At 37.6% G+C, this 57671-nt stretch carries 48 protein-coding genes and 5 tRNA genes; 26 read left to right on the top strand and 27 right to left on the bottom strand.

Features of this window, described 5'->3' with window-relative positions:
• The first annotated feature begins 134 nt into the window (after positions 1-134).
• The gene (locus ACFSAV_RS02845; protein ID WP_101774564.1) at positions 135-425 is read left to right on the top strand and encodes a YfcZ/YiiS family protein; all 291 of its coding nucleotides are present in this window, start codon (positions 135-137) and stop codon (positions 423-425) included.
• Positions 426-485: 60 nt separating this feature from the next.
• Here ACFSAV_RS02845 and ACFSAV_RS02840 read toward each other — a convergent pair whose 3' ends face one another.
• Positions 486-2141, bottom strand: a complete 1656-nt coding sequence (locus ACFSAV_RS02840) for a putative transporter (RefSeq protein ID WP_379095948.1) — start codon at positions 2139-2141, stop codon at positions 486-488.
• A 187-nt stretch (positions 2142-2328) separates the two neighbouring features.
• On the opposite strand from ACFSAV_RS02840, the gene ACFSAV_RS02835 reads away from it, so the two are divergent.
• The 3 genes from ACFSAV_RS02835 to ACFSAV_RS02825 all read left to right on the top strand — a co-directional run bounded on the left by ACFSAV_RS02835 (position 2329) and on the right by ACFSAV_RS02825 (position 6640).
• The gene (locus ACFSAV_RS02835) at positions 2329-4086 is read left to right on the top strand and encodes an ABC transporter ATP-binding protein/permease (RefSeq protein WP_379095946.1); all 1758 of its coding nucleotides are present in this window, start codon (positions 2329-2331) and stop codon (positions 4084-4086) included.
• A 137-nt stretch (positions 4087-4223) separates the two neighbouring features.
• Positions 4224-4775 (top strand): DUF5358 domain-containing protein, encoded by a 552-nt coding sequence (locus tag ACFSAV_RS02830; RefSeq protein WP_379095945.1) that lies wholly within the window; start codon positions 4224-4226, stop codon positions 4773-4775.
• Between the two features lie 209 nt (positions 4776-4984).
• Positions 4985-6640 (top strand): phospho-sugar mutase, encoded by a 1656-nt coding sequence (locus ACFSAV_RS02825; RefSeq protein ID WP_379095943.1) that lies wholly within the window; start codon positions 4985-4987, stop codon positions 6638-6640.
• Between the two features lie 58 nt (positions 6641-6698).
• Here ACFSAV_RS02825 and ACFSAV_RS02820 read toward each other — a convergent pair whose 3' ends face one another.
• From ACFSAV_RS02820 to ACFSAV_RS02730, 19 genes are all read right to left on the bottom strand, one after another.
• Positions 6699-8006 carry an SIR2 family protein gene (locus ACFSAV_RS02820; RefSeq protein ID WP_379095941.1) on the bottom strand — a complete coding sequence of 436 codons (1308 nt, stop codon included), beginning with the start codon at positions 8004-8006 and terminating at the stop codon, positions 6699-6701.
• A gap of 21 nt (positions 8007-8027) precedes the next feature.
• A complete protein-coding gene (locus ACFSAV_RS02815; protein ID WP_379095939.1) occupies positions 8028-9419 on the bottom strand; it encodes a deoxyguanosinetriphosphate triphosphohydrolase in 1392 nt (463 codons plus the stop codon).
• A gap of 471 nt (positions 9420-9890) precedes the next feature.
• On the bottom strand, positions 9891-10970 hold the full coding sequence (locus ACFSAV_RS02810; RefSeq protein ID WP_101774557.1) for an endonuclease/exonuclease/phosphatase family protein: 1080 nt from the start codon (positions 10968-10970) through the stop codon (positions 9891-9893).
• Between the two features lie 153 nt (positions 10971-11123).
• Entirely contained in the window at positions 11124-12149 is a 1026-nt protein-coding gene (locus tag ACFSAV_RS02805) for a DUF6630 family protein (protein ID WP_379095937.1), read from the bottom strand.
• A 59-nt stretch (positions 12150-12208) separates the two neighbouring features.
• On the bottom strand, positions 12209-12670 hold the full coding sequence (locus tag ACFSAV_RS02800) for a hypothetical protein (protein ID WP_379095935.1): 462 nt from the start codon (positions 12668-12670) through the stop codon (positions 12209-12211).
• 184 nt (positions 12671-12854) lie between these two features.
• Positions 12855-15629 carry a TrlF family AAA-like ATPase gene (locus ACFSAV_RS02795; protein WP_101774554.1) on the bottom strand — a complete coding sequence of 925 codons (2775 nt, stop codon included), beginning with the start codon at positions 15627-15629 and terminating at the stop codon, positions 12855-12857.
• Between the two features lie 92 nt (positions 15630-15721).
• Positions 15722-19615 (bottom strand): phosphoribosylformylglycinamidine synthase, encoded by a 3894-nt coding sequence (purL, locus tag ACFSAV_RS02790; protein WP_379095933.1) that lies wholly within the window; start codon positions 19613-19615, stop codon positions 15722-15724.
• A gap of 400 nt (positions 19616-20015) precedes the next feature.
• Complete coding sequence (gene fis / locus ACFSAV_RS02785; protein WP_005723276.1) at positions 20016-20315, bottom strand: DNA-binding transcriptional regulator Fis; 300 nt, start codon at positions 20313-20315, stop codon at positions 20016-20018.
• Entirely contained in the window at positions 20296-21294 is a 999-nt protein-coding gene (gene dusB / locus ACFSAV_RS02780) for a tRNA dihydrouridine synthase DusB (protein WP_101774552.1), read from the bottom strand. The genes fis and dusB overlap by 20 nt, the downstream gene beginning before the upstream one ends.
• A gap of 242 nt (positions 21295-21536) precedes the next feature.
• Positions 21537-22418: a 50S ribosomal protein L11 methyltransferase gene (prmA, locus tag ACFSAV_RS02775; protein ID WP_101774551.1), complete on the bottom strand. Its 882-nt coding sequence runs from the start codon at positions 22416-22418 to the stop codon at positions 21537-21539.
• A 241-nt stretch (positions 22419-22659) separates the two neighbouring features.
• On the bottom strand, positions 22660-24093 hold the full coding sequence (panF, locus tag ACFSAV_RS02770) for a sodium/pantothenate symporter (RefSeq protein WP_379095930.1): 1434 nt from the start codon (positions 24091-24093) through the stop codon (positions 22660-22662).
• Positions 24093-24347, bottom strand: a complete 255-nt coding sequence (locus ACFSAV_RS02765; RefSeq protein WP_379095928.1) for a YhdT family protein — start codon at positions 24345-24347, stop codon at positions 24093-24095. The genes panF and ACFSAV_RS02765 overlap by 1 nt, the downstream gene beginning before the upstream one ends.
• A gap of 65 nt (positions 24348-24412) precedes the next feature.
• On the bottom strand, positions 24413-25759 hold the full coding sequence (gene accC, locus ACFSAV_RS02760; RefSeq protein WP_101774548.1) for an acetyl-CoA carboxylase biotin carboxylase subunit: 1347 nt from the start codon (positions 25757-25759) through the stop codon (positions 24413-24415).
• A 101-nt stretch (positions 25760-25860) separates the two neighbouring features.
• The gene (gene accB, locus ACFSAV_RS02755; protein WP_379095926.1) at positions 25861-26325 is read right to left on the bottom strand and encodes an acetyl-CoA carboxylase biotin carboxyl carrier protein; all 465 of its coding nucleotides are present in this window, start codon (positions 26323-26325) and stop codon (positions 25861-25863) included.
• A gap of 159 nt (positions 26326-26484) precedes the next feature.
• Entirely contained in the window at positions 26485-26937 is a 453-nt protein-coding gene (aroQ, locus tag ACFSAV_RS02750) for a type II 3-dehydroquinate dehydratase (protein WP_379095924.1), read from the bottom strand.
• Between the two features lie 72 nt (positions 26938-27009).
• Positions 27010-27996 (bottom strand): o-succinylbenzoate synthase, encoded by a 987-nt coding sequence (menC, locus tag ACFSAV_RS02745; RefSeq protein ID WP_379095923.1) that lies wholly within the window; start codon positions 27994-27996, stop codon positions 27010-27012.
• A 2-nt stretch (positions 27997-27998) separates the two neighbouring features.
• Positions 27999-28160, bottom strand: a complete 162-nt coding sequence (locus ACFSAV_RS02740; protein ID WP_379095921.1) for a hypothetical protein — start codon at positions 28158-28160, stop codon at positions 27999-28001.
• Between the two features lie 66 nt (positions 28161-28226).
• Positions 28227-29084, bottom strand: a complete 858-nt coding sequence (menB, locus tag ACFSAV_RS02735) for a 1,4-dihydroxy-2-naphthoyl-CoA synthase (protein ID WP_379095919.1) — start codon at positions 29082-29084, stop codon at positions 28227-28229.
• Positions 29085-29185: 101 nt separating this feature from the next.
• Positions 29186-30430, bottom strand: a complete 1245-nt coding sequence (locus ACFSAV_RS02730) for a DUF2254 domain-containing protein (RefSeq protein WP_379095917.1) — start codon at positions 30428-30430, stop codon at positions 29186-29188.
• Positions 30431-30679: 249 nt separating this feature from the next.
• Here ACFSAV_RS02730 and glyQ point away from each other — a divergent pair, with 249 nt between their 5' ends.
• The 6 genes from glyQ (at position 30680) to glyS (ending at position 35158) form a co-directional block, all read left to right on the top strand.
• Complete coding sequence (gene glyQ, locus ACFSAV_RS02725; RefSeq protein ID WP_379095915.1) at positions 30680-31582, top strand: glycine--tRNA ligase subunit alpha; 903 nt, start codon at positions 30680-30682, stop codon at positions 31580-31582.
• 30 nt (positions 31583-31612) lie between these two features.
• A complete protein-coding gene (locus ACFSAV_RS02720; protein ID WP_379095912.1) occupies positions 31613-31876 on the top strand; it encodes a hypothetical protein in 264 nt (87 codons plus the stop codon).
• 17 nt (positions 31877-31893) lie between these two features.
• Complete coding sequence (locus ACFSAV_RS02715; protein WP_379095909.1) at positions 31894-32517, top strand: glutathione S-transferase N-terminal domain-containing protein; 624 nt, start codon at positions 31894-31896, stop codon at positions 32515-32517.
• Positions 32518-32679: 162 nt separating this feature from the next.
• On the top strand, positions 32680-32808 hold the full coding sequence (locus ACFSAV_RS02710; RefSeq protein ID WP_379095906.1) for a hypothetical protein: 129 nt from the start codon (positions 32680-32682) through the stop codon (positions 32806-32808).
• An 89-nt stretch (positions 32809-32897) separates the two neighbouring features.
• Complete coding sequence (locus ACFSAV_RS02705) at positions 32898-33059, top strand: hypothetical protein (protein ID WP_379095903.1); 162 nt, start codon at positions 32898-32900, stop codon at positions 33057-33059.
• A gap of 29 nt (positions 33060-33088) precedes the next feature.
• The gene (gene glyS, locus ACFSAV_RS02700) at positions 33089-35158 is read left to right on the top strand and encodes a glycine--tRNA ligase subunit beta (RefSeq protein ID WP_379095900.1); all 2070 of its coding nucleotides are present in this window, start codon (positions 33089-33091) and stop codon (positions 35156-35158) included.
• A gap of 138 nt (positions 35159-35296) precedes the next feature.
• Here the strand turns inward: glyS and aspA are convergent, their stop codons facing one another.
• On the bottom strand, positions 35297-36715 hold the full coding sequence (aspA, locus tag ACFSAV_RS02695) for an aspartate ammonia-lyase (RefSeq protein WP_379095897.1): 1419 nt from the start codon (positions 36713-36715) through the stop codon (positions 35297-35299).
• A gap of 325 nt (positions 36716-37040) precedes the next feature.
• On the opposite strand from aspA, the gene ACFSAV_RS02690 reads away from it, so the two are divergent.
• From ACFSAV_RS02690 to modD, 8 genes are all read left to right on the top strand, one after another.
• Positions 37041-38621, top strand: coding sequence for an AbgT family transporter (locus ACFSAV_RS02690; RefSeq protein WP_379095894.1), 1581 nt, complete (start codon positions 37041-37043; stop codon positions 38619-38621).
• Between the two features lie 143 nt (positions 38622-38764).
• Positions 38765-39229: an FxsA family protein gene (locus tag ACFSAV_RS02685; RefSeq protein WP_379095891.1), complete on the top strand. Its 465-nt coding sequence runs from the start codon at positions 38765-38767 to the stop codon at positions 39227-39229.
• A 90-nt stretch (positions 39230-39319) separates the two neighbouring features.
• The gene (locus ACFSAV_RS02680) at positions 39320-39610 is read left to right on the top strand and encodes a co-chaperone GroES (protein WP_101774536.1); all 291 of its coding nucleotides are present in this window, start codon (positions 39320-39322) and stop codon (positions 39608-39610) included.
• Positions 39611-39695: 85 nt separating this feature from the next.
• Positions 39696-41339: a chaperonin GroEL gene (gene groL / locus ACFSAV_RS02675; RefSeq protein ID WP_379095888.1), complete on the top strand. Its 1644-nt coding sequence runs from the start codon at positions 39696-39698 to the stop codon at positions 41337-41339.
• Between the two features lie 153 nt (positions 41340-41492).
• Positions 41493-42230, top strand: coding sequence for a molybdate ABC transporter substrate-binding protein (gene modA / locus ACFSAV_RS02670; RefSeq protein WP_379095885.1), 738 nt, complete (start codon positions 41493-41495; stop codon positions 42228-42230).
• Positions 42205-43002, top strand: coding sequence for an ABC transporter permease (locus ACFSAV_RS02665; protein WP_379095882.1), 798 nt, complete (start codon positions 42205-42207; stop codon positions 43000-43002). Before modA ends, ACFSAV_RS02665 begins: the two co-directional genes overlap by 26 nt.
• Before the next feature lies 1 nt (position 43003).
• Positions 43004-43603 carry an ABC transporter ATP-binding protein gene (locus ACFSAV_RS02660; RefSeq protein ID WP_379095879.1) on the top strand — a complete coding sequence of 200 codons (600 nt, stop codon included), beginning with the start codon at positions 43004-43006 and terminating at the stop codon, positions 43601-43603.
• A gap of 17 nt (positions 43604-43620) precedes the next feature.
• Positions 43621-44466: a ModD protein gene (gene modD / locus ACFSAV_RS02655; protein WP_379095876.1), complete on the top strand. Its 846-nt coding sequence runs from the start codon at positions 43621-43623 to the stop codon at positions 44464-44466.
• Positions 44467-44551: 85 nt separating this feature from the next.
• On the opposite strand, the gene ACFSAV_RS02650 is transcribed toward modD, so the two are convergent.
• From ACFSAV_RS02650 to gltX, 5 genes are all read right to left on the bottom strand, one after another.
• Positions 44552-46375 (bottom strand): DEAD/DEAH box helicase, encoded by a 1824-nt coding sequence (locus ACFSAV_RS02650; RefSeq protein ID WP_379095873.1) that lies wholly within the window; start codon positions 46373-46375, stop codon positions 44552-44554.
• A 105-nt stretch (positions 46376-46480) separates the two neighbouring features.
• On the bottom strand, positions 46481-47377 hold the full coding sequence (gene nlpI, locus ACFSAV_RS02645) for a lipoprotein NlpI (protein ID WP_379095871.1): 897 nt from the start codon (positions 47375-47377) through the stop codon (positions 46481-46483).
• Positions 47378-47460: 83 nt separating this feature from the next.
• Positions 47461-49602, bottom strand: coding sequence for a polyribonucleotide nucleotidyltransferase (gene pnp / locus ACFSAV_RS02640; protein WP_379095868.1), 2142 nt, complete (start codon positions 49600-49602; stop codon positions 47461-47463).
• Between the two features lie 287 nt (positions 49603-49889).
• Positions 49890-49965 (bottom strand) — tRNA-Ala (locus ACFSAV_RS02635).
• Positions 49966-50053: 88 nt separating this feature from the next.
• The gene (gene gltX, locus ACFSAV_RS02630) at positions 50054-51496 is read right to left on the bottom strand and encodes a glutamate--tRNA ligase (protein ID WP_379095865.1); all 1443 of its coding nucleotides are present in this window, start codon (positions 51494-51496) and stop codon (positions 50054-50056) included.
• A gap of 183 nt (positions 51497-51679) precedes the next feature.
• Here gltX and ACFSAV_RS02625 point away from each other — a divergent pair.
• The 5 genes from ACFSAV_RS02625 to ACFSAV_RS02605 all read left to right on the top strand — a co-directional run bounded on the left by ACFSAV_RS02625 (position 51680) and on the right by ACFSAV_RS02605 (position 53116).
• Positions 51680-51755: transfer RNA gene (locus ACFSAV_RS02625), tRNA-Val, on the top strand.
• A 48-nt stretch (positions 51756-51803) separates the two neighbouring features.
• Positions 51804-51879 (top strand) — tRNA-Val (locus ACFSAV_RS02620).
• Between the two features lie 51 nt (positions 51880-51930).
• Positions 51931-52006, top strand: a tRNA-Val gene (locus ACFSAV_RS02615).
• 116 nt (positions 52007-52122) lie between these two features.
• Positions 52123-52198, top strand: a tRNA-Val gene (locus tag ACFSAV_RS02610).
• A gap of 129 nt (positions 52199-52327) precedes the next feature.
• Complete coding sequence (locus ACFSAV_RS02605) at positions 52328-53116, top strand: glycosyltransferase family 32 protein (protein ID WP_379095863.1); 789 nt, start codon at positions 52328-52330, stop codon at positions 53114-53116.
• A 92-nt stretch (positions 53117-53208) separates the two neighbouring features.
• Here the strand turns inward: ACFSAV_RS02605 and argE are convergent, their stop codons facing one another.
• Positions 53209-54354, bottom strand: a complete 1146-nt coding sequence (argE, locus tag ACFSAV_RS02600) for an acetylornithine deacetylase (protein WP_379095860.1) — start codon at positions 54352-54354, stop codon at positions 53209-53211.
• 113 nt (positions 54355-54467) lie between these two features.
• Here argE and argC point away from each other — a divergent pair, with 113 nt between their 5' ends.
• Genes argC through argH form a run of 3 tightly spaced genes read left to right on the top strand, consistent with a single transcriptional unit; the run spans position 54468 to position 57640 of the window.
• On the top strand, positions 54468-55475 hold the full coding sequence (argC, locus tag ACFSAV_RS02595) for an N-acetyl-gamma-glutamyl-phosphate reductase (RefSeq protein ID WP_379095857.1): 1008 nt from the start codon (positions 54468-54470) through the stop codon (positions 55473-55475).
• On the top strand, positions 55476-56249 hold the full coding sequence (gene argB / locus ACFSAV_RS02590; RefSeq protein ID WP_379095854.1) for an acetylglutamate kinase: 774 nt from the start codon (positions 55476-55478) through the stop codon (positions 56247-56249).
• Between the two features lie 17 nt (positions 56250-56266).
• Positions 56267-57640 (top strand): argininosuccinate lyase, encoded by a 1374-nt coding sequence (gene argH / locus ACFSAV_RS02585; protein ID WP_101774812.1) that lies wholly within the window; start codon positions 56267-56269, stop codon positions 57638-57640.
• Positions 57641-57671 lie beyond the last annotated feature (31 nt).

Genomic DNA, 57671 nt, shown 5'->3' with positions numbered 1-57671 from the left:
GACCAGTATAAATCACCCTCTAACCACAATCACGCAGATCACAATCACGCAGATAAAGTGCGGTTAAATTTTGCGAAGGATTGGAACAATGCTAAAATAAGTGCAAATTTTTACTAAATTATAGAGGATAAAATATGAGTAAATTAAAATGTAACGCTGAAGAAGCCAAAGCTTGCTGCTGTGTGGATGTTGGTACAATTATTGATGGTTCTGACTGTACAGTTGATTTTGAGCAGCTTTATGCAACAGAAGAGCTCGCACAAGAAGCCCTAGCTTATTTAACGCAAAAAGCAAAAGCGGCTGAAAGCGATCCTTGTGAGATTAAAAGTGAAATCGTGAAAACTGAAAATAGCGCATTATTAAAGGCACAGTTTGAATTCAGCTGCCAAGCAGAAGCCATGATTTTCCAACTGTCTACACGATAATTGATAATACTAAAGCATAAAAAAGACTGCATCTCAATATGCAGTCTTTTCTTTTTCTGGTTAAAATAGCAATATTGCTAATAGCTGAGGTGAAATAATCCTGAGAAACATCACCATTGGATAGACGGTCGCATAAGATAAAGCAGAAGCCCCACTATCTTCTTTAATTGCATTAGCAAATGCCAATGCTGGAGGATCTGTCATCGAACCAGCCAATAAGCCACATAGAGTTAAATAATTCATTTTGGCATATAAACGCGCAATCAGCCCTGTTACCATCAATGGAATGAAAGTAATAATAATACCGTAACCCATCCACTCTAAGCCACTGCCATTTAGCAGAGTATCCATGAAATTACCGCCTGATTTTAAACCAACGACAGCTAAAAACAGCACAATACCAATTTCACGTAATGCTAAGTTAGCACTTGGTGGCATAAACCAATAAAGTTTTCCAACACTCCCAATACGAGCAAGAATCAAGGCAACAACCAATGGTCCACCCGCTAACCCGAGTTTTAACGCTACTGGAAATCCCGGTATTTGAAAAGGAATCGACCCCAATAATACGCCTAAACCAATTCCAATAAAAACAGGTAACATTTGTACTTGTTGTAATTTTTGTTGCGCATTACCAATAATTGAAACGGCTTGATTTAATACCTCACTACGCCCCACAACATGTAGAACGTCACCAAATTGTAATGTTGTATTTGCTGTTGGGACTAACTCAACCCCTGCACGATTTAAACGTGCAATGACTACACCATATTTTTGATGAATGCCTAAAGAGCGAATCCGTTTTCCCAATACTTTTTCATTAGTGACAACAATACGGTCTGAACGAAGATCGCCAGCAAAGCTAGATAAAGGCACATCCACTTCTTCACCTAACACTAATTTAATTTTACGCAATAACGGCAGCTCTCCCACTAAGTGCAAAAGATCGCCTTGCTTAATAATGGTATTTGCTTGTGGTACGCTAATGTTTTCATCACGTTTTAAACGTGTACACACAACATCTTTCTTTTCATCGAAACCGGGAATATCAACTAAACGTAAACCATCTAAATTAGGATTCGTCACTTTAACATTTATCGACCCTAAACTGTCTTTATCTTGCCCACTTTCTTTCAAAAAGTTTTTTGCTTCATCATCTACTTTGATACGGAAAAATAAACGAACCAACCACATAGAAAGTAGAATTCCGCAAATCCCGAACGGATATGCCATCGCATAAGCCATCCCCATCGTCGCTGTGGTTTGAGAAGCTGTCAACTCTGCAAGAATTTGCTGCCCCGCACCAAGAGAAGGCGTGTTAGTAACAGCGCCCGAATAAATACCGAGAATAATTTCTAAAGGCACATCAGCCAGCATATAAATCACAACCACCGCTAAAGAACCCAGTAATACGATTAGCGCAGCAAAACCATTTAACTTCAGCCCTGATTCGCGCAAAGATGCAAAAAAACCTGGTCCGACCTGAATCCCAATCGTATAAACAAATAAAATTAAACCAAACTCCTGAATAAAATGTAGTGTATGTGGATCTAATTCTAATTCTGTATATTGCTTTATAAAGTGGGCAACAATAATACCGCCAAATAGCACGCCACCAATACCTAACCCTACGCCTCTAATCTTCCAATGCCCTATCCACAACCCAATGACAGCAACAAGAGCAAGGAGGCTTATAGTGATCGCAATGTCACTCATAATTTACCTCTATATCAATTTCAAATTTAACAAAAATAACTACAAATAATTATATCAATCTCTGTTTTTAAAAACTTAAAGAAATAATAAAAATTTAATCTTAATCACATTTTTCTTGCTTAACTAACAAAAATTTTTAAGAATACTGAACCATTTTTTTAACAATAATTTTATATTTGGAATTACTATGAATTGGTCGCAGGAACTCTTTGACTCATTTCTCTGGCTACTTAAAAGCCTATCACTTACCGCTATATTTTTCCCTTTAGCAGTCTATGCTGTGTCAAAAACAACCAGATGGGGACACCAGCTTTGGCTATTGGCAGAAGATTATTTCAATCCAAGAAAAAATATCCGTCCACTTCTTTATTTTATTATTATCGTCTTCTTTGACTTACTCTCGGTACGTATCGATATTTTGGTTTCAAACTGGTATAACGCGCTGTATAAATCATTACAAGACATGAATGAAACTGTGTTTTGGCAGCAAATGGTCGTATTTGCAGTGATTGCCACATCCAGTATTGGAAATGCCTTAATCAGCTATTACTTAAGTAAGCGTTTTCTGATTCACTGGCGTCAATGGTTCAATAGCAAAATGCTAAATAAATGGACTGAAAATCAAGCCTATTACAAAACACAATATCTTGAAAATCAGTTAGATAACCCTGATCAACGTATCCAACAAGATATCAATTCTTTTGTTTCAAATACCTTAGATTTTGCTACAGGCTTAATTTCCGCTATCGTTTCTATTGTGGCGTTTACTATCATCTTGTGGAACCTCTCTGGCACAATGAATGTTGGCAGTATTGAAGTACCACATGCAATGGTATTCCTGGTCTTTATTTATGTATTATTTACCAGTATTTTTGCCTTTAAAATTGGACGCCCACTCATCCAGTTAAATTTCGCCAATGAACGTCTCAATGCTAACTACCGTTATTCTCTGATTCGTCTCAAAGAATATGCAGAAAGCATTGCTTTTTATCGTGGTGAGAAAATGGAAAAACGCCTACTAAATTCCCAATTTGATCAAGTGATTGATAACGTATGGAAAGTTGTACACCGTACTTTAAAATTATCAGGTTTTAACTTAATTGTGACCCAAATTTCAGTAGTGTTTCCTTTAGTCATTCAAGTTACCCGCTATTTTAGTAATCAAATTACATTAGGTGACCTAATGCAAACTTCAAGTGCTTTTGGACGAGTACAATCGGCGTTATCTTTCTTCCGTAATTCCTATGATGATTTCGCCGCTTATCGAGCCGTATTGGACCGTCTAACGGGTTTCCATACTGCGATTCAACAAGCGAACCAAGCTTCTGATTTGATTATCCAAGACAGCACAACACAATTACGTTTTGAAAATTTGACCGTACAAACACCAAATGGCAATACGTTAATTGAAGACTTAAATCTCACTTTGCCTATCGGCACATCTTTATTAATTCAAGGTGACTCTGGTGTTGGTAAAACCACATTATTAAGAACAATTGCAGGGTTATGGTCTTATGCAAGTGGTACTATTCACTGTCCGCAACACAATACCTTGTTCTTATCACAAAAACCTTACTTGCCACAAGGACGCTTAATCGATGCGTTATATTATCCTGGTGTTGCTCCAGATGATGTCAACTTGCAAAGTGCGGTCAATATTTTACAAAAAGTACAATTAGCACATTTAAGCAACAAATTAACACAAGAAGATGAATGGACACGCGTACTCTCTTTAGGTGAACAACAACGTTTATCTTTTGCTCGCGTACTGTTACATAAACCACTTGTTGCATTCTTAGATGAAGCTACAGCAAGTATGGATGAAGGCCTAGAAGATGCGATGTATCGCTTACTTAAAGCTGAATTGCCTAACACCACTATTATCAGTGTAGGGCACCGTTCAACACTCATTGCTCACCACCAACAACATCTAAAAATCAGCTAATCATCCATAAGGCTTTGTTTAAACGCAAAGCCTTTAAAATTTTGTAAAAACTGACCGCACTTTAACTAACACAACTTTCTAAATGAGAGCATTATTGCTAAAATTCTGCCCAATTTTTGTATTTAATAAGGTTAACTATGTTAAAAAAATTACTTTTACTCAGCATGGCATATATGCTTGCAGGTTGTCTATCAACTAAACCTGTTACTTTCCCTGCTGAATTTGCTAATTTGGATTATGAACTCTCTGATCAAGCAGCTAAACAATGGGCAATAGCAAGTACACAAGTTGAACAATGTATTTACCCAAATCTGACTCGAATTCAACGTGAGCATTTCTCTCAAGAAGATGCTTATATACATTCACAATACGTCTTCTTCTATCCCTTAGAAGATATCATCGGTGAGAAATATGTAAAAATAATCCAAGCTGATGAAAAATCAATGGGTTATGCGACATATCAATATAAAAAATTCAAACAAAACAGGGCTAAACCGTTAGAGGAAGCCAAATGCCAAATATTAAGGATGCAGGCTAAAGATGATCTTGCCGTCGTGAAAGGGCAATACAAAAGCGGGATGGCAGAAGAAAATGCTATCAAAGATAAAATTCATCCAGATGGTGTTGCAACAAACCAGAATAAATTTTTCTTTGATATCATCAAATGGGGAGCCGCATTACTCTTGTGATCGACAAAGCCTCATCTAACAAAATAACATACATCCCTGTTATGACTGAGTAAACCAACCTAAATTCTTACTAAAATAAAAAAGCAATCGATTACAAAGTGACTAAGCTCAAATAATTTGAGTTTAGTCATTTTAATTCTTCCCTTTTTCAGCTAGTCTAGAAGTGTTTTACATTACATAATTTTTTAATAAAAAATTAAGGAGAATTTATGACAATCTTCACCCTCGCTCAAAATTGGTTAGCACAAGATCCCGATGCTGAAACTCGCGCAGAATTAGAACAATTGCTTGAGGCTGCCAAAGCTGGCGATGAAAAAGCAAACACAGAACTAGCAAGTCGTTTTAATGGTCGCTTACAATTTGGTACTGCGGGTCTACGTGGTCGCTTACAAGCGGGTTCCATGGGGATGAACCGAGTACTTGTCGCACAAGCGGCTGGTGGTTTAGCTAACTATTTAAAAGACTATGACCAAACCCCTTCTATTGTAATTGGTTATGATGGTCGTAAAAACTCCGATGTTTTTGCACGTGATACGGCAGAAATTATGGCTGGTGCAGGTATCAAAGCTTATTTATTACCACGCAAATTACCAACCCCAGTACTCGCCTATGCCATCAAATATTTTGATACCACTGCAGGTGTAATGGTCACCGCAAGCCATAATCCGCCAGAAGATAATGGTTATAAAGTTTATTTAGGTAAAGCGAATGGTGGTGGACAAATTGTTTCTCCTGCCGATCAAGATATTGCGAAGTTAATCGATAACGTTGCCGCAGGCTCAATCAAGGATTTACCACGTAGCCAAGATTTCGTTATATTAGATGAAGAAGTTGTAGATGCTTATATTGCAAAAACCGCAGCACTTGCCAAAGAACCACAAACTGATATTAACTATGTTTATACTGCAATGCATGGTGTTGGTTATGAAGTATTAAGCAAAACTTTAGAAAAAGCAGGTTTACCACAACCACACTTAGTACACGAACAAATTCAACCAGATGGTAACTTCCCAACTGTCAACTTCCCTAACCCAGAAGAAAAAGGTGCATTAGATTTAGCCATTAAAGTAGCGAAAGAGAAAAATGCGGAATTTATCATTGCCAATGACCCTGACGCAGACCGTCTAGCGGTGGCGGTACCTGATGCAGAAGGCAACTGGAAACCACTACATGGTAATGTAGTTGGCTGTTTCTTAGGCTGGTATTTGGCGAAACAATACCATGCACAAGGTCAAAAAGGGATTCTTGCTTGCTCATTAGTTTCATCACCTGCTCTGGCAGAAATTGCAAAAAAATACGGTTTCCAATCTGAAGAAACACTAACGGGCTTCAAATATATCGGTAAAGTAGAAGGCTTATTATTTGGCTTTGAAGAAGCACTAGGCTACCTAGTTGACCCTGATAAAGTACGTGACAAAGATGGGATTTCCGCTGCAATTGTGTTCTTAGATTTAGTACGCTACTTGAAAAAACAAGGCAAAACGCTAGCAGATTATGCTGACGAATTCACTCAAGAATTTGGTGCCTATGTCAGTGGACAAATTTCAATTCGTGTTGATGATTTATCTGAAATTGGTAAATTAATGACCGCACTTCGTAACAACCCACCAAGCGAAATCGGTGGTTTCAAAGTGGCACAATTCTTAGATCACACTAAAACTGACCGCCAAAGTGATATTTTGGTCTTCGTGCTTGAAAATGGCAGCCGCTTAATCGCCCGCCCATCTGGTACAGAACCTAAAATCAAATTCTATTTAGATGCGAAAGGCAAAGATCCACAAGATGCAGAACAAGTTTTAGCACAGTTTGATGAAAGTGTGCGTCAGATCTTGCGTAAGGATGAATTTGGTAAGCAGGATTGTTGATTAATTTAACCCAGCAAAATGGCACAAATCTTTGTGCCATTTTTAATTTGAATCGGATTTATAACAAACCAACTAATTTTCTTGCATAGTCATTATAAATATTTTCTTCAACATATTCTTTAATTAAAAGTCGATTTTCAGGAATAATATTTCCCCAAGATTTTTGCCATTCTAGAGTCGCTTCCCAAGGTGTTGCCCATTCTCTTCTACCGCCTAACATCGACAATGATAACTGGACTCCCTCTAAAAAAATAGCTTTAAGTGGTGAATGATATAACTTAATAATACTGGCTAAATAGGCTAACCATAATGCAAGGTGGTAATATTGCTCCCACGCGCTATTTTGGCGAGTAAATTCAATTTTCTTTTTTAGAATACAATTAATTAAATTCAGCACATCTTCATCTTTTAAATCAATACCTAATGCCTGTATAGACGCTAAAATTTCAAATAAAGCAATATCTTTTTTTAAATATGAATCTGTATATTCTCTTCCGTTATATAAAACATTTTTAATATTTTCGATTTTCTTATCTTTTTTCTGTTTAACTACTTTGGATTTCTCATTAACTGCCTTAAAAAAATCATCAATTTCCATATTATCAATCACGCGAATACCAAAGCAATTTGAATAATAATCCTTGGTATACTGAGAAACATTATCTCTAGAAACGAAAAAAATATTAGAAGCAATATGCTGATCTGTAGAAAAGCCCTTATATTCATTAATAATGGCTTTTAAATTTGTATCTGACAAAGAATAACCTAATATCACAACAAGATTCTCATGTAAACATACACTTAACTTACGTGAAAAATAGGATTCATAGTTGATAAATTGAAAATAATCTTCAGCAGTCACCACCATTCCATCGGGCGCATCAATAGCGCCATGAATATGGTATATTTTTGTCTTAGCCGAACTTCTCGGTATTGGTTTTTTAGGCGAAAAACTCTGATAATTCTCTCCTGCTAATTGTTCCGCAAGCTTATCATAATTTGTCGTCAAAAGATGAAATGACTCATTCTTAAAAAATGTTTTAATATTTTCAATATCTGTTATTGCTAATTGAATATCCTGAATTATTTCGCTAATTTCCACATGAATGCTCTTCTTTTTATCTTGCAACAACCCAGCAATAAGCTGTGCTTTTTCTTCCAAATTTAAAGCTGCACTATATTCATTAGCTTCATCTAAAATATCTAAAGGTAACTCATTGCGTTGACAAACTTGTTGTAATAAATCACGCCAAGATGGTGCCTTTCCATCCGTAATTGCTTTTGTAAAGCCAGCGCCAGTAAACAGACATAACCGATTATGACTTAATGCATAAGCTATTTCAGTAAAAATATGATTTGCAGACATGTTCTAACTCCCTGTCATTTATCATGAAATTTTATTTCCAGATAATGTCATATAAAGTTCATATGCATAACTGTCTGTCATCCCTGAAATAAAATCTGTCACCATTAACACTCTTAAATAACATTTTTCTTGCTCAGAAACTGCCTTCTGAGCAAATTCACGATAGACTCGTTTATGATTCTCTGAAATGAGCTCAATTAGTTTTTGATGGAGTTTATGATCATTTTGATAACTAGGATCATCAAGTCCTTTGTAGTACAAGGCTGCAGGGATAAACTGATCTAGCAAAAATGTCAAAATAGTCCAACCTGAGACTTCAAGTTTAAGAATATTTTTATCAGTAAAAATATATTGATAAGAAAATACTTTGAGAGCTTGATGCAGCGTTTCTCCATTACTACCTTTAAACAAATCATATTGATATTTTCCTGACATAATTTCTTTGTACTTTGAAGTGAAAATAAATTTCGCTCCAGACATTAATCTTGTTCGTATATCAAGAAAAAATCGATTTTGATTTTCTTCTTCAGACATTACTGTTTGAAGTAAATACTTATTTAAAGTTGGATTAGTACCTGCCTTACTATTATACTCTTGTAAAAAATCACGAAATTTCTGAAAAGAAACTACATTTTTCTTAATTGCATCTTCAATGTCTGCTGTTAAATAAGCAATATCATCTGCAGCTTCCAAAATAAAAGTCAATGGATGGCGATTTTTACCTACTTGTGTTGTTGAAGTGATCGTATTAAAAATCGTCTTTTCTGATTGAAAATAGCCAATTTTTTTATGTGTCACTAAATTGTTATCTTTTGGCTCATTAGAACAGCGTGTATACTTAATCATGGTATTCAATGTTGCGCAGGTTAAATCCATCCCATGATTACCCGAAAATTCATGTAGTTTTGTCACCAATCTCAATGCTTGTGCATTCCCTTCAAAATGTTGCAAATCCAATAAATATGCTTTTTCAAATGGTATATCTTTTAATAAAGCTGAAAATTTTTCTTGAAACCAACTTGCAATAATGTATTCACCAAAATGACCAAAAGGTGGATTACCAATATCATGTAATAAGCTTGCACTTTCTACAATTCGACAAATATCATCACGCTGTTTTTCTGTTATTTTCGGCTCAAAATTAGCCTCAATAATATACTGACAAATATTTGTCGCAAGCTCTCTCGCAATCATTGCAACTTCAATTGAATGCGTTAAACGCGTATGAACAAAATCATTTCTTTCTAATGGGAAAACTTGGGTTTTATCCTGCAGGCGTCGAAATGCTGGACTAGTCACTATTCTTTTATAATCACTTGCAAAAGATGAAATTTCAGTTTCATTACTTTTTGTTTCATTATTATCAATATGGCTTAATCTTGCTGAATTTAATAAATTTTGCCAAGTAAACATCATGTTCTCCTTTACATAAAAATGGGTAATATCTTATGCAAATATTACCCATTTTTTATAGTAATTGTCCGCGATCACTATCACACTAATAAAAATATATTTAATATCACCAATTATTATTTTCTCGCGTATATCAAATATCGTAACTATCGGTATATTAATCTAAAAATACTATTACACTACAAATACAAAATTTTTAACTACGATTTTTCCATAATTCAACATAATAATGGTAATTCCTGTCTCTTTCTTTTTAATGGATAAGTACCAAAATAAAGAATCGTAATCTCAACTTACGTACCTATCTAAATAAATTTTACTGCTATAGCCAGTATTAATAGAGACTATTCTCAGCTTTCAGAATAAATATATTATTCCGCTAAAAGCTTTGATGACTTGCTTATTCTTTCAGAAGGCAACAGATAAACATAATAATACACAAATATTTCAGACCCTATTAGCCCATCTTTATCAATACTTTTCTTCAACAACTTTCTTCTCAGGCTCTGCCTGATCAATTTTTTCTTGAGCCAATTCATGATCAGCATCCTCTACATCTGGCTCAGACTGAGCTACTTCAACACAAGGATGATATTGAAAACAGCCATAAACTGGAAAATGATCAGAACCAATATCAGATAACACGCGAATATCACGCATCATAAAATCATTACTATGATAAATATGATCTAACGGCCAACGTAAAAAAGGATATTTTGCATGGAAAGTACTATATAAACCGCGTCCAACTCGCGGATCAAGCAAGCCACTGGTTTTCTGAAATAAACGCGATGTGGATGACCAAGCCACATCATTTAAATCACCAAACACCAATACTGATTGGTTATTTTTACTGATTTCTTGTCCAACTAATAATAGCTCTGCATCACGTTGTGTTGAGGTAGCACTTTCGGTTGGTGTTGGCGGCATAGGATGTAAACAATACAAATGAATCCATTCACCTGACCACAAACAAGCTTGTGTATAAATTGATGGAATATCCTCTTGTACCCAATGCCGTACTTCTGTATTACGCAATGGCAAGCGACTATATAAATGCATACCATATAAATTATCAAGTGGAATTTTCACAGTATAACTGTACTGTTTTTCTAATGAAGCAAGCTTATCCTCCCACCACAAATCTGTTTCTAAAGTAAGCACGATATCTGGCTGCCATTTTTCAATTAAAGCCAATAGTTTATCCACTTGTCGATTTGGTGTGAGCACATTAACTGTCAACAATGAAATACTACGCTGATTTCGCTCACCCTGATAATGTAATACTTGCGGGCGAGATAACGCAGTATAAGCTAGAATCTCCCAAATTTGATATCCCATACAAACTAAATTGAGTAATTGCATAAGGATAAACAACCACGTTGGCTCAGGTCGCAAAAACCAGCCTATTCCAAGACAAAATAAATTAAGTAGTGCAATCTGCAAACGAGGGAAATCAAAAATTCGTACCGTCCAATGATTAAACGGCAAAAAAGGCAGTAATGTAGCAATAACTGGGAGACTAAGAAAACTAAAAACGAACCAATCCATTGTGCTAATAAATGTCAATAATTTGTTAAAAGTTAGACAATAGTAGCATTATTAATAATAGAGGAAAATATCACATGCAGAAAAGTGCGGTCATTTTTAGCCAACTTTTTAACATATGAAAAATAAGATTACGCATTTTCACTCTCTTTCTATTTAAAAAGGAACAATATCAAAACCTAACACTCTTGCTAGCTGTAAAATACGTTTTTTATCTTTCTGTTTACAGACAAATAAACTGTATGAATCTTGTTCTGTTTCAATATTTAGTAAAGTATAGTCGCTCTTTTTCTCTAAGCGTTCGACAATTTCATAAGGTTCGAGGGCTTTTTTGGGCAGTTTGAACTTCTTGCCAATTACGTTTGACAAATATTCGCTTAATTCTTCATTATCAATGCACCAATCCGTATCGAACGCGTCTAACATTGGCTGCAATAAAAAACGATAACTCAAAAATACAAATTCAGGTTTATCGTCTACCTCTGCATAGCCTTGTTCTGCTAAATCCAATAAGCATTTTTCAGGCTCCTCTTGAATTTGTTGATAACGTTTTTGAAATTCTTCATTATCGTGAATATTTAACAACGCAACAAACTCATTCAACGCTTCAGGTATGGCGATCGGTTCTGACGCTTCAATGCCTAATTTTTCACAAATAAAATTGACCGCCTCTTCGAGTAATTGCAGATAAGCTTGATCAGTCTCACGGCTTGGATCGAGCAATTGGCTATTGCCCATTTCTTTAAATAAATTACCTGTTGTTGGCGAAGCATAAAGCAATTCCATATCGTCCTGACCTTCATGGTTTTGACAAGGTATACAAATAAAAGTGACATACTCCGTGTTACTATATTTTCTTAGAGCTAGGTTCAGCGGAGAAAAGAAGCGGAATTTAATCGCAAAAAATGTCCAATTACTTCCCTCGACCATGTCCACAGGGCTAGGTGGCGTGATATTCGCCTTGCTCATCAGTTCTGCAAGCGGCGTATAAAAATCTTCATAGCCCGCTTGCGTTAAGAAATGCGTACCCAAATCTTTAGTGGCTTCAGGAATATCTTCAGGATAATAGTAATATTGTGCCTTTAACGCCATACCAAATGGTGATTTAGCGAAATAAAAACGGTATTGGCTATGTTGTAAAACATAGTCTTCAATCTTCTTCAGCTTTTCAATTAACGTCATCTTGCTCTCCGTTAAAAAGTGCGGTCAAATTTGCAGAAATTTCTAGCACACTTTACTCACTAAAAATACACATCAACATAATCAGTCACAGCTTCACAAGGATTCTCCATTTGTTGTAAACGCCAATATTTGCGTTTGCCTGTCGCCCGAAATTCATACGTACCCTGTCGTGTACATGCTTTGCCATTGTTAATATGATCAACGCGCGTGACAATTTCCCCTGTAAAAAGAAATACGTTCTCATCGATCACTTTAATTCTGCCAAATAAAGAAACAAAATTCCCATTTAACTCTTGCATCCCTTCAATGCTTAACCCATCGGCATCTCTTAAAATATCCACTGAACCAAACTTTTCCCAGCTCACCCACTGCAAGGAAAGTTTGTGTTCCCCAATTAATTTATTTTCAATTTTGGTCATTTGCTCTGGCGTGAATAACTGCGATTGAGCACTAACACTTAACCAACAAAGACTTCCCAAAAAAGCAATGCCTAGGGGTTTGAAGTACTGAGGTTTTTTCATAAATACAATCCTAATAAAAGTGAAAACAGCTTGTTTATTATACGATAGTATTGATTAAAAAACGGTTATTTTTGAAATATGTTGTTGATCGCGGTTGTTCATGTTGTGGTTTGTGAGGAATATTTTATATTCTAAAGAAAAGAAAAAGGCACTCGTGAAACACGAGCGCCATCTAACCATTTGATTAAAAACTATATTTCCTTTCTCTTAACTTGAATGCCTGCTCACCACCTTCTAAGATTTCACAAATATGTTCCCTAATACTTTTTTTAGCAAGAGTTAAAGTGCTTTCTTTCTCTGCTTTAATGCTTTCAATACTACCACTTATATATTCAAACTTCTTGCCATTTGTATTAAATGATTTAGAACCATGTTGATTTGCAACAATAACTAGTTCACTATCAGCATTTATAACAACATTTGGGTTGTGAGTAACCAAGATTATTTGCCGCTCTGATTTTTTCGCCTTAAGATAACTTACTAGTTCTGAATAAATAGCTCTATTATCTAGATCATCTTCTGGTTGATCAATAATAATGGGGCATTTACTATCGCTACACTCTAAATTAAGTTTTAATACTACGAATGCCTTTTTACCTTGCGACATATTATTATAGCTATCTTCATCATAGATAACATCGTATTTTAATTTAAACCAAGAGTCACTAAAAAACTTAGTAATAAATTCCTGTAGAGAAAGATTATTTCTTAGTTTTATACTCCGATTAGTTAATCCATCTCTTATTTCATTAAAAAATTGATATAGCTCCATTTTATTTTTTATTAAAGGTATTTCAGAAACTAAACGTTGAGCCAGCCCAGATCTTTGATCAATAAATCCTTCAATGAATCCTTTAAAAGAAATTACTTGAAACTCTTGACTAGATTTTATTATTAGTTGTTCTTCATTAAATGGCATTTGATTTATAGAATCAATTAAATTATCTAACTCATCAAACATTAATCGCCAATTATTTTCTATATTGTTATATTTCTCATCGGCTAATCTTTCTAATGATTTAATTTCGGTATTAATCTCTTCAATAGCAATTTTCTTAGTTTTTTCTTGCTCAAGCTGATTTAATATAGGAGTAGCTTGCAAAGATTTTTCTAATAAACTCTTAACTCTATTAAATAGAGCGTCATTCTCTATTTCGCTATTCAATATAGACAATCTATCTATCTCATCCACTAATTTGTTTCTATACTCTTTCTGACTTTCATTAATTTTACTTTCTATATATTTTGGGATATCACAAAGATCATGAGAAAGATTCCAAGGAATATCTATATATGAAGGTATACCAGGTTTAATTTGGAAGCTGAAAATATCAGCTATTCTTAGAGTATCTAACTTATTCAATATACTAGTTATCTTATCAAATTTTTCATGGTTTTCTAAAAATACCTTATTTTTATTATTATAGTATTCTAAATCCTGTTCATTTAACTCAGATAAATTGAGCTGATTAATTTTTTCATTTAAATTAGCTATTTGAGATAGAACATCATTATAATTACCAAGTTTTTCTAATGATTGATTAAGAACCTTTATCTTTTCTTGAGCATTAGAATACTCAGTTAAATTAGCAGTGTTACTAATTTTAATATTGCCTATTGCCTCATCATATTTATCAAAAATATCCGTTTTTTGTTGTAATAATATGTCCTTAATAATATCTTCAATGCCTTTATTTGTTGATTTTTGGTACATATGCCCTTGATAAAAATACTCAACTCTCCTTGAGTTATCCTCTTTCCCATCTTTCCAAATAATTTGTAAATTACTAGATAATTTTTCTATATGAGAGAGTTTATTTTCGCTTTCTTCATTTCCAGCTAAAGGCTTATTCAGTTTTTTAGCTAAGCATTGTAAAAGAGTAGATTTTCCAGATGAACGTCCACCTATAATTGTAGTTAAATTCTGATTAAAATATATATATTCATTAGCTACGTCATTATCAGCTAGATTATCTAGTTTTATATGATCAATTACTTCATAATCATTTTTAAATTCTGGAACTGTAGCGCCTATATGAACTCGACTCTCAGGTTCATAGAGAATTTGTTTTAAACCTTCAAAAGTTGGATCTGCTTTTATCCAACAATAACGTTGCTGATCGGGTTCAAAAAGCTTATTCTCAGTATGAGCATCACTTCCGTGGATACAAGGTTTCAAAAAGCCTAATCTATCAATTATTTTTTCAGAGCTATCCTTTCCATTACCTAAAAAATAATTTCGATCACTTATTTTAGATGAAAAAATTCCGTCCGCTTGTCTATAAATTGAGTCTCTCAACTCTGAATTAGAACTAGTACTACCTAAGAGTTCTTCGTGAGTTTTTAATCCTGAAACACCATCATTATCACCATTTGCAACAAAAACCAGACAATTTTCTTTTAATAATTTATTTTCGTTAATAATTTTAATTAGCCTATTATAATCTACACAAAAATGCTTTATTCCTTCAAGATATGCTTCTTCATCATTAAGTCTAGAGTTTCTATGTTTCCCTAGTTTAATTAAGCCATGTCGATTTAATGAAGCACTCGAATCAGTGCTGATAGGAAATTCAATTTTTGTAAGCAGACTATTTTCCACTTCCTCTATAAATGCTGGGTTAAATAATATATGAATATTAATCAAAGATTTTCTCGCTATTTTATCTAATCTTAACTCAATATTAGGAATAATAAAAATATCACTAACCTTATCTTTCTCATCATCTGTAAATTTATTATTTATATAAATATTCTCCTTAAAATTTAAAACTTTTTTATAATTATCAATATTAAGATAATCTGTTATCCCAATTACTTTAATATCTTTTTCAATTGCCTTTCTAAATAGAATCTCACAATATTCATTCATATCTTTAGATTCAAATTGATCATTCTTTGCTGTATTTTTAGTATGAACATGGAGATCCCAACGCCCCCATTCAGAGCCTCTCAACATATAACATTCCTTATTTTGATAACGATAAAAAATGGATAATAAATTTTTTTATTATCCATTTATTCAGAAAAATTTCAGTGAGCTAATTCACATTATTTCAAACTAATCCGTGCATTTCTAAACAATCTCATCCACGCCCCATCTTCACTCCAATCTTCTGGATGCCATGAGTTGGATACGGTGCGAAATACTCGCTCTGGATGTGGCATCATGATGGCGACTCGTCCATCTTGGTTAGAGAGTGCAGTGATACCTTCTACCGAGCCGTTCGGATTGGCTGGGTAGATTTCCGTTGGATTGAGGTTGTTGTCGATGTATTGCGCCACGATTAAGTGTTGATCTTTTAACATCTGTAACTGTTGATCATGCTTAAACTCGATACGTCCTTCACCATGCGAAACCGCGATTGGCATATGGGAACCTGCCATGCCTTGGAACCAGAGTGAGTTGGTTTCATTAATACGCACTAATGCTGCACGGGCTTCGAAACGTTCGGATTTATTACGCACGAAACGTGGCCAAGCTTCTGTACCTGGGATAATTTCAGCAAGATTGGAAACCATCTGGCAACCGTTACACACCCCTAAAGTGAGGGTGTTTGGATTGGCAAAGAATTCGCTAAATTGATCACGCAACATTGGGTTAAATAGGATGGATTTCGCCCAACCACCACCTGCGCCAAGCACATCACCATAAGAGAAACCACCACATGCCACTAACGCATTGAAGTCTTTTAAGTGATGACGAGCGTTATGTAAATCGCTCATATGTACGTCAATGGCGTCAAAGCCTGCACGGTCAAAGGCTGCAGCCATTTCGTAATGGCTATTGACCCCTTGTTCACGTAAGATCGCAATGCGCGGTTTCTTGCCAGTGACAATGTAAGGTGCAGCAATATCTTCGTTAATATCGTACGTTAGATGTGCAGAGAAACCTTTGTTGTCAGGATCTTTTTTCGCTGCGAATTCTTGGTCTGCACATTCTGGGTTATCACGTAAACGCTGCATTTGATGGGTTAATTCCGCCCAAATACCACGCAATTCAGAACGTTTTTGGCTAAATAATAATTTAGTGCCACGGGAAATCTCGATACAATCTTCTGTCGTCACTTCGCCCAATTCTTTGGTTAAGTGAATTAAACCATGTTGTGATAAAACCTCACGTACATAGCTTAAATCGCTCTCACGTACTTGAATCACCGCACCTAATTCTTCGTTAAATAACACCGCAAGATCGTTATCGCCTAATGCGCTGATATGGATCGATAAACCACAGTTACCAGCAAACGCCATTTCAGCAAGCGTTACGATTAAACCACCGTCTGAACGGTCGTGGTACGCCAATAATTTTTGCTCTGCCACCAATGTTTGCATAGCATTGAAGAAGTGTTTCAGATTTTCAACATTTACTACATCTGCTGGTTGATCACCGAGTTGTTTATACACTTGTGCAAGTGCGGTCGCGCCTAAGCGATTTTTGCTTTCGCCTAAGTCAATTAATAATAAGCGGCTGTGACCTTTGTCGGTGCGGAGTTGTGGCGTCACGGTTTTGCGGGCATCTTCTACACGTGCGAATGCACTGATGACTAAGGATAAAGGTGCCGTCACGGTTTTTTGCTCACCGTTTTCATGCCACGTGGTTTTCATTGACATCGAATCTTTGCCCACGGGAATGGTTAAGCCAAGTTGTGGACAAAGTTCTTCACCGACAGCTTTCACCGCTTGATATAAGCCGGCATCCTCCCCTTCGTGACCTGCGGCAGACATCCAGTTCGCTGACAATTTAATGCGTTTAATGTCGCCAATATTAGTTGCTGCAATATTGGTTATCGATTCTGCCACCGCTAAACGCGCCGAGGCAGCGAAATCTAATAAGGCTACGGGTGCACGTTCACCCATTGACATGGCTTCACCGTGATAGCTGTCTAAACTTGCTGTAGTGACTGCACAGTCTGCCACTGGAATTTGCCATGGACCGACCATTTGATCACGTGCCACCATACCGGTAACAGAACGATCACCAATGGTAATTAAGAAGGTTTTTTCTGCCACTACAGGTAAGCGTAACACTCGGTGGAACGCCTCTTTTAAGTCGATTTGTGAGTGCTCTAAAGCAGTACCTTCTACGGTTTTGGATATGACATCACGGGTCATTTTCGGCGTTTTGCCCAATAACACATTCATTGGTAAATCAATTGGGTTATTGTCAAAATGATCATCATGTAAGGTTAAATGCTCTTGTTCTGTGGCTTCACCAATCACAGCAAAGGGCGCTCGTTCACGCTCACAAAGTGCGGTAAATAATTCGAGTTTTTCAGGGGCGACCGCTAACACATAACGTTCTTGCGATTCGTTACACCAAATTTCTAACGGGCTCATACCACGTTCATCACTTAAGATCTTGCGTAGTTCAAATTTCCCGCCACGACCGCCATCATGTACGAGTTCTGGCATCGCATTCGATAAACCACCTGCACCCACATCGTGAATAAAGAGAATGGGGTTATCCTCACCTAACTGCCAGCAACGGTCGATCACTTCTTGGCAACGACGTTCCATTTCTGGGTTATCCCGTTGTACCGAAGCAAAATCTAAATCTTCTTTTGATTTGCCTGATGCCATGGAAGATGCTGCACCACCACCTAAACCAATGTTCATGGCAGGTCCTCCTAATACGATCAGTTTTGCCCCGACAGGAATTTCGCCTTTTTGCACGTGTTCCGCACGGATATTCCCAATCCCGCCGGCTAACATGATTGGCTTGTGGTAACCACGCACTTCTTCGCCCGCAAAACTCTTGACTTTTTCTTCATAAGTACGGAAATAACCCAATAACGCAGGGCGACCAAATTCGTTGTTAAATGCTGCACCGCCTAAAGGTCCTTCGATCATAATATCGAGCGCAGAAGCAATGCGATTTGGTTTAGACACTGGATTTTCCCAAGCTTGTTCAAAACCTGGGATCACCAAATTAGATACCGAAAAGCCCACTAAACCCGCTTTTGGTTTGGCACCACGTCCCGTTGCGCCTTCATCACGGATCTCACCACCAGATCCTGTTGCCGCCCCAGGGAAGGGTGAAATCGCGGTTGGGTGGTTGTGGGTTTCCACTTTCATTAAGATATGCGTATCTTCATTGTGATAGCGATACTGCCCATCTTGATCCGGGAAGAAGCGCCCCACTTTTGATCCTTCCATCACTGCGGCGTTATCTTTATAGGCAGAAAGCACATGATCTGGGGTTTTCTCAAAGGTATTTTTAATCATTTTAAACAAGGATTTTTCTTGTTTTTCACCATCAATGATCCAGTCTGCATTAAAAATTTTATGGCGGCAATGCTCTGAGTTTGCCTGTGCGAACATATAAAGCTCAATGTCATTTGGATTACGTCCAAGTGCAGTGAAATTTTCGAGCAAATAATCAATTTCATCTTCTGCTAAAGCTAAACCCAATTCAACATTAGCACTTTCTAGCGCTTGACGACCGCCAGTAAGAATATCAACTGTCGTAAATGGTTTTGGTTCTTGCTGGTCAAATAAGGTTTGTGCCTCTTCTGGCTTACGGATGATACCTTCTAACATTCTATCGTGAATATGTGAAACTAATTTTTGTTGCTCTTCTTCAGTTAAAGTACGTTCAAATTCAAAATAGAATGCTAATCCACGTTCTAAACGATTCACTTTATTTAAACGACAATTATGTGCAATATCTGTCGCTTTTGATGACCAAGAAGAAATCGTTCCAATACGAGGAATCACGATAAAACATTCTCCTACATGTTCATGCTCAGCGAGTGTTGGTCCATAATGCAACAGCTGATCTAATTTAGCCGTTTCTTCTTCAGTTAACGTTTCAACCAAATTCGCAAAGTGTAAATATTCGGCATAACAAGATTTCACTGGCAACCTAGATTTTTGGAAAGTCGTTGCTAATTGATTTAAACGGAATTCAGAAAGCGCAGGAGAACCACGAAAAATTTGTAACATAGGATTAGCCCTGTTGAGTTAAATAAATTGAAAAAATTGTAGGTTATTATAAAGGAAATTTACTTGAAACGAAAACGTTTGCGCAGATATTTATATCCCACCCAGCGAGAATCAAAGTGCGGTCAATTTTGGCAAAATTTTATAAGATAGCTTGTTATTATGTCAGCAAATACAACAAGTACCATTTGAAATGATTGTGGCAACACAATAGCTTGTGTCTGCAAGTTAAAATCATTTATTTAAAATTGCTGAATACAAACATGATGCTCTTTATTAGAACAAGATTTCAGCTTTTACTAACTCGCTAAAATGATTGATGAACAAACTGGAGCTATATAGAAAAAGGCGAACCTAAGTTCGCCTTCTCTAACTAAAAATTAATTAAAAATACAATGGCTAATTAACCCATGCCGTATTTTTTTAGTTTTTTACGTAAAGTTCCGCGATTAATGCCTAGCATTGTCGCTGCACGAGTTTGGTTACCACGCGTATATTGCATGACCATATCTAGCATAGGGTGCTCAACTTCCGCTAATACCAATTCATAAAGCTCATTGACATCCTGACCATCTAATTGCGATAAATAATTTCGCAATGCTTGTTTCACTGAATCGCGTAATGGTTTATTTGTTACCTGAGATTGTGAATTTAACACTGATACAGTTAATGCATCAGCTGGATTACGTTGTTGTTCTAACATTTTTTTCTTTATCCATCAGAATCAAATTAAAAAAATCTTCTAAAGCAATCAATTGTTCTTTGGGATCAGTAATTGCATTAAAAGCCTGTCTAAAAACGGGATTAGCTTGAATTCCCTGTAAGTACCAAGCAACGTGTTTACGTGCAATACGACATCCTTTCTCTGCACCATAAAAATGGTGAAGGTCTTGGATATGCTGTAAAATCACATTACATTTCTCGTTTAAACTTGGCTCTAAAACAATCGAGTCTTTTTCAATTAAGCCTTCCATCACTTGGAAAAGCCACGGATTGCCTAATGAACCACGTCCGATCATTATTGCATCTGCGTTGGTATAGTTGAGAACATACTTTGCTTTTTCAGCAGAAGTAATGTCGCCATTAGCTATGACAGGAATAGAAATTTGTTGCTTAACCGCTTTGATATTGTCATATTCAGCTTCCCCCTCGAACATACAACTCCTTGTTCGCCCGTGGATAGTTAAAGCTTGAACACCACATTGCTCTGCAATTCTAGCGATTTCGACACAATTTCGGTTATCTCGATCCCAACCAGTTCTTATTTTTAAAGTGACTGGCACACAAACAGCATTAACAACAGCATCAAGAATACGTTTAACCAAATCAGGATATTGTAAAAGTGCAGAGCCAGCCATTTTACGATTTACTTTTTTGGCAGGACACCCCATATTGATATCAATAAGTTCTGCCCCATACTCGACATTGACTTGAGCAGCTTTCGCCATTTCATCAGGATTACAACCTGCTATTTGCACAGCATTAATTCCCGCCTCTTGGTGATGAGCCAAACGCAGCTTCGATTTTTCTGTATGCCAAACTTGTGGATTTGTTGACATCATTTCGGAGAAAGTTAAGCCTGCCCCATAATGAGCACAGATTCGCCGAAAAGGTTGATCAGTAATTCCCGCCATTGGGGCTAACAGAATGCGATTTTTAAGTTGATAAGAACCAATTCGCATTTACTACCTCTCAAACATCATAAATCCTGATATTATCAGTTTGACACCCACCCTAACCGACAAGGGTCGCTATAATACGCACTTTTGCCTCATTTGCAAAGCATATTTTTTATACAAAAAGCATTTTTTTTATGTTTTTTGATTTTTATTAACAATGCAACCGTTTTCTTGATTAAAATTTAAATAAAACTTGACAATTTATTGTTCAGTTCAATTTTTGTACTAGAATATAGCTTCATTATCTATTTAATTTTTCCCGTAATCCGACACCATTCTTCGCGTTCTTGCACAGGTTCTAAAGCAAATTTTTGTGCATAAGCCTCACAAACAGATGATGCTTGCGTCGCTAAAATACCAGAAAGCCCTAAAACGCCATTGGTGTTAACAAGTTGACTAATCACGGGATAAAGCGCTTTTAAAGGACCTGCGAGAATATTTGCAACCACAACATCCGCTTTTAAATCTGTAGGTTGATCATCAGATAAAAATAACTGTAAGCGATCTGCAACCCCATTTTGTTCTGCATTATTACGGCTTGCTAGAATAGCTTGTGGGTCGATATCAATACCAATTGCGCTTTTAGCCCCTAATTTCAATGCTGCAATCGCAAGAATGCCTGAACCACAGCCAAAATCAATGACCGTTTTATTGGTTAAATCTAAACCATCTAACCATTCTAAACATAATGCAGTGGTCGGATGTGTCCCTGTTCCGAAAGCTAAACCAGGATCAAGCATCACATTGACTGCATTTTCATCAGGAACCTCACGCCAACTTGGACAAATCCATAAACGTTGACCAAATTGCATTGGATGAAAATTATCCATCCATTCCCGTTCCCAATCCTTATCTTCAATTTGCTCAATTTTATATGCAGAATTAGCATCAAGATATTGCGCTTCTCTAAGGTTCTCAACGATTTGCTGCATATCAGTTTCAGCATCAAATAATGCAACGACATCAGTATTACCCCATAAGCGCGTTTCACCCGGTAATGGCTCAAAAATTGGTGTATCTTGACTATCCATAAAAGTGACAGATACTGCACCAATTTCTTCTAAATAATCACTCATTGGTTCTGCTTGTATATTTGTACTATTAATTCGAATCTGGATCCAAGCCATAATGTTTTCCTTTATTACCTTTATAACTATCCTTTTCTCTTAAGCTACCTGAATATAGCGGATTCTTTGATTCAATTTGAGATAGTTACTTTAACTAAGTTAGCAACTACAACATTCACTATAAAAAATTGTGTGAAAAAGAGAAAAGTAACTTAATCAGGATATTATTTATTCGTTTCACTTAGTCAAAACTGCAATAGCAGTATTCAAACCTAAGTATTTAACTCATTCCCAATATTTTTTAAAACTTAATTATCTTCTTCTCACCAACCTTATTCCCAACTAGAAATGCCACTAATCCGAATACTAATGAAGGAACAATAGCATGGAAATTAAATAATTTAATCGAGAATGAAGTGAGCAAAATATAAGTTGCTAAACCGACTACCATTGAGCTTATCGCGCCATAAGCATTTGCTTTATCCCAATATAAACCAAGGATAATCACCCATAAAAACGCAGCTTCTAACCCACCAAAAGCAAATAAATTTAGCCAAATAATCATATCAGGTGGATTTAATGCGGCGAGAATTAAAAGTGCGGTCAAAATTAGCGTAATTAGAGAAGAAAGCCAGCTAATTTTACGCTGATTCTGTGCCATTTCAGGTTTAGCAGATAAATAAAGATCTTTAACAAAGATCGATGAAGATTGAATTAATTGTGCATCAATGGTCGACATGATGGCAGACATGGGTGCCGCTAAAAAGATACCAGCAACAATAGGTGGCAAGACTCGTAGCATTAAACTTGGAATTACTTGGTCTGGAATAGTTAAATCAGGCAAAACTACACGACCTAATGCACCTGACAAATGCATACCGAGCATAACAATACTTAACACGATAGTCCCAATTAACATACCACTATGTAAGGCTTTACTATCTTTAAACGCCATACAGCGTACGGCAGTATGTGGTAAACCAACTACACCAAAACAAACTAAGATCCAAAAAGATGCCATAAATTGAAAATCAAGCATCTCATTCGGTCCATAGGGACTAACTAAATCAGGATTAATTTCTGTCAATTTTTGCACCGCACTTTCAACACCACCAGCTGCATAAACAACGCCACCAAGTAGAATCAGCGTACCAAAAATCATGACTGTCCCCTGAATCGTATCTGTCAAGACGACAGCACGAAAACCGCCAATGAAGGTATAAATTCCGACAGTTAAGGCAAAAATCAGTAATGCGCTACGGTAATCAATGCCAATCGTACTTTCTAATAATCTTGCCCCCCCAATAAACTGTACTGTCATCGCAGCAAAAAATGCGATTAACAGCGCAATACTGGCAACCCAAACCAAATACTTATTTTTATAGCGATGAAGTAACAAATCGTTAATAGTTAACGCTTTGCTTTCACGTGAAAGAAGTGCAAATTTTTTACCTAAAGCACCTAATGCAAGCCAAACAGCTGGTACTTGAATCATCGCTAACAATACCCAACCTAAACCAAATTTATAAGCAGCACCAGGTCCGCCAATAAATGAGCTTGCGCTCGCATAGGTTGCTGCTGTTGTCATGGCTAGCACAAACCCTGTCATAGAACGACTGCCCACATAATATTCTGTTAAAAAATCCCCTTTTTGACGTTTTACATAAGCATAAATCGCAGCACCAAATACAAAAGTTAAATAGATAACTAAAGGGAACACAATACCTAAATTCATTATTGTTGCTCCTCTTGCTCATGCTCTAAATCCATATCTTGATAGACGATTTTAATGACCCAATAAGCAACCACAATAAATAAGATAGGTAAATAAATACATGCTAATTCAAACCATAACGGAAATCCAATGGGTCCTGAAGTTCCTTTCGGTAAGTAAGCACACAAACACCAACCTATTACATACAAAATAGTTAAGCCTAATGCCCAACGAGCTTCCTTAGTAGCTTGTTTATAACGAGAAAGTTTGCTCATAAAATCATCCATATATAAAAAAAGTGGAGCAAATCCACTTTTTTGTTTAACACAAGCATGATTAATTAATCACGCATACCTAATTTCTTCTCAAGGTAATGAATATTCGTTCCACCTTGTTGGAAATTTTCATCTGCTAAAATTAATTCATGTAATGGAATATTCGTTTTAATTCCGCTAATAATGGTTTCACCTAATGCATTTTGCATACGACGAATAGCAACTTCACGAGTATCACCATACGTAATCAATTTAGCAATCATTGAATCATAATGTGGCGGTACGGTATAGCCTGCATAGACATGAGAATCCCAACGCACACCTAATCCCCCTGGCGAATGTAAATGCTCTACTTTGCCTGGTGAAGGCAAGAACGATTTTGGATCTTCTGCATTAATACGACATTCCATAGCATGACCACGTACTTTAACATCTTCTTGTTTAATCGACAGTGGCAAACCTGCTGCAATACGTAATTGTTCTTTAACCAGATCCACGCCTGTAATCATTTCTGTGACTGGATGTTCCACTTGAATACGGGTATTCATTTCGATGAAATAGAACTCACCATTTTCATATAAGAACTCAAAAGTACCCGCGCCACGATAACCAATTTCAATGCAAGCTTTTGCACAGCGTGTACCAATATCACGGCGCACTTCTTCAGAAATACCTGGCGCAGGTGCTTCTTCCACGACTTTTTGATGACGGCGCTGCATTGAACAATCACGTTCCGCTAAATAAATTGCATTACCATGTGTATCTGCTAATACTTGAATTTCAATATGACGTGGATTTTCTAAATATTTTTCCATGTATACCATGTCATTATTAAATGCCGCCTTAGCTTCCGCTTTAGTCATTGCAATAGATTCTTCTAAAGAAGATTCATCACGCACAACACGCATACCACGACCACCACCGCCGCCAGATGCTTTAATAATTACAGGATAACCAATACGTTTCGCAATTTCTTTATTTTTTGCCATGTCAGAACCAACTGGTCCATCAGAACCGGGTACGCAAGGTACGCCAGATTTCTTCATCGCTTCAATCGCGGAAACTTTATCTCCCATTAAGCGAATCACATCTGCTGTGGGTCCAATAAACACAAAGCCGGATCGCTCTACTTGCTCAGCAAAATCTGCATTTTCAGATAAAAAGCCATACCCCGGATGAATTGCATCAGCCCCCGTCACTTCGGCTGCGGCAATGATCGCTGGAATATTAAGATAACTTTTCGCTGAAGGCGCAGGACCAATACAAACAGTTTCATCAGCAAGTAAAACATGTTTTAATTCACGGTCTGCTGTGGAATGCACCGCAACGGTTTTAATGCCTAATTCTTTGCAAGCACGCAAAATACGTAGCGCAATTTCACCACGATTGGCAATAACAACTTTCTCTAACATAAGAAAATTCCACTTGTGAGTTAAATAGTAAAATCACTATTTAAAATAAATTAATATGAAAAATAAGCGATATGATATCGCTTATTTAGAGTTATTTTTGATTATTCAATGATGATAAGTTTTTCATCAAATTCAACTGGTTCACCATCATTGATTAAAATCGCTTTGACCACACCCGCTTTATCTGCTTCGATACGGTTCATCATCTTCATGGCTTCTACAATACAAAGCGCATCACCTACTTTCACGCTTTGACCCACTTCGACGAACGGTTTCGCTTCAGGGCTTGGGCTGCGATAAAAAGTACCTACCATTGGTGAACGAATTGCATGACCTGTCACAGCTTCACTTGCTACAGGTGCTGCTGGTGTTGGCACACTTGGTGTTGCTGCTACAGGTGCTGGTGCCGCAACTGGTGCTTGCACAGGTACACTATATTGCACAGCTGTCGGCGCAGCAGAACCACGATTAATGCGAACAGACTCTTCTCCTTCGGAGATTTCGAGTTCCATAATGCCTGATTCTTCTACTAATTCGATAAGCTTTTTAATTTTACGAATGTCCATAATCTATGTCCTAACTTATTATTTTTTGACCGCACTTTTCTATCACTCAAGTGTCATATTCCAGTGCAAGTTGGTTAATTCTACATCTCGTGCGAGAGATTACCTGAAAAAGAGTAACTTTGCGATAAAATTCTGCAAATTTACGTTATTTTCTTTAATCTAACGTGTTTTAAACAGAAAATCTCGTGCAAACTGTAATGCAAATTCATATCCCTGAGCGCCTAAGCCACAAATAACTCCCTCAGCCACATCACTAAAATAAGAATGGTGACGGAAAACTTCACGCTGATGAACATTCGAAAGATGTACTTCGACAAAAGGAATCGCAACCGCTAATAAAGCATCACGTAATGCAATACTCGTATGCGTAAATGCGGCTGGATTGATAATAATAAAATCCACTTGTTGAAAACTTTGATGAATTTTCTCAATCAATTTTTCTTCACTATTGGATTGAAAACAGTCTAACTGCAATTGATACTGGTCTGCTAATGCATGTAAATGCTGTTCAATTGCAGATAAAGATAAACGCCCATAATGCTTAGGTTCGCGTGCCCCTAACATATTCAAGTTTGGACCATTTAACAGCAAAATTCGTGATTTTTGCGCCATAATGCTTTCCTAATTTTAAAACTTAAAAATTATAACTGCTTTTTCTAAAATAACAGTAATTCGCTGGTCTTATCAGTCCATAGCTAAAGGTTCGACAAATTCTGAATCCAACCCAACTAATGGCAAACTCGAACCCTGCCATGCGCGAACTAATTGGTAGTCCATTAAATCTAGTGTATCCAAACCAGGCACCGTATTTGGTGTATATTGTTGAGCAATACGTGCTAATTGTGTCAACCCCAAACTACTTTCAATTGAAGAACTAATGACAGCTTTTAAACCGCATTGGTGGGCTTGTTCAATTAATTGGATACAGCGTTGTAACGAACCAACTAATGTCGGTTTTATCACAAGAGCTGCTAAATTGGCTTGTTTTTCTACACAAAAATCTGGTTCACGCACAGTTTCATCCCAAGCAATAGCGATACCTGTATCTTGTGCAAATTGCAAGCTTTCTGCTGGCGTTTTACAAGGTTCTTCTAAAAATTGGATACGTGCACGATGTTCAGGCTTAACATATTTGGCAAACATTTGTGCTTTAGTCAGTGTCCAGCTACGATTTGCATCAAGTCGTAACTGTAAATCTGGAATGGCTTCTAATAACATATCTGCAATCAAACCATCGCGATTGGCTTCATACATACCCACTTTTATTTTAGCTACTTTCTCACCTTGCATTTGATTAAGTGGCGCATAAAGTTCATCAGGATCGCCATAGCACAGCGGCGCAACTTGATAATTGCCAGCTTCACCAAGCAAGCCTTTCATTTCAGCCAACGCACAACTTAATCCAAATGCCACTGAAGGATATAAATGTTCTAACGATAATTTATTTGTCGTCATAGTCCATTCTTTTAACCAAGCAACCGTTTGTTCAAGTGCCTGCTCTAACGTTTCTTGACTAAATTCAGGTAAAGGTGCAATTTCGCCCCAACCTTGTGCATCATCACAACAAACTTGAACCAAAAGCCCTTCACGCTTTTTCAAAAAACGATGGCGTAAAATCAGCTGACTATCGACAGGAATTGAATATTTATATAAATGAAATGTTCTAACCATGATTATTGTTCACATATTTTTGTCACTTCATTGTAGTGACCACCATAATCTAAGCATCTATCTTTGGCATCATTGCTTAACACAAACATTCCACCTATAAACAATAGGGCAACGACAAACATCATGATTAAGCTATAAAAAAAGATTTTTTTCCAAGAAAACATAGACTTCATTCCTTATGTGTTGAAAAGTGCGGTCAAAATTTACTAAATTTCAACCACACTAGATAATTATGGATTACGTTTAAACTTACTAAAATCAGGTGCACGTTTTTCATTAAAAGCGTTACGCCCTTCTTGTCCTTCTTCAGTCATATAGAATAACATAGTGGCATTGCCTGCAAGTTCTTGTAAACCCGATTGACCATCACAATCCGCATTTAAGGCAGCTTTTAAGCAACGTAATGCGATTGGGCTATTGCGCAGCATTTCACGACACCAACGTATGGTTTCTTTTTCTAAATCAGTATAAGGCACAACAGTATTCACTAAGCCCATTTCCAACGCTTCTTTAGCGTCATATTGACGGCATAAGAACCAAATTTCACGCGCTTTTTTCTGACCAACAATACGCGCCATATAGCTTGCTCCCCAGCCGCCATCAAATGAGCCCACTTTTGGTCCAGTTTGACCAAAAATTGCATTTTCTGCAGCAATCGTTAAATCACAAATCATATGTAACACATGACCACCACCGATTGCATAACCTGCAACCATCGCAACGACAGGTTTCGGACAAGTGCGAATATCACGTTGAAAATCCAATACATTTAAATGGTGTACACCACTATCATCTTTGTACCCACCGTAGTTACCACGTACTTTTTGATCACCGCCAGAACAAAACGCTTTCTCTCCTTGTCCTGTTAAAACAATCACACCAATTTTTTCATCAAAACGCGCATCTGAAAAAGCCTGAATCATTTCTTTTACTGTTTGAGGACGAAAAGCATTACGTACTTCAGGGCGATTAATAGTAATTTTAGCAATACCATCAACAGATTTATGATAAAGGATATCCGTATATCCTGTACTGCAATCTTGCCATTCAATCGGTGCATAAAGTACATCATCTTTTGGATTTTGCATGATAAATTCCTTCAAATTGTTTTTAGTATAAGACAAAGTGCGGTCATTATAGCGGAAGTTTTGACCTGCCGTCATTAATTCTTCATCGCACTTTTATCTGCTTATGCCTGTTCAAATAATACTTGATGCTTTTGTATTAGTAGGTTTAATTCAGGTTCAAACGTCATTTCATTTTTCGCACGTGCTAAAGCAAGTTGTGCCATCTCAAATGCAGCTTCTACAATTGCAGGTTCTGATACATTACGCCAAATTCCCGCTAACACTTTCTGCATCACTAAATTAACTTCTAAAATACCTGCGCCATCACGAGATATAGGAGAAAATCCATCACGAATTAACTCGCAAAAATCAAGCGTTTTAATAGACAAACGATCATAACCCACATCATCAGATTGTGGCGCAATTTGGTCGTTTAACAACAATGACATCATTATCGTCATGACATTAATTGCCGTACCAGGATCATTCACTGCTGGGGATAATGCACGTTGTGCTGCTTCGCTTAATACAATAAATCCCCAATGTGGATCTTGCTCAAAAGTTCTTTCACGAGCAAAAACAAAACTCTGTTGTAATACCGCAATATCTTCCATCTCTCCATCAATTAAACAAAGTACTGTATCTGGTGTTATTAATTCACCGGGACGTACATTAATATGGATAGCACAATCATGCTGCTGCGCTTGAGATTGTAAAGTTTGCATATCAATATGTGTTAAATAGCCGCTACATCCTGCTCTTAGTGGCTTTGCGTAAGGGCTTAACTGACTGACTCGCGTTGCTTGCATACTTGGTGCTAAACGGTATTGGTGTAATGCTTTTGCAGTCACTTTTTCAATTTTACTTAGCGTATTCCCTAATCGTCCTAATTGAGATAAGGTGTAAACCCAGCGAATCAAAGTGACAATTAAATAAGCTAATACGGCAACAGTACTAATAAACAAAATAAAACGCCCATTTTGCTCATAAAACTCCATACCCAATGCAGTTTTAGCAATAATGGCGTAAATAAAAGCACAAATGAAACTAGTGATAGCTGTGCGTGTATTCTGATCGCCCATCACTAAATCCGTCGCACGCGGTGTTGCATTACTTGCAGCAGAAACAAAGGCTGACACCATAATAGATAAAGAAAAAGTACTTACTGCAAGCATACTTGACGCAATCACATCCAATAAACCATCTAAGGTATCTTGAGTGATATCGGGTAGAATGCCTGCTTTTAATGTTCTTGCCCCCAAACGTAGCGAAAAAACAAAACTCACTGTAACTAACGCCCAAATCGCAGGCGTCACCCATAGTTGATTACTTGGTTTTTTCAATGTTAACAACCATTGGTACATCATAAGCAAGCTCCTCAATATATGCCTAAAAGATGACCAAGTTTACCTGAAAAGCTGCTTATTGTCAGGCAAGTAAAATTGCTCCATTTTGTTCGATTAAGCAAAACTTTGCTAAAATAGACCGCACTTTATTGAAAAGGCACAAAATGCGTACTACACACTAGAGATTACTCTTTATCCCCAAGCGACTTTCCCCTATAATAGAGCGTATTTTTCGATCTATTTTTAACCTAATTTTATCAAGAAACTATTATGACAAAATTCAATGTTAACACTTTTCAAGGTATGATCTTGGCGCTGCAAGATTACTGGGCGCAACAAGGTTGTACAGTTGTGCAACCTTTTGATATGGAAGTTGGAGCTGGGACTTCACATCCGATGACTTGTTTACGCGCTTTAGGTCCTGAACCAATGGCGTTTGCTTATGTACAACCTTCACGTCGTCCAACGGACGGGCGTTATGGTGAAAATCCGAATCGTTTACAGCATTATTACCAGTTTCAAGTCGTCATAAAACCCTCACCCGATAATATTCAAGAACTCTACTTAGACAGCTTAAAAATGCTTGGTTTTGACCCCACTCAAAACGATATTCGTTTTGTGGAAGATAACTGGGAAAACCCAACTTTAGGCGCTTGGGGGTTAGGCTGGGAAGTTTGGCTAAACGGTATGGAAGTCACCCAGTTCACGTATTTCCAACAAGTCGGCGGATTAGAATGTAAACCTGTTACAGGTGAAATTACCTATGGTTTAGAGCGTTTAGCGATGTATATTCAAGGTGTAGACAGTGTGTACGATCTTGTCTGGTCCGATGGTCCATTAGGTAAAACCACTTATGGCGACGTTTTCCACCAAAACGAAGTGGAACAATCGACTTATAACTTTGAATATGCAAACACTGATTTCCTATTCTATTGTTTCGATCAATATGAAAAAGAAGCACAACAATTATTAGCATTAGAAAAACCATTACCACTCCCTGCTTATGAACGTATCTTAAAAGCAGCACACAGCTTCAACTTATTAGATGCGCGCAAAGCAATTTCAGTCACCGAACGCCAGCGCTATATTTTACGCATCCGAGCATTAACCAAAGGTGTGGCTGAGGCTTATTATGCAAGTCGTGAAGCATTAGGATTCCCAGGTTGTAAATAAAGTGCGGTCGATGTTTTAGGAATTTTCACAATGAGCAAACTGGTTTTATTCTTTGCTGACTTTTGCCCAGATACTATTCCATTTGTGGCTGAGTTAAACCGCTTAAATGTGAAATATGAAGCAGTAGAAATCATGTCATCTATGGCAAATTTCAAACGCTTTTTAAAATTGCGTGATCATCATCCTGCTTTTGAAAATGCAAAAGTCAACGGCTATATTGGTATTCCCGCGTTGTTACTGGCAGACGAACAAGTGATTTTAGATATCGACCAACTACAAGATATTTTCAGTTAAACATTCAGGAGCAAAAAATGAAACTCTGGCATTCCACTACTAGCCCTTATGTACGCAAAGTGATGGCTGTAATTAAATATCACCAGCTAGACGATCAAATTGAATTACAGACAATTCAATCTTCTTTTGATCCTAACTCACCACATAACCAAGATAATCCACTTGGTCGAGTACCTGCGTTACAACTGAATAACGGTGAATGGCTGTATAACAGTCATGTGATTTGTGAATACCTTGATCATCTTGGTGCACAACATAAGCCAGCGCGTCATTTATTGCCTCGAGATAGCAAACGTTGGAAGGTGTTGCAACTACATGCCTTAACTGACGGCATTATGGAAAACACCTTACCGATTATTTCCGAACGTTTGCTCCGCCCTGAAAATGAGTGGTGGGTAGCTCGCCATCAACAATTAACCGAACGCAATATCCGCAGTTTCAAAGAGTTAGCACGTTATTTGGTACAATTCGGCGATGAACTAAATTTAGGCACCATTTCTGCCGTGTGTTTAATTGATTGGTATGCTTTGCGTGGCGAAAAACTCGGTGTCAATCTTCACGACATCGCACCGCACTTAGTGCAATGGGCAGTGAAGATGAATGAGAAATATACGGAACTGAACGAAACGCTGCCGAAATGAGTGATGCATTGATAGTATATATCTTAATGAAGCGAATAAAATAAAGGCACTCATTAGACTACAAGTGCTATCAAATGAAATACCACTAGTTTTCGTTATATTGAAGATTTAGCAAAATCAAAGTGCTATAAATACTAAATTATGTCGACAAGGAGAAACTAAATGTTAGTCATTAATATGAAGGAAGACCTTGAAAGAGCTCTGAATAATAAAGAACCGAGTTTCATTATTGAGGGAGAATTAGCCGAAAAAATAAAAAAGCCAAAAAGATTACCACAATCAATAAATTGACTTTAGTCGCATTTGCTATCGTCCTTGCTGTAGCATTCATCCTATCAGCGACTGACGAACTATTCGAAATAACAAGGGACACAATATTAATGGCTATCGGCATACTTATAGGACTTGAAATCGCGATTATATTGGCTGTTCTTTTTGGCGAAATGACTTTAGCTATGATGCTTTATAAAAATTATCATACTGAATTTGGAACAGATCTTAAAACAGAAAAAATAACAATTAAATGTACGAGAAAGAAATAGAATCTTGATATTTTTTAAAGAGAAACACAATGACAACACAAAACTTCCTCGCCGAGATCGGCACTGAAGAGTTGCCACCGAAGGCACTCAAGAAATTAGCGACTGCATTCACAGAGAATGTGGAATTGGAGTTAAACCAAGCAGGTTTAACTTTTGACAAAGTAGAATGGTTTGCGACCCCCCGTCGTTTAGCGGTGAAAGTGTTAGGATTAGCCACAGCTCAACCAAGCAAACAAATTGAAAAACGAGGTCCTGCGGTATCAGCGGCATTTGATGGTGAAGGTAAGCCAACTAAAGCGGCTGAAGGCTGGGCGCGTGGTTGTAGTATCAGTGTAGATCAAGCGGAACGCATTGCCACTGATAAAGGTGAATGGCTTGTGCATCGTGCAACGATCGAAGGCCAACCGACTAAACATTTATTAAAAGATATTATCGCTAGTGCCTTAGCAAAATTACCCATTCCAAAACCTATGCGTTGGGCAGACAAAACCGTACAATTTATCCGTCCTATTCATACTGTCACTATGTTATTGGGGGATGAGTTAATTGAAGGTGAAATCTTAGGCGTACAAAGTGCTACTACTATTCGTGGTCACCGTTTCTTAGGTGAACGTGAATTCCAAATTACTCACGCTGACCAATATCCACAACTGTTAGCGGAAAAAGGTTCAGTGATTGCTGATTTCAACCAACGTCGTGAAATGATTTTGGCAAAATCGCAAGAGAAAGCCACCGCACTTGGCGGCGTGGCGGATATTGAAGACGATTTACTTGATGAAGTGACTTCGCTTGTGGAATATCCAAATGTACTAGCGGCTAAATTTGAAGAGCGTTTCCTTGCTGTGCCTGCGGAAGCCTTGGTTTACACCATGAAAGGTGACCAAAAATATTTCCCTATTTATGACAAAGACGGCAAATTGTTACCGCACTTTATTTTCGTGTCGAACATCAATCCAGAAGACCCAAGCAAAATTATTGAAGGTAATGAAAAAGTGGTTCGTCCACGTTTAACCGATGCCGAATTCTTCTTCAAAACCGATTTAAAACAGCGTTTAGAAGATCAGCTTCCACGCTTAAAAATGGTGTTGTTCCAACAACAACTTGGTACATTACGTGACAAAACGGCACGAATTGAACAACTTGCGGGGGAAATCGCTAGACAAATCGGCGCAGATGAAACTAAAGCAAAACGTGCGGGTTTATTGTCAAAATGTGACTTAATGACCAATATGGTATTTGAGTTTACTGATACACAAGGCGTAATGGGAATGCACTATGCACGTCACGATGGCGAAGATGAAGAAGTAGCCGTTGCCTTAAATGAGCAATATATGCCACGTTTTGCTGGTGATGAATTGCCGAAATCGTTAGTCGCCAGTGCAGTTGCCTTAGCAGATAAATTCGATACGCTCACAGGGATTTTCGGTATCGGGCAACAACCCAAAGGCAGCGCAGACCCATTCGCTCTACGCCGTGCAGCTTTAGGTGTTCTGCGGATTATCGTTGAGAAAAACTTACCGCTTGATCTGACTGAAATTGTGAAAAAATCTACCGCACTTTTCGGTGACAAACTTACTAATGTAAATGTAGTGGAAGAAGTGGTAGACTTTATGCTAGGTCGTTTCCGTGCATGGTATCAAGATGAAGGCATTGCAATAGATGTCATCCAAGCAGTACTGGCTCGCCGTCCAACTCGTCCAGCAGATTTTGATGCTCGTGTACGTGCAGTTTCACACTTCCGCACTCTTGATGCAGCAGAAGCCTTAGCCGCGGCAAATAAACGTGTAAGCAATATTTTGGCAAAAGTTGAAGGTGAATTAACAGCAAACATTGATATGGCATTATGTGTTGAAATAGCTGAAAAAGTCTTAGCAGAACAAGTACTTGCTTTACAGACTGAATTAGCCCCATTATTTGTCGAAGGCGAATATCAAACCGCGTTAGATCGCTTAGCCGCATTACGTGAGCCTGTAGATACCTTCTTCGATAATGTAATGGTGAATGCTGAAGATCAGAAATTACGCCAAAATCGTTTAGCAATCCTGAATAATTTACGTAATCTCTTCTTACAAGTTGCAGATATTTCATTACTTCAATAGTCAGTAATAAAACTTAAAAATAGCGCTGTTAACTCAGCGCTATTTTTTTATTCTTGAAGCAAAAAACTTGATAAAAATAAACCGCACTTTTATCGCCATAGCAAAAAGTGCGGTCACTTTTAAACAAATTTTGATGAATTACTTATTCAATTTGGCTTTATAAGTTGGGTTCATCAAGTTCTCAACTGACAGAATATCGTCAAGCTGCTCTTCAGTAAGTAAGCCTTTTTCTAGCACAACCTCTCTCACTCCTCGCCCAGTTTTCGCACAAATTTTACCCACTAAATCGCCATTGTGATGACCAATAAATGGGTTTAAATAAGTGACAATACCAATGGAATTAAACACATAGTTTTCACAAATTTCTTTATTTACTGTAATGCCATCAATACATTTATCACGTAAATTGACACAAGCGTTCGTTAAAATCTCAATCGATTCAAACATTGCTTGAGCAATCACTGGCTCCATTACATTCAGCTGCAATTGACCTGCTTCCGCAGCAAAAGTGACAGTTGTATCATTACCAATCACTTTAAAGCAAACTTGATTCACCACTTCTGGTACTACTGGGTTGACTTTCGCAGGCATAATTGATGAACCTGCTTGTAATTCAGGTAAGTTAATTTCATTTAAACCTGCGCGTGGACCAGAAGACAATAAGCGTAAATCATTACACACTTTAGATAATTTCACCGCAGTGCGCTTTAATGCGCTATGTACCATCACATAAGCACCACAATCTGATGTCGCTTCAATTAAATTTTCCGCTAATACACAAGGTAATCCTGTGACTTCAGATAAGTATTTCACAGCCAAAGGCGCATAGCCTTGTGGGGTATTTAATCCCGTACCAATCGCAGTAGCCCCTAAGTTTACTTCAAGTAATAACTCGGCAGTACGAGTTAAATTACGCACTTCTTCATCAAGCAAGACAGAAAATGCTTTGAATTCTTGACCAACTGTCATTGGTACAGCATCTTGTAGCTGAGTACGCCCCATTTTTAAAATGTGAGAAAACTCTTTTGCTTTATTTTCAAATCCTTGTTGTAAATAAAGTACTTTCGCCACCAACTTCATAATGCTGTTGTATACAGCAATACGAAATCCTGTTGGATAAGCATCGTTAGTAGACTGGCTAGCATTAACATGATCCATCGGATCTAAATACTGATATTCCCCTTTTTTATGACCTAAAATTTCTAATGCAAGGTTTGCGACAACTTCATTTGTATTCATATTGACAGAAGTACCTGCACCACCTTGATAAACATCGGAAGGGAATTGATCTAAACATTTCCCTGTTGTCAAAATTTCATCACAAGCTGCAACAATTGCCTTAGCAATCTTATCTGGAATTGCCCCAAGCTCACCATTTGCTAATGCTGTTGCTTTTTTTACCATCACCATGCCACGCACAAATTCAGGGATATCTGAAATAACCGCATTTGAAATGTTAAAATTTTCTACCGCTCTTAAAGTATGAATTCCCCAATATGCCTCTGCTGGAACTTCACGTTCACCAAGTAAATCCACTTCTTTTCTTGTTGCCACCATTTTAATCCTCCATCTCGAGTATTGAACAAGTTGTCGCCTATTATAGGGAAATGAATATGCTAAAAATTTGATCGCGGTCACATTTTAACTGTCCACTCCACGACATATTTTTATCTTTCAGATTACTTTTTCTAATCTAAAAAATAGCTATATAAAAACTTATACATATAGATTTAATCAGGATAACAGAAATAGAAACAAAATAATTTGATCTTGTTAACACTTTGTTAACTTTTTTGTTTGAATATTATACAGAGCATGATAGATTGCCACTGGGCAAAATCATCGTAGCCCTTGTATCATGCTGAAAATAGAAGGACTAAATATGAATACAACACAACAACAAAAGAAAGGCAGTAAATTTCTGCATACTGTTGAGTGGTTAGGCAACATGCTGCCGCATCCTGTCACTCTTTTTATGATTTTTATTGTTTTACTATTAATTTCTTCCGCATTAGGTGAATATTTTGGGTTAGCAGTACCCGATCCTCGTCCTGAAGGTACTAAAGGTCGTGCAGCTGATGGCATGATTTACGTTGTCAGCTTACTGAACGCTGATGGCTTAAGTCGAATCTTAACTAATCTCGTCAAAAACTTTACCAACTTTGCGCCATTAGGCACGGTATTAGTTGCATTACTTGGAGTAGGTATCGCCGAAAAAGCAGGCTTACTCTCTGCCGTTATGCGCTTATTAGTGACTAAATCACCACGTAAACTAACGACTTTCACAATTGTATTTGCAGGGATTCTCTCTAATACAGCCTCAGAATTAGGCTATGTGGTATTGATTCCATTAGCCGCAATTATCTTCCATTCACTTGGTCGTCATCCACTTGCAGGTCTTGCTGCTGCTTTTGCTGGGGTTTCTGGCGGTTATTCTGCGAATTTATTATTGGGCACTATCGATCCATTATTAGCAGGGATTACTCAACAAGCTGCCCAAATTATTGATCCGACTTATACGGTAGGTCCAGAGGCAAACTGGTTCTTTATGGCAGCAAGTACTTTTGTGATTGCCTTCATTGGTTATTTCATCACTGAAAAAATCGTTGAACCACAGCTTGGTCCTTATAACAGTCATTTATCACAAGATGAAATCGATCTACAACATTCTAATGAAGTCACCCCATTAGAACGTAAAGGGTTAAAATATGCAGGCTTAGTATTTTTAATTCTTTGCGCATTACTTGCTTGGAGTGTCGTGCCTGAAAATGGTATCTTGCGTGATCCTAAAACTGGTTTAGTCACAGGCTCACCATTCTTAAAATCGATTGTTGCCTTTATCTTTATTCTATTTGCCCTACCAGGTACAGTATATGGTGTTGTCACAAAAAGTATTCGCAGTGAAAAAGATGTAGTCAATGCAATGGCAGAAGCGATGAGTACATTAGGTTTATACCTGGTTATTATCTTCTTTGCTTCCCAATTCGTCGCGTTTTTTAACTGGACTAATATTGGTCAATATATTGCAGTAAAAGGCGCTAACTTCTTAAATGAAGTCGGCTTACATGGTGGCATACTCTTTATGGGCTTTATCTTAATTTGTGCCTTTATTAACTTAATGATCGGTTCTGCTTCTGCACAATGGGCAGTAACAGCACCAATCTTTGTACCAATGTTAATGTTAACGGGTTATTCACCTGAAATCATTCAAGCCGCTTATCGTATTGGTGACTCAGTAACGAATATTATCACTCCGATGATGAGTTACTTTGGTTTAATTATGGCAACCGTGATTAAATATAAAAAAGACGCTGGTGTAGGTACATTAGTTTCAATGATGTTACCTTACTCGATCGCCTTTTTAATCGCCTGGTCAGCAATGTTCTTTATTTGGGTATTTGTACTGGGCTTACCAGTAGGTCCAAATTCACCGATGTTCTATCCTGCACATCCTGCACAATAAAAAAATAAAATTCCTATTACTCAAGCTCACATAATTATGTGAGCTTTATTATTGCTACTTTATATAAAAGTGCGGTTGAAATTTTAAAAGTTTGATACCATCTATAAAATCAACATATACCGCGCTAATAAGGAAACAACAATATGCCACTGATTTTATTTATTCTCCTTGCCTTTCTATTTATCTATATAGAGCTATCACTACTCGTTTGGATTGGTTCTACAATTGGCATTTTAGGCTTAATTGCTTTACTTATTTTGTCTTCAGTATTTGGGTTATTAATGATTCGCGCACGAGGTTGGTATACCTTGCTCAATGTCCAAAAACAACTCTCTCGTGGTGAAATTCCTACTCGTTCATTATTAAAATCGGGAATTTGGATTGTTGCGGGTATCTTATTTTTTATCCCAGGTTTTCTGACCGACCTACTTGGGCTTGTTCTATTAATACCAGCAACAGGCTTATGGATAGAAAATCTGATTGCCAATAAAATTCAATTCTTCCATGCTCGCTTTTTCCGTAAAACACAGCAAGGTTTTCAGCAAGACAGTAACGTATTTGAAGCAGAATATGAAAAACAAGTCGATGAAGATAAAAGAATAAAATAATTTCATTTTTCCCCTTGAAACCGATGAAATCTCCCACATATTAAGGAAACGTTTTAAGTAAAATAACTTTTTTAATTAAGGAGTAATTAAATGAATATTCGTCCATTACATGATCGTGTGATCATCAAACGTGAAGAAGTTGAAACTAAATCTGCTGGTGGTATTGTCTTAACAGGTTCTGCCGCAACAAAATCTACTCGGGCCAAAGTATTAGCAGTAGGCAAAGGTCGTATTTTAGAAAATGGCACAGTACAACCTTTAGATGTGAAAGTTGGTGACACCGTCATTTTCAATGATGGTTATGGGGTAAAATCAGAAAAAATTGATGGCGAAGAAGTATTAATTATTTCTGAAAACGATATTTTAGCAATTGTTGAATAAAAGTAGGATGGGCTATAGCCCATCATTTAATTAAAGTGAATACGATGGGTTAAAACCCGTCCTACATAAAATAAGGAAGATAAAAATGGCAGCAAAAGACGTTAAATTTGGTAATGATGCACGTGTGAAAATGTTAGCAGGTGTCAATATTTTAGCTGATGCAGTAAAAGTCACTTTAGGTCCTAAAGGTCGTAATGTAGTTTTAGATAAATCTTTCGGCGCACCAACAATCACTAAAGACGGTGTGTCAGTAGCTCGTGAAATCGAATTAGAAGATAAATTCGAAAACATGGGTGCGCAAATGGTGAAAGAAGTAGCATCTAAAGCTAACGATGCTGCTGGTGATGGTACAACAACAGCGACGGTTTTAGCACAAGCTATTGTCAATGAAGGTTTAAAAGCAGTTGCAGCAGGTATGAATCCAATGGATTTAAAACGTGGTATCGATAAAGCAGTAGCTGCAGTAGTCACTGAATTAAAAGCACTATCTAAACCTTGTGAAACTTCAAAAGAAATTGAACAAGTTGGTACTATCTCTGCAAACTCTGACAGTATCGTTGGTCAAATCATTGCACAAGCGATGGATAAAGTCGGTAAAGAAGGTGTCATTACTGTTGAAGATGGTACAGGCTTAGAAGACGAACTCGCTGTAGTTGAAGGTATGCAATTTGATCGTGGTTACTTGTCTCCATACTTCATCAACAAACCAGAAACCGCAACCGTTGAATTAGATAATCCATTTATTTTATTAGTAGATAAAAAAGTATCTAACATCCGCGAATTACTTCCTGTGCTAGAAGGTGTTGCGAAAGCAGGTAAACCATTATTAATTATCGCTGAAGATGTCGAAGGTGAAGCACTTGCAACCTTAGTTGTGAACACTATGCGCGGTATCGTCAAAGTAGCCGCAGTAAAAGCACCTGGTTTTGGTGATCGTCGTAAAGCGATGTTGCAAGATATCGCAATCCTCACTGCTGGTACAGTGATTTCTGAAGAAATCGGTATGGAATTAGAAAAAGCGACTTTAGAAGATCTTGGTCAAGCAAAACGTGTTGTTATCAATAAAGACAACACTACTATTATTGACGGTATTGGCGATGAAGCCCAAATCCAAGGTCGTGTAGCACAAATTCGTCAGCAAATTGAAGAATCCACTTCTGACTATGATAAAGAAAAATTACAAGAACGTGTCGCTAAATTAGCTGGCGGTGTGGCTGTAATTAAAGTGGGTGCCGCAACTGAAGTTGAAATGAAAGAGAAAAAAGCACGCGTAGAAGATGCATTACACGCAACACGTGCTGCTGTTGAAGAAGGTATCGTTGCTGGTGGTGGTGTTGCATTAATTCGTGCAGCAAGCAAAGTAGCGAGTCTTCAAGGCGATAACGAAGAGCAAAATGTTGGGATCAAACTTGCGTTACGCGCAATGGAAGCACCATTACGTCAAATCGTCGCTAATGCTGGTGAAGAAGCCTCTGTAGTTGCAAGCGCAGTGAAAAATGGTGAAGGTAACTTCGGTTATAACGCAGGTACAGAACAATACGGCGATATGATCGAAATGGGTATCCTAGATCCAACTAAAGTAACTCGTAGTGCATTACAATTCGCCGCTTCTGTAGCTGGTTTAATGATTACGACAGAATGTATGGTGACAGACTTACCAAAAGATGACAAAGCAGATCTAGGTGCAGCTGGCATGGGCGGCATGGGTGGAATGGGCGGTATGATGTAATCTCTCTCCCAATAAATTAAAAAAGACTGAGTTTAAAAACTCAGTCTTTTTTTGTTAAAAATTATCTACTCATCTCCTCCATTCAAGCTCGATATATTACAAATTATATAATGATATGCTATATTGGGTTTCCTTTAAATCAAGGAGATACAAATGAAAAAACTTATCACACTTTTAACATTAATGATGAGCGCACTTTCAGTGCAAGCTGCCGATTTATACCTTTATGCTGGTGCAGGTTTAAAAGATCCCGTTGAGAAAATTGTCAAAAAATTCGAGCAAGAAACTGGCAATAAAGTGACGATTGAATATGCAGGTTCAGGGCAACTCCTTGCTCGCTATAATACTGTCAAAACAGGCGATCTTTACTTACCAGGTTCAAGTGATTACGTAGAAAAACTGGAAAAAACAGGTGACGTTAAAGAATCAGCACCGTTAGTCTTACATATTCCTGTCATGGCAATTCGTAAAGACAAAAGCTCAGGAATTGATTCTTTCAAAGCCCTTGCTGAGAGTAACTTACGCCTAGGTATTGGCGATAGCAAAGCCATGGCTCTTGGTAAAGGGGCTGAGAAAATCATTGAATTATCAGGCTATCAAAAAGAATTAAATGACAAAATCGTTGTAAAAGCAGCCACTGTGAAGCAGCTTATGTTGTATTTATTAAATGGTGATGTCGATGCCGCTGTCATAGGACGTTCAGGCGCTTGGAAAGTACGTGATAAACTGGATTTACTACCAAACCCTGCTGGTACACCAGAAGAAAAAGTCACTATTGCATTACTGACCTCAAGCAAAAATCCAAAAGAAGCTAAACAGTTACTTGAACTTTTCAAATCAGAACAAGGTATAAAATATTTTACGGATGAAGGTTTCTTACCTGCTAAATAAAAGCGCCAGTTTAAAATTAGCACTGTTACCATTACTTATCTTACTCTTGATTGTATTAGGTTCAGTGCTTTCTTTAATCACCCAGCTAGATATGCACTTTTTTAAGATCATATTAACTGATCCTGAATTGCATTTTGCGCTGCTGATGTCACTTAGTACTTCCTTATTGTCACTTATTCTCGCGCTTTGTATTGCGATTCCTTCAGCATGGGTCATGAGTCAAGTGCAGTTACCTTTCCAGAAGTTTATTGATACTATCCTTGATTTACCGATGGTTTTACCTCCTCTCGTCACTGGACTAAGTTTACTACTTTTATTCAATTCACAGGGTATTGTAAGTCAATTAGTCCCTTTTATTAGTCAGTGGATTTTTAGCCCTATTGGTATTGTGATTGCCCAAACTTACATTGCAAGCTCAATTATGCTACGTAATGCATGTGGCACATTTTCTGCGTTAGATGTAGGCTATCGCCTTGCTGCTTATAATCTGGGCTTATCCCCTTTCAATACGTTACTAAAAATAGAATTACCCATGTGTTGGAAGCCGCTTCTATGCGGTGCTATTCTTGCCTGGTCAAGAGCAATAGGTGAATTTGGTGCTACATTAATGTTAGCTGGTGCAACGCGTTTTAAAACAGAAACCTTACCTATGGCAGTTTATCTCAATATTGCGAGCGGCGATTTTGAGATTGCAGTTGGTGCCTCATTGTGGCTACTCTTTATTTCAGCCTGCCTCTTATTTTTATTGCGTACGATTAATCGGAATATCTAATATGCTAGTGATTCAACACTTATATGCAGGAATTCTTAAAAATATCCATTTACACCTCAGAACAGGCGAATGTGTTGCTGTTGTTGGACAATCTGGTAGTGGAAAAACTACTTTGCTGAATGCGATTGCTGGTTATATTGATTATCAAGGTAAGATTGAGTTAGCTCAAAAAAATCTCAGCTCAATCCCACCTTGGCAACGTAATTGCCGCTATCTAAATCAACGATTATATTTATTTCCACACAAAACTGTTGCAGGCAACTTAATTTTGGCAAAACCAACCGCACTTCGCGCTGAACAACTGCAATTATTGGCTAAACTACATATCGATCACTTAATTGATCGCTATCCACATCAACTTTCAGGTGGTGAACAACAACGTGCAGCATTAGCACGAGCACTCATTAATCCCCCAGATATATTACTACTGGATGAACCATTTTCATCACTTGATTGGGAAACGAGACAACATATTTGGACAATGCTTAAAAGCTTAATTCAAACAGCGCAAATTACAACTTTATTGGTGACACATGAGCCTAAAGAAGCTGACTATCTTGCAGATCGACAAATCCAATTACACCAAGGGCAACTTAATTAACTAAAAAGGAATCCACTATGATTTATTTTTCAGATAACGAGCTTGATGATTTTTTACTTGAAGATATTTATCGTGGAGATCTCACTACGCATGCTTTAGATATTGAGAACACTCAAGCCAAAATATTATTTAAACGTAAAAATGCAGGAATTGTGGCAGGCATTCATATTGCTGAGAAGTTATTGAAAAAGCTAGAGATTAACCCCAAAATCTATGTGAATGATGGTGATTATGTAAGCGCAGATACAGTGCTGATAAGTGCGGTCGATTCGGCAGATAAATTACATCAAGCTTGGAAAGTTGTTCAATTAGTGCTTGAATGGTCTTGTGGTGTTGCACAATATACAGCAGACATGCTCGCCAACGCAAGAGCAATTAATCCTGATGCGGTAATTGCTTGCACACGTAAAAGTATTCCTGGTACAAGAAAACTAGCGACTAATGCAGTACTTGCTGCTGGTGGACATATTCACCGACAAGGGATTAGTGAAACCTTATTAGTATTTACTAATCATCGTAACTTACTGGATAGCCCTGAAGACTGGCAACATATTGTCGCAACACTAAAACGTAATGCTCCTGAACATAAAATTACGCTCGAAGCAGATAATCTCACGCAATTTCAGCACATGCTTCACGCACAACCCGATATTATTCAATTGGATAAATTCTCACCAGAGCAAGTAAAACAAGCATTAACATACTTAAAAACAACACAGCAAAATATCAAACTATCAGTAGCAGGAGGCGTAAATAAACATAACGTGGCAGATTATGCCAAACTCGGAATTGATCTATTTATTACTTCTGCCCCTTATTATGCCCCACCAGAAGATATTAAAGTGATTATTGAAAAACAATAGATCAACTTTTTGCTACATACAAAAATAAATTGAGCGCTGAATAATACAGCGCTCAATATGCCTTTAATGATCAAATAATTTAACTTTATCTGCTGCGATCGCGACGTTCTTTACGTGGACGCTCATTAAAAGTGCGGTGACTTTTTTCTTTAAATTTACGATCTTCACGTGCAAAACGCGACTCATCGCCACGTCCTTTGCGCTTCCCACCACGACGCTCACCAGCAAAGTCTTCGCGACCACCACCAACTGTATTAACAAATGACATTTGCATTTGTTTATTCATAACACGTGTTTTTTCGAACACTTTCAACAATTCTTTTGGCATGCCTTGTGGCAGTTCAATCGTTGAATAATCATCATAAAGTTTAATATGCCCAATATAACGGCTGTTAATATCACCTTCGTTTGCAATGGCACCCACAATATGGCGCACTTCAACCCCATCAATACGTCCCACTTCAATACGATATAAATCCATTGGTTGTGGATTACCATAGCCACGACGTTCTGCTGAACGCGGATTTTCACGCCCACCACGATCTCGGCGCTCACCTCGTTCACCACGAGAAGTTTTACGGTCAATAATTGGATCTGGCGGCAGAATTAATTTTTGTTTACCTTGCAATAACATTAACATTGCTGCAGCAATATCTTCTTGATCTTGATCAGCAGTAAACATGTCTTCTAATAAACTGCGGTAAAGTTCTAAATCATGATGTTCAAGCTGCACAGTGATTTTCGCTTTAAATTTTTCACGACGACAAACCTGCAGTACTTCATGATTTGGTACTTCAACTTCAGTAATTGGCTTTTTAGTTAACTGCTCAATATTACGTAATAAGCGACGTTCTCTTGGCTCAACAAACAATAATGCACGCCCTGTACGCCCTGCACGACCTGTACGACCAATACGATGTACATAGGATTCTGCATCAAGCGGAATATCATAGTTCACAACAAGGCTAATACGTTCTACATCCAAACCACGCGCAGCCACATCAGTTGCCACAAGAATATCGAGGCTACCATTTCTCAAACGATCTAAGGTTTGCTCACGTAATTGTTGCGTCATATCCCCGTTTAACGCAGCTGCACGAAAACCATGTTTTTCAAGCAATTCAGTGACATCAAGCGTACCTGTTTTGGTACGTGTAAAAATAATTGCAGCATCAAATTTTTCTACTTCCAAGAAACGTAGCAATGCATCATTTTTACGGAAACCATGCACATACCAACAACTTTGTGTAATATCTGGATTCGTGGTTTGTGTCGATTTAATCTTGATCTCTTTCGGATCATGCATAAAACGCTTAGTGATACGGCGAATTGGCTCTGGCATTGTTGCCGAGAAAAGTGCGGTTTGATGCTGCTCTGGTAATTCAGCCATTACTGTTTCAACATCATCAATAAAGCCCATGCGTAACATTTCATCAGCTTCATCTAACACCATAAAGCGTAAATTAGATAGGTCTAATGTTCCACGACGGATATGGTCTAAAATACGACCAGGAGTTCCCACCACCACTTGTGCGCCTTGACGCAGAGCGCGTAATTGGATGTCGTAACGTTGACCACCGTAAAGTGTCACAATATTGACATTTTTAGCATATTTACAAAACTGTTCGCAAGCATCAGCCACTTGGATTGCCAATTCACGAGTTGGTGCCATAACCAACATTTGTGGATACTTTTTATCTAAATCTAATTGTGCCAATAAAGGCAAAGAAAACGCAGCAGTTTTACCACTACCTGTTTGTGCCATACCTAAGACATCATTGCCTTCTAAAAGGTATGGAATACAAGTTTGTTGGATTGGAGAAGGGGTTTCAAACCCTAAATCAGATACAGCGTTAATAAGAAATTCAGGCAAGCCTAAATCTTTGAAAGTCATTTTCGTTTCAGTCATTAAAATACTCGAATATAAAAAAGAAAGCTCACTAAGCAGTGAGCTAGTGTAATAAATGTTGTTCGCTTTCACGTTTTACAACAGCCCATGACATTAATAATGCCATTATTGGTTTGAATTTTGCTTCAATTTCAAAAGTTCAAACATCGCAAAACGATACTCAACGAAGTTATATACTTGGTTCGCAAGAGCCAATTTAAATAACGTTTCCGCTTCATTAAATTGACCTGAATTGAGCTTTAGTTTTGCTAAATAAAAGTAGGTTTCAGTTAAAATTTCAGCATATTTTGCACTATTAGCTTCGGCAAACTGCTGTGCTTGAGTAAATAATTCTTTAACTGATAATTTCCCCAAATAATATTGGACAAGATACGTTCCCCAATACTCATCAGAAAGTAAACCTGCACGTTGTGCAAGATTCTGTTTTGCTTCCTGAGGATTGCGCTTTAATTCATTTAAATAGAGCCATAAAGTGCGGTAAGGATCTGATTTATCTGCCTGATAAAATTGAAGAAAATCCCGCTGTGCTAATTCATAACGTGCAACGTAATGAAAATTTAGCCCTCTATTGAGAAACGCATATTCATAATTAGGATCAAGTTCAAACAAGATATTGAATACATCCAGAGAAGCGCTATATTCCTGTTCTAATAATAAATATAATCCTAAATAATTAAACGCTGCTACCAGCTTTGGATACAACGTTAATGCTTGATCAAAATCATAACGTGCTAACCCCCACAATCCTAAACTATCGTACAATACGCCTCGTTCAAAATGTAAAATAGCTCGTTCTTCTCTTTTCAAACCTTTAACAAGTAACAATTGGCTAATTTTAGCAACCATAATTTCATGCTCAAGATGGTTGCTCGGATTCTGTTCCGCTAATAATAATTTATCTTCCGCAATAAACACTTGCTCATGGTTGACACAAGCGCTTAAAAAGAATACCCAAAAAGGGAAGAACAGTATGAAATTTAACAACTTATTAGGTTGCTTCATCTCGATTAGCCTTAAAGCGCAAATTGCACTTGTTCAAATAAAATTACAGCTCTCAAAATAAGAACTGTAATCCTATAACTTAATTACGCTTGCTCTTCAGTTGTTATTTCTTCTACAACATCAGCTTGCTCTTGCTTAGGTACAATATCTTTCATCGTTAGACGAATACGACCTTGACGATCGATTTCAACAACTTTAACTGTAACGTCTTGACCTAGCGTTAAATAATCACTAACTTTCTCAACACGCTCTTCTGCAATTTGAGAAATATGAACAAGCCCTTCTTTATTACCAACGATAGAAACAAATGCACCAAAATCAGCTAAACGCGTCACTTTACCTTTATAAACTACGCCAGCTTCGACTTCTGCAGTAATGTCTTCAATACGCGCCATCACATCTTTCACTGCGTTACTATCAACAGCAGCAATTTTCACGGTACCATCATCATCAATATCAATTGACGTACCTGTTTCTTCAGTTAATGCTCGAATTGTTGCACCACCTTTACCGATCACATCTTTAATTTTCTTTGGATCAATTTTCATTGTATAGATACGTGGTGCAAAGTCAGAAATATCTGCTCGAGGTGCGGCAATAGCTTGCTCCATCACACCTAAAATATGTAATCTTGCACTTTTCGCTTGATTCAACGCAATTTGCATAATTTCAGACGTGATACCTTCGATTTTAATATCCATTTGCAGCGCCGTCACACCTTCACGTGTTCCTGCCACTTTAAAGTCCATATCACCTAAGTGGTCTTCATCACCTAAAATATCTGAAAGTACCACAAACTTTTCATCTTCTTTCACTAATCCCATTGCAATACCAGCAACAGCAGCTTTAATTGGTACACCAGCGTCCATTAACGCTAACGACGCACCACAAACTGATGCCATTGAAGATGAACCATTCGATTCTGTAATTTCAGAAACAACACGAACAACATATGGGAATTCAGTAATCGTTGGCATCACAGCAGCCACACCACGTTTTGCTAAACGACCATGACCAATTTCACGGCGTTTTGGTGAACCAATCATACCCGTTTCGCCGACAGAATATGGAGGGAAATTGTAATGGAATAAGAAATGATCTGAACGTTCACCCGTTAATTCATCAATAATTTGCGCATCGCGTTCAGTACCTAAAGTAGCGACTGCTAACGCTTGCGTTTCACCACGGGTGAAAATTGCAGATCCATGAGTACGCGGTAATACACCTGTACAAATATCTAACGCACGAACCGTATCTACTGTACGACCATCAATACGTGGTTCACCATTTAAAATACGACCACGCACGATTTGACTCTCAAGTGCGGTGAAAATATCAATAATTTTACCTTCACTGATTTCTTCGCCTTCTATTGCTTCAGCAGCAATTTGTGCAAGTACATCAGCTTTAATTACATCAATTTGTTCATAGCGAGATTGCTTTTCAGTGATACGATAAGCTTCACCTAAACGTGCTTCTGCAATTGCTCTTACTTTATCAATTAATGTCGTATTTGGCTCTGGAGCAACCCAATCCCAACGCGGTTTACCAGCTTCAGCTGCAAATTCCTTAATTGCGTCAATAACCACTTGTTGTTGCTGATGACCAAAGACAACTGCGGCTAGCATTTGTTCTTCAGTTAAAATATCAGCTTCAGATTCAACCATTAATACCGCTTTATCAGTACCCGCAACAACTAAATCTAAACGGCTTTGTTTTTGCTCATTCATAGTTGGATTTAATACGAATTTATCATCAATCAAACCGACACGAGCAGCACCGATAGGACCATTAAATGGCACGCCAGATAATGAAAGCGCAGCTGATGCGCCAATCATAGCAACCAAATCAGGGCAAATTTGTGGATTCACAGAAACCACTGTAGCAACGATCTGAATTTCGTTATAAAAACCTTCTGGGAAAAGAGGACGAATTGGACGATCGATAAGACGTGCGATTAAAGTTTCACCTTCAGATGGGCGACCTTCACGTTTGAAAAAACCACCAGGAATGCGTCCCGCTGCATAAGTACGTTCTTGATAATTCACCGTTAAAGGAAAGAAGTCTTGACCTTCTTTCACGTCTTTTTTAGCGACAACAGTTACAAAAACTGTAGTATCATCCATACTCGCCATTACTGCTGCAGTTGCTTGACGTGCAATCGCGCCAGTTTCTAATGTTACAGTATGCTGACCGTATTTAAATTGTTTTACAATTGGATTCACAATGTTTTCCTTTTAATATGAAAAAATCGAGAAATTCGAAATTATTTCATCGACTTATAAACTCAAACTTTGCTTTATTTTCCAAATTGCGACTAGCAAAAATAATCTTAATTCTGACCGCACTTTTGTTGTTAAAATGACAAAATCATTTTTGATAGCCGCACGCTAATACAGAAAATAAAGCTCGACTATTATACAGGCTTTGTTAATAGATTGGTAATTTATTTTCAGAAACAACAAAGAAGAAGTTTAAAAAGATAAACTTAAGACTTAATAAAGAAAGGCGTTGGTGGAGTTAATCGGGATCGAACCGACGACCTCTTGAATGCCATTCAAGCGCTCTCCCAACTGAGCTATAACCCCACATTAGAAATGTCGTGGCGGTAATAATAAATTCCGCCACGCAAGCTGTCAATATCAAATTCATGATATTGCATCACAAGATTAAATATTAAACGTTTTGCGCTTTGATAAAATCAATTGCTTTTTGAATACGTGCTAAGCTACGTTCTCTACCGATACCAACTAACGTCACATCCATTGATGGCGATTGACCAGAGCCAGTTACAGCAACACGCAGTGGCATCCCGACTTTCCCCATACCTAATCCTAATTCAGCTGCAGTTTGTTCAATAGCTTCGTGCGTACTCTGTAAATCCCAGCTTGAAAGTGCGGTCAGTTTTTCTTTCACTTTTTCAAGTGGTTCAATTGCTGCCGCTTTAAAATGTTTTTTCACAGCTGCTTCATCAAAACCGTCAAATTCTTCAAAGAAATAACGACTTGAAACTGCCATTTCTTTTAATGTTTTACAGCGTTCTGCTAGCATTTTAACAATGTCTTCCAATGCAGGACCATTCGAAGTATCAATGCCTTGATCTTGATAATGCCATGCAAGATGTTTTGCTACATATTCAGCAGGTAATTCACGGATATAATGGTGATTCAACCAAAGTAATTTTTCTGTATTAAATGCACTCGCTGACTTGCTCACACTTTCAAGTTCAAATAGCTTAATCATTTCCTCTACAGAGAAAATTTCTTGATCACCATGCCCCCAACCTAAACGAACTAAATAGTTCAGTAATGCTTCAGGTAAATAGCCATCATCACGATATTGCATCACACTTACTGCACCATGGCGTTTCGATAATTTCTGTCCATCATCACCTAAAATCATTGAAACATGCGCATAAGTTGGAATTGGTGCTCCTAAGGCTTTTAAAATATTAATTTGACGCGGTGTGTTATTAATATGATCTTCGCCACGTACTACATGAGTAATCCCCATATCCCAGTCATCTACTACTACACAGAAATTATAGGTTGGTGAGCCATCAGTACGACGAATAATTAAATCATCTAATTCTGTGTTGCTAATTTCAATACGACCACGTACTGCATCTTCAAATACGACAGAACCTTCAGTTGGATTTTTAAAACGTACAACATGTGGCCGCTCAGAACTATGTGTGTGTTCATGCAAACAATGACGATCATAGCGTGGTTTTTGTTTACTTTGCTCTTGTACATGACGAAGTTCTTCCAAACGTTCTTTTGAACAATAACAACGATATGCCAAACCTTGCTCGATCATTTGTTCAATCACTTGGTTATAACGTTCAAAACGCTGAGTTTGAAAATAAGGACCATGTTCCCAAGCAAGATTTAACCATTCCATACCTTCTAAAATTGCTGCCGTTGCTTCTGGCGTAGAACGTTCTAAATCAGTATCTTCAATACGTAATACAAATTCACCATTATTATGTTTCGCATATAACCACGAATAAAGCGCTGTTCTTGCGCCACCTACATGTAAATATCCTGTTGGGCTTGGTGCAAAACGTGTACGCACCGTTGTATTAGGATCTAAATTAAATAACGCTTCTAATTTCATTGTATAACCTTTAATCTCGTTTCGTTTTTTCAAGAAAAATTTGGTCCATATTGTACTATGAGTTTAAACAATTCCGAATAAAAATTAGAATTTTATGCCTACTTTTAAAACAATTAAGCATTTTTTTGCAAAAATCTGTTGACTGAATAGAACTAACAATTATAATGCCACCTCACAACATTTGGGCGATTAGCTCAGTTGGGAGAGCACCTCCCTTACAAGGAGGGGGTCACTGGTTCGAGACCGGTATCGCCCACCACTTTTCAACTTACTTGATAGTGTGGTACCTAATGTTGCTATATAACGAGGGCGATTAGCTCAGTTGGGAGAGCACCTCCCTTACAAGGAGGGGGTCACTGGTTCGAGACCGGTATCGCCCACCACGTTTAAGTGTTCCACTTCGTTATATTACCCAAAGATTTTAAGTCTCAAGTGGGCGATTAGCTCAGTTGGGAGAGCACCTCCCTTACAAGGAGGGGGTCACTGGTTCGAGACCGGTATCGCCCACCACTTAAGACTTGAAATAACTCTTCTGTAAATTGACATTTTTACAAAAATTGCATCACTCAAATAGTAAATATATTATTAGAATGTAGCATTATTGCCATAAAAATGACAAAGAAGCAGGGCGATTAGCTCAGTTGGGAGAGCACCTCCCTTACAAGGAGGGGGTCACTGGTTCGAGACCGGTATCGCCCACCACTTCCATTCAAATTCTTTCAAATTATTACTTTTTACTAATAAAACATAGTTATCGTACAAGCATTTTGTTCTTTTCCGTATAAAATGATAAAGTACATACCATAATTTCTATTCAACATGGCATTCCAAATGTATAAACCTGTTAAATACAAAAACTTAATTTTAATTGCAAATGGCTTAACTCGCCTATTGGGTAATATTGTCAAAACATTAAGTTACCCTTTCCATTTTGTTTTTCCCAAAAAACGCTTCACTATTCCAGAATTTGATTCGGCTCATCGCCAATCAACAAAAAAAACTAAAATTAATCGAGTGATTTGGCAAACTAACTACAGTAATAAAGTGACTTTACCAATTTACTGTAACTACCTTTTCAACCGTTTACTGTCTTGGAGTTATGAATATCGCTATGTAAGCACTGAAGCTCGTGCTGAATATATCAAAGCCAATAGTGATGAGCGCACATTCAATGCCTATAGCAAATTAACTGATGGTGCCGCACAAGCTGATTTTTGGCGAATTTTCACTCTTTATCATGAAGGTGGTGTTTATATGGATATTGATGGACATCTTGTGTGGTGCTTAGACAGCATTATTGATGAGGAAGACGATGAAGTTGTGATCGCACGTCGTGGTCAATATACTAATTTCTTTTTAGCCAGTAAAAAAGGCAATGCTTTTTTGAAGGAAACATTAGATATCATTATTGATAACATTGAGCAAGAACGCGTCAATGGAGGCGTATTCAGTTTAACTGGACCAAAAACATTAATCAAAGCATTAGAAAATAAAGATGTTAACTCACGCTTAGATAAACTCACTTGTTCACAAGGTACCTTCACCAATGAATATTTTCAATATATTGATAAGAAACGAGGCAAATGGATTCACGCAAAAAATGAAGATTTGTTGAAATAAACCATGACATTTAAATGTGCGATCAGGTTGACAAAACTTTTGTAAAACTGACCGCACTTTTCTATATAAAAGCCAGTGCGAACACATCTATGCTAAATACAAAAATGCCAAATCATTTTACTCAATAGCTCGCGAGTTGGATGAATAAATTCAGTCGATAAAAATTCATTAGGTTGATGAGCTTGTTCAATTGACCCTGGACCCAATACTAATGTTGGGCAAAGCTGCTGAATGAAAGGTGCTTCTGTACAATAATTAATAACTTCGCATTTTTCCCCTAATAATTTTTCAACTACTTGTACAATTTGGGCTGAATGCTCACATTCATAGCCTGGTATTGGTTCATGTAATGCGTGCAATGAGATACGATCACCCCATTTCTCAAACATTGGCGCTAATTTTTCCTGTAACATATCATTTAAATCTTGCAGACATAAATTGGGCAAAGGGCGAATATCAAAATGCAGCTCACAACATGCGCAAATACGATTGACCGCATCACCACCCGAAATTGCGCCGAAATTCATGGTTGGATAAGGGATTTCAAAGGCTGCATGATGATATTTTGCACATAGCTCATCACGCATTTGCATTAAATAGCCTGTCGCTTCATGCATTAATTCAATCGCATTGATCCCTTTAGTTGGATCACTAGAATGACCACTTTTACCGATAATACGTAATGCTTCACCAATATGCCCTTTATGTGCCCGAATTGGTTTTAATGAAGTAGGTTCACCAATAATGGCACAATCTGGGCGAATATGTGCATGCTGAATAAACGTCCTTGCGCCCAACATCGTGGTTTCTTCATCAGCGGTGGCTAAAATACGAAGTGGTTTTGTTAATTGATTTAAATCAAGCTGACTTACAGCATCCACAACAAAAGCAAAAAAGCCTTTCATATCTGCAGCACCTAACCCATACAACTTACCTTCTTGTTCTGTCAACTTAAATGGTTCAAAACACCAACGCCCCTCATCAAAAGGCACTGTATCCGTATGCCCAGCAAGTAATAATCCTCCCTGCCCTTCACCATAACTCGCTAATAAATTAAATTTATTTCTACTCCCTTCTACTGCAATGATTTCTGTCTTAAATCCTAATGTCTCTAACCAACCCGCTAATAACTCAATTAAAGTACGGTTCGATTGATCAAAATTTGGATCAATACTACTGATTGTCGGTGATGCAATTAATTGTTGATACATCTGCAAAAAAGAAGGGATATTTTTCATGAGATTGACCTTATAAAAAGAAATAAATATTGCCTTTCAAATAATTATGCACAATAATAGCATAATTAATCACAAAGAAATACGTTTATCTTAGCCTCTAGGTACAATACAATATGCAAAAAGCAATCATCATCGGTGCAAGTGGTTATACGGGAGCTGAACTCGCTCACATTTTAATTAAGCACCCCAAATTTGAATTAACAGGACTCTATGTCTCCAGTCAAAGTCAAGATGCACATAAAGCTATTGCCGATATCTATCCTCAGCTCAAACAAATTGTGGAGTTATCTTTACAACCTTTACCTGAAAATTTAAGCACACTTGCTCAACAAAGCGATCTTGTTTTTTTAGCAACAGCCCATGAAGTAAGTCATAATCTTGCTCCTCTCTTTCTACAAAATGATTGCCAAGTTTTTGATTTATCTGGTGCTTTTCGTGTAAACCATCCTCAATTTTATACTGACTATTATGGTTTTGAACATCAATACCCTGAGCTATTACAACAAGCTGTTTATGGGCTTGCGGAATGGAATGACGAACAAATCAAACAAGCCAATTTAGTCGCAGTTGCAGGTTGCTATCCAACAGTTACACAATTAAGTTTAAAACCATTAATCGAAAATGATTTACTTGATTTAAACCAACTCCCCGTCATCAATGCTGTTAGTGGGGTAAGTGGTGCAGGACGTAAAGCGTCACTCACTAGTAGCTTTTGCGAAGTGAGTTTGCATGCCTACGGCGTATTTAATCACCGTCACCAACCAGAAATCGCAACACATTTAGGCACAGAAGTCATTTTTACCCCTCATTTAGGTCACTTTAAACGAGGTATCTTAGCGACGATTACAGCTAAACTCAAAGTGGGTGTCACTGACCAACAAATTCAAGCAGCTTATCAGCAACATTATGCAAACAAACCATTAGTACGCGTTTACCAACAAGGTTTACCAAGTATCAAAGCCGTTGAATTTACACCTTATTGTGATATTGGTTTCGCAACTAAAAATGGACATATCATTATCATTGGCGCTGAGGATAATTTATTAAAAGGTGCAGCAGCACAGGCTGTACAATGCGCTAATATTCGTTATGGTTTACCAGAAACATTAGGATTAATTTAAATGAACCCGTTAGTCATTAAATTAGGCGGCGTATTACTTGATACGCCTATCGCTCTGCAAAATTTATTTACCGCACTAGCCAATTATCAACAACATTTTGATCGTGCTTTAGTCGTTGTTCATGGTGGCGGTTGCGTTGCAGATGACCTTATGCAGCGCTTGAATTTACCCGTAAAGAAGAAAAATGGACTGCGTATCACACCAAGTGATCAAATTGATATCATTACAGGGGCATTAGCTGGTATCGCTAATAAGACATTAGTTGCCCAAGCTGCGAAGTTCCATCTAAATCCTGTTGGCTTATGCTTAGCAGATGGCAATCTAACCAGAGCCATTCAACTTGATCCCGAACTAGGGCATGTTGCGACTGTTATTCCTAAAAATCCTACATTATTAAACCATTTGCTTGGCGAAGCTTTCTTGCCTATTATTAGCTCAATTGCAGTAGACGAAAATGGCTTATTAATGAACGTTAATGCAGATCAAGCTGCAACTGCTATCGCTGCCCTGATTAATGCTGATTTAGTCATGCTCTCTGATGTAGACGGCGTATTAGACGCAAATAAGCAACTCTTATCTGAATTGACAACGACACAAATTGAGCAATTCATTACAGAGAAAGTGATCACTGACGGTATGATTGTCAAAGTGAAAGCAGCATTAGATGCAGCAACGATACTCAATCGTGGTGTAGATATTGCAAGTTGGAAATATCCTGAAAAACTGACCGCACTTTTTAGCGGAGAAATTATTGGTACAAGAATTAAACCTTAAAAAAACAAGAGGAAGATATGGCACTTTGGGGTGGTCGCTTTACACAAGCGGCAGATAAGCGTTTTAAAGATTTCAATGATTCATTACGTTTTGATTATCGTTTAGCAGAACAGGATATTACAGGCTCTATTGGCTGGTCAAAAGCCTTAGTTAGTGTTGGTGTATTAAACAGCATAGAGCAACAACAACTAGAAATTGCACTAAACGAATTATTAATAGAGGTACGCTCAAATCCACAAGCAATCTTACAAGATGATGCCGAAGATATTCACAGTTGGGTAGAAAGTAAACTCATTGATAAAGTCGGTAATTTAGGTAAAAAATTACATACTGGACGTAGCCGTAACGACCAAGTCGCGCTGGATATCAAAATGTGGTGTAAACAGCGTGTGCTTGAATTACAGTTATCTATCAGAACATTACAACGTAAATTAGTCAGTACGGCAGAAAACAATCAACATGCTGTCATGCCCGGTTACACTCACTTACAACGCGCTCAACCAATCACTTTTGCCCACTGGTGTATGGCATACGTAGAAATGTTAGAACGTGATCATTCACGTTTAACTGATGCTTATAAACGTATGGATTATTGTCCACTAGGAAGTGGTGCCTTAGCAGGTACAGCTTATGCTGTAGATCGTGAACAACTTGCGCAGGATTTAGGCTTTGCATTTGCTACTCGTAATAGCTTAGACAGTGTATCAGATCGTGATCATATCGTTGAATTACTTTCTACCGCATCACTGAGTATGGCACACTTATCAAGATTTGCCGAAGATATGATTATTTTTAATAGTGGCGAAGCAAACTTTGTTGAGCTCTCTGATCGTGTTACTTCTGGTTCATCCCTTATGCCACAAAAGAAAAACCCTGATGCATGTGAATTAATTCGAGGCAAAGCAGGTCGTGTCATGGGAGCACTAACAGGTATGTTAATGACATTAAAAGGCTTACCACTAGCTTATAACAAAGATATGCAAGAAGACAAAGAAGGTATCTTTGATGCACTAGACACATGGCAAGATTGTATTGATATGGCAACCTTAGTATTAGAGGGGATCCATGTTAATGTAGAACGTACTAAAGAAGCAGCATTAAAAGGTTATTCGAATGCGACGGAATTGGCAGATTATCTCGTAGCAAAAGGTGTGCCATTCCGTGATTCACATCATATTGTAGGTGAAACAGTCGTCTATGCAATTCAACAACACAAAGCACTTGAAGCATTAACTGTCGCTGAATTTAAGCAATTCAGTGATGTAGTAGAAGAAGATGTCTATGAAATCCTTTCACTTCAATCTTGTTTAGATAAGCGCTGTGCCAAAGGCGGAGTATCCCCATTACGCGTCGCCGAAGCTATCAACGAAGCAAAACAAAGATTAAGCTAGTGGTCTAATGAATAGCAAAAACGCAATCTCA

This window comes from Pasteurella oralis (assembly GCF_042681465.1).
GTDB lineage: Bacteria > Pseudomonadota > Gammaproteobacteria > Enterobacterales > Pasteurellaceae > Pasteurella > Pasteurella oralis.
The sequence above is the reverse complement of the archived record's forward strand: the minus strand, read 5'-3'. Positions and strand labels throughout refer to the sequence as shown.

Bases quoted from the DNA above. Each gene is read 5' to 3' on its own strand.
- ACFSAV_RS02845 (WP_101774564.1), top strand. From the start codon at position 135: ATGAGTAAATTAAAATGTAACGCTGAAGAAGCCAAAGCTTGCTGCTGT.
- ACFSAV_RS02840 (WP_379095948.1), bottom strand. From the start codon at position 2,141: ATGAGTGACATTGCGATCACTATAAGCCTCCTTGCTCTTGTTGCTGTC.
- ACFSAV_RS02835 (WP_379095946.1), top strand. From the start codon at position 2,329: ATGAATTGGTCGCAGGAACTCTTTGACTCATTTCTCTGGCTACTTAAA.
- ACFSAV_RS02830 (WP_379095945.1), top strand. From the start codon at position 4,224: ATGTTAAAAAAATTACTTTTACTCAGCATGGCATATATGCTTGCAGGT.
- ACFSAV_RS02825 (WP_379095943.1), top strand. From the start codon at position 4,985: ATGACAATCTTCACCCTCGCTCAAAATTGGTTAGCACAAGATCCCGAT.
- ACFSAV_RS02820 (WP_379095941.1), bottom strand. From the start codon at position 8,006: ATGTCTGCAAATCATATTTTTACTGAAATAGCTTATGCATTAAGTCAT.
- ACFSAV_RS02815 (WP_379095939.1), bottom strand. From the start codon at position 9,419: ATGTTTACTTGGCAAAATTTATTAAATTCAGCAAGATTAAGCCATATT.
- ACFSAV_RS02810 (WP_101774557.1), bottom strand. From the start codon at position 10,970: ATGGATTGGTTCGTTTTTAGTTTTCTTAGTCTCCCAGTTATTGCTACA.
- ACFSAV_RS02805 (WP_379095937.1), bottom strand. From the start codon at position 12,149: ATGACGTTAATTGAAAAGCTGAAGAAGATTGAAGACTATGTTTTACAA.
- ACFSAV_RS02800 (WP_379095935.1), bottom strand. From the start codon at position 12,670: ATGAAAAAACCTCAGTACTTCAAACCCCTAGGCATTGCTTTTTTGGGA.
- ACFSAV_RS02795 (WP_101774554.1), bottom strand. From the start codon at position 15,629: ATGTTGAGAGGCTCTGAATGGGGGCGTTGGGATCTCCATGTTCATACT.
- purL (WP_379095933.1), bottom strand. From the start codon at position 19,615: ATGTTACAAATTTTTCGTGGTTCTCCTGCGCTTTCTGAATTCCGTTTA.
- fis (WP_005723276.1), bottom strand. From the start codon at position 20,315: ATGTTAGAACAACAACGTAATCCAGCTGATGCATTAACTGTATCAGTG.
- dusB (WP_101774552.1), bottom strand. From the start codon at position 21,294: ATGCGAATTGGTTCTTATCAACTTAAAAATCGCATTCTGTTAGCCCCA.
- prmA (WP_101774551.1), bottom strand. From the start codon at position 22,418: ATGGCTTGGATCCAGATTCGAATTAATAGTACAAATATACAAGCAGAA.
- panF (WP_379095930.1), bottom strand. From the start codon at position 24,093: ATGAATTTAGGTATTGTGTTCCCTTTAGTTATCTATTTAACTTTTGTA.
- ACFSAV_RS02765 (WP_379095928.1), bottom strand. From the start codon at position 24,347: ATGAGCAAACTTTCTCGTTATAAACAAGCTACTAAGGAAGCTCGTTGG.
- accC (WP_101774548.1), bottom strand. From the start codon at position 25,759: ATGTTAGAGAAAGTTGTTATTGCCAATCGTGGTGAAATTGCGCTACGT.
- accB (WP_379095926.1), bottom strand. From the start codon at position 26,325: ATGGACATTCGTAAAATTAAAAAGCTTATCGAATTAGTAGAAGAATCA.
- aroQ (WP_379095924.1), bottom strand. From the start codon at position 26,937: ATGGCGCAAAAATCACGAATTTTGCTGTTAAATGGTCCAAACTTGAAT.
- menC (WP_379095923.1), bottom strand. From the start codon at position 27,996: ATGGTTAGAACATTTCATTTATATAAATATTCAATTCCTGTCGATAGT.
- ACFSAV_RS02740 (WP_379095921.1), bottom strand. From the start codon at position 28,160: ATGTTTTCTTGGAAAAAAATCTTTTTTTATAGCTTAATCATGATGTTT.
- menB (WP_379095919.1), bottom strand. From the start codon at position 29,084: ATGCAAAATCCAAAAGATGATGTACTTTATGCACCGATTGAATGGCAA.
- ACFSAV_RS02730 (WP_379095917.1), bottom strand. From the start codon at position 30,430: ATGATGTACCAATGGTTGTTAACATTGAAAAAACCAAGTAATCAACTA.
- glyQ (WP_379095915.1), top strand. From the start codon at position 30,680: ATGACAAAATTCAATGTTAACACTTTTCAAGGTATGATCTTGGCGCTG.
- ACFSAV_RS02720 (WP_379095912.1), top strand. From the start codon at position 31,613: ATGAGCAAACTGGTTTTATTCTTTGCTGACTTTTGCCCAGATACTATT.
- ACFSAV_RS02715 (WP_379095909.1), top strand. From the start codon at position 31,894: ATGAAACTCTGGCATTCCACTACTAGCCCTTATGTACGCAAAGTGATG.
- ACFSAV_RS02710 (WP_379095906.1), top strand. From the start codon at position 32,680: ATGTTAGTCATTAATATGAAGGAAGACCTTGAAAGAGCTCTGAATAAT.
- ACFSAV_RS02705 (WP_379095903.1), top strand. From the start codon at position 32,898: ATGGCTATCGGCATACTTATAGGACTTGAAATCGCGATTATATTGGCT.
- glyS (WP_379095900.1), top strand. From the start codon at position 33,089: ATGACAACACAAAACTTCCTCGCCGAGATCGGCACTGAAGAGTTGCCA.
- aspA (WP_379095897.1), bottom strand. From the start codon at position 36,715: ATGGTGGCAACAAGAAAAGAAGTGGATTTACTTGGTGAACGTGAAGTT.
- ACFSAV_RS02690 (WP_379095894.1), top strand. From the start codon at position 37,041: ATGAATACAACACAACAACAAAAGAAAGGCAGTAAATTTCTGCATACT.
- ACFSAV_RS02685 (WP_379095891.1), top strand. From the start codon at position 38,765: ATGCCACTGATTTTATTTATTCTCCTTGCCTTTCTATTTATCTATATA.
- ACFSAV_RS02680 (WP_101774536.1), top strand. From the start codon at position 39,320: ATGAATATTCGTCCATTACATGATCGTGTGATCATCAAACGTGAAGAA.
- groL (WP_379095888.1), top strand. From the start codon at position 39,696: ATGGCAGCAAAAGACGTTAAATTTGGTAATGATGCACGTGTGAAAATG.
- modA (WP_379095885.1), top strand. From the start codon at position 41,493: ATGAAAAAACTTATCACACTTTTAACATTAATGATGAGCGCACTTTCA.
- ACFSAV_RS02665 (WP_379095882.1), top strand. From the start codon at position 42,205: ATGAAGGTTTCTTACCTGCTAAATAAAAGCGCCAGTTTAAAATTAGCA.
- ACFSAV_RS02660 (WP_379095879.1), top strand. From the start codon at position 43,004: ATGCTAGTGATTCAACACTTATATGCAGGAATTCTTAAAAATATCCAT.
- modD (WP_379095876.1), top strand. From the start codon at position 43,621: ATGATTTATTTTTCAGATAACGAGCTTGATGATTTTTTACTTGAAGAT.
- ACFSAV_RS02650 (WP_379095873.1), bottom strand. From the start codon at position 46,375: ATGACTGAAACGAAAATGACTTTCAAAGATTTAGGCTTGCCTGAATTT.
- nlpI (WP_379095871.1), bottom strand. From the start codon at position 47,377: ATGAAGCAACCTAATAAGTTGTTAAATTTCATACTGTTCTTCCCTTTT.
- gltX (WP_379095865.1), bottom strand. From the start codon at position 51,496: ATGAAATTAGAAGCGTTATTTAATTTAGATCCTAATACAACGGTGCGT.
- ACFSAV_RS02605 (WP_379095863.1), top strand. From the start codon at position 52,328: ATGTATAAACCTGTTAAATACAAAAACTTAATTTTAATTGCAAATGGC.
- argE (WP_379095860.1), bottom strand. From the start codon at position 54,354: ATGAAAAATATCCCTTCTTTTTTGCAGATGTATCAACAATTAATTGCA.
- argC (WP_379095857.1), top strand. From the start codon at position 54,468: ATGCAAAAAGCAATCATCATCGGTGCAAGTGGTTATACGGGAGCTGAA.
- argB (WP_379095854.1), top strand. From the start codon at position 55,476: ATGAACCCGTTAGTCATTAAATTAGGCGGCGTATTACTTGATACGCCT.
- argH (WP_101774812.1), top strand. From the start codon at position 56,267: ATGGCACTTTGGGGTGGTCGCTTTACACAAGCGGCAGATAAGCGTTTT.